This is a genomic window from Pseudomonas sp. HY7a-MNA-CIBAN-0227, assembly GCF_040310325.1.
Lineage (GTDB): Bacteria > Pseudomonadota > Gammaproteobacteria > Pseudomonadales > Pseudomonadaceae > Aquipseudomonas.
This window is the reverse complement of sequence record NZ_JBEOPT010000004.1, coordinates 57672-113857: the sequence shown is the minus strand read 5'-3', so window position 1 is coordinate 113857 and position 56186 is coordinate 57672. Positions and strand designations below refer to the sequence as shown.

General features: G+C 60.3%; 52 protein-coding genes and 1 pseudogene (2 of these 53 cut by a window edge). 25 read left to right on the top strand and 28 right to left on the bottom strand.

Annotated features, from left to right (window positions below):
• Together AAEZ06_RS08595 and ompR are read right to left on the bottom strand one after the other, a co-directional pair.
• Window positions 1-112 carry the start of an ATP-binding protein gene (locus AAEZ06_RS08595; RefSeq protein ID WP_133103044.1) on the bottom strand. 1202 nt of this gene lie to the left of the window's left edge, so 112 of the gene's 1314 nt are visible here — the first part of the coding sequence; the start codon lies at window positions 110-112; its stop codon lies off the left edge, out of view.
• Between the two features lie 117 nt (window positions 113-229).
• A complete protein-coding gene (gene ompR, locus AAEZ06_RS08590; protein WP_133103043.1) occupies window positions 230-970 on the bottom strand; it encodes an osmolarity response regulator transcription factor OmpR in 741 nt (246 codons plus the stop codon).
• Between the two features lie 355 nt (window positions 971-1325).
• Here ompR and AAEZ06_RS08585 point away from each other — a divergent pair, with 355 nt between their 5' ends.
• The 7 genes from AAEZ06_RS08585 (at window position 1326) to tauD (ending at window position 9521) form a co-directional block, all read left to right on the top strand.
• Entirely contained in the window at window positions 1326-3662 is a 2337-nt protein-coding gene (locus AAEZ06_RS08585; RefSeq protein ID WP_149413871.1) for a Tex family protein, read from the top strand.
• Entirely contained in the window at window positions 3662-4045 is a 384-nt protein-coding gene (locus AAEZ06_RS08580) for a PaaI family thioesterase (RefSeq protein ID WP_149413872.1), read from the top strand. Before AAEZ06_RS08585 ends, AAEZ06_RS08580 begins: the two co-directional genes overlap by 1 nt.
• Before the next feature lie 213 nt (window positions 4046-4258).
• Window positions 4259-5842: a glutamate--cysteine ligase gene (gshA, locus tag AAEZ06_RS08575; RefSeq protein ID WP_350613880.1), complete on the top strand. Its 1584-nt coding sequence runs from the start codon at window positions 4259-4261 to the stop codon at window positions 5840-5842.
• Window positions 5843-6022: 180 nt separating this feature from the next.
• Window positions 6023-7000, top strand: a complete 978-nt coding sequence (tauA, locus tag AAEZ06_RS08570; RefSeq protein WP_149413874.1) for a taurine ABC transporter substrate-binding protein — start codon at window positions 6023-6025, stop codon at window positions 6998-7000.
• A 16-nt stretch (window positions 7001-7016) separates the two neighbouring features.
• Complete coding sequence (tauB, locus tag AAEZ06_RS08565) at window positions 7017-7796, top strand: taurine ABC transporter ATP-binding subunit (RefSeq protein WP_350613877.1); 780 nt, start codon at window positions 7017-7019, stop codon at window positions 7794-7796.
• On the top strand, window positions 7793-8629 hold the full coding sequence (tauC, locus tag AAEZ06_RS08560) for a taurine ABC transporter permease TauC (RefSeq protein WP_149413876.1): 837 nt from the start codon (window positions 7793-7795) through the stop codon (window positions 8627-8629). Before tauB ends, tauC begins: the two co-directional genes overlap by 4 nt.
• A 55-nt stretch (window positions 8630-8684) precedes the next feature.
• Window positions 8685-9521, top strand: a complete 837-nt coding sequence (gene tauD, locus AAEZ06_RS08555; protein ID WP_149413877.1) for a taurine dioxygenase — start codon at window positions 8685-8687, stop codon at window positions 9519-9521.
• A 64-nt stretch (window positions 9522-9585) separates the two neighbouring features.
• Here the strand turns inward: tauD and mgrA are convergent, their stop codons facing one another.
• On the bottom strand, window positions 9586-10623 hold the full coding sequence (gene mgrA, locus AAEZ06_RS08550) for an L-glyceraldehyde 3-phosphate reductase (protein ID WP_350613874.1): 1038 nt from the start codon (window positions 10621-10623) through the stop codon (window positions 9586-9588).
• Between the two features lie 242 nt (window positions 10624-10865).
• On the opposite strand from mgrA, the gene AAEZ06_RS08545 reads away from it, so the two are divergent.
• On the top strand, window positions 10866-11114 hold the full coding sequence (locus AAEZ06_RS08545) for a hypothetical protein (RefSeq protein WP_149413879.1): 249 nt from the start codon (window positions 10866-10868) through the stop codon (window positions 11112-11114).
• 3 nt (window positions 11115-11117) lie between these two features.
• Here AAEZ06_RS08545 and betT read toward each other — a convergent pair whose 3' ends face one another.
• Both betT and epsC read right to left on the bottom strand, forming a co-directional pair.
• Window positions 11118-13079, bottom strand: coding sequence for a choline transporter BetT (betT, locus tag AAEZ06_RS08540; protein WP_178114483.1), 1962 nt, complete (start codon window positions 13077-13079; stop codon window positions 11118-11120).
• A gap of 317 nt (window positions 13080-13396) precedes the next feature.
• Complete coding sequence (gene epsC / locus AAEZ06_RS08535; RefSeq protein WP_149413881.1) at window positions 13397-14323, bottom strand: serine O-acetyltransferase EpsC; 927 nt, start codon at window positions 14321-14323, stop codon at window positions 13397-13399.
• A 231-nt stretch (window positions 14324-14554) separates the two neighbouring features.
• Between epsC and AAEZ06_RS08530 the strand changes: the two genes are divergently transcribed.
• From AAEZ06_RS08530 to AAEZ06_RS08480, 11 genes are all read left to right on the top strand, one after another.
• Entirely contained in the window at window positions 14555-15547 is a 993-nt protein-coding gene (locus AAEZ06_RS08530; protein ID WP_149413882.1) for a D-cysteine desulfhydrase, read from the top strand.
• Between the two features lie 186 nt (window positions 15548-15733).
• Complete coding sequence (gene tcyJ / locus AAEZ06_RS08525; protein ID WP_149413883.1) at window positions 15734-16528, top strand: cystine ABC transporter substrate-binding protein; 795 nt, start codon at window positions 15734-15736, stop codon at window positions 16526-16528.
• Window positions 16528-17193, top strand: coding sequence for a cystine ABC transporter permease (gene tcyL, locus AAEZ06_RS08520; protein WP_149413884.1), 666 nt, complete (start codon window positions 16528-16530; stop codon window positions 17191-17193). The genes tcyJ and tcyL overlap by 1 nt, the downstream gene beginning before the upstream one ends.
• Window positions 17194-17196: 3 nt before the next feature.
• On the top strand, window positions 17197-17943 hold the full coding sequence (gene tcyN, locus AAEZ06_RS08515; RefSeq protein WP_149413885.1) for an L-cystine ABC transporter ATP-binding protein TcyN: 747 nt from the start codon (window positions 17197-17199) through the stop codon (window positions 17941-17943).
• 435 nt (window positions 17944-18378) lie between these two features.
• Complete coding sequence (locus AAEZ06_RS08510) at window positions 18379-19620, top strand: SfnB family sulfur acquisition oxidoreductase (protein WP_149413886.1); 1242 nt, start codon at window positions 18379-18381, stop codon at window positions 19618-19620.
• Window positions 19621-19662: 42 nt separating this feature from the next.
• On the top strand, window positions 19663-20856 hold the full coding sequence (locus AAEZ06_RS08505; RefSeq protein WP_350613869.1) for an SfnB family sulfur acquisition oxidoreductase: 1194 nt from the start codon (window positions 19663-19665) through the stop codon (window positions 20854-20856).
• Window positions 20856-22208, top strand: coding sequence for an LLM class flavin-dependent oxidoreductase (locus tag AAEZ06_RS08500; RefSeq protein ID WP_350613867.1), 1353 nt, complete (start codon window positions 20856-20858; stop codon window positions 22206-22208). Before AAEZ06_RS08505 ends, AAEZ06_RS08500 begins: the two co-directional genes overlap by 1 nt.
• A gap of 67 nt (window positions 22209-22275) precedes the next feature.
• Window positions 22276-23085 carry a MetQ/NlpA family ABC transporter substrate-binding protein gene (locus AAEZ06_RS08495; RefSeq protein WP_149413889.1) on the top strand — a complete coding sequence of 270 codons (810 nt, stop codon included), beginning with the start codon at window positions 22276-22278 and terminating at the stop codon, window positions 23083-23085.
• A gap of 2 nt (window positions 23086-23087) precedes the next feature.
• Entirely contained in the window at window positions 23088-24206 is a 1119-nt protein-coding gene (locus tag AAEZ06_RS08490; protein ID WP_350613865.1) for a methionine ABC transporter ATP-binding protein, read from the top strand.
• Entirely contained in the window at window positions 24196-24840 is a 645-nt protein-coding gene (locus AAEZ06_RS08485) for a methionine ABC transporter permease (protein WP_032856565.1), read from the top strand. Before AAEZ06_RS08490 ends, AAEZ06_RS08485 begins: the two co-directional genes overlap by 11 nt.
• A 103-nt stretch (window positions 24841-24943) precedes the next feature.
• Entirely contained in the window at window positions 24944-25570 is a 627-nt protein-coding gene (locus AAEZ06_RS08480) for a class I SAM-dependent methyltransferase (RefSeq protein ID WP_350613862.1), read from the top strand.
• Between the two features lie 233 nt (window positions 25571-25803).
• Here AAEZ06_RS08480 and AAEZ06_RS08475 read toward each other — a convergent pair.
• From AAEZ06_RS08475 to AAEZ06_RS08460, 4 genes and pseudogenes are all read right to left on the bottom strand, one after another.
• Window positions 25804-27110 (bottom strand): annotated as a pseudogene (locus tag AAEZ06_RS08475) (glycoside hydrolase); the annotation flags it as partial.
• Window positions 27111-27273: 163 nt separating this feature from the next.
• Window positions 27274-30333 carry an efflux RND transporter permease subunit gene (locus AAEZ06_RS08470; RefSeq protein WP_350613860.1) on the bottom strand — a complete coding sequence of 1020 codons (3060 nt, stop codon included), beginning with the start codon at window positions 30331-30333 and terminating at the stop codon, window positions 27274-27276.
• A complete protein-coding gene (locus tag AAEZ06_RS08465; protein ID WP_149413907.1) occupies window positions 30330-31400 on the bottom strand; it encodes an efflux RND transporter periplasmic adaptor subunit in 1071 nt (356 codons plus the stop codon). The genes AAEZ06_RS08470 and AAEZ06_RS08465 overlap by 4 nt, the downstream gene beginning before the upstream one ends.
• Window positions 31401-31411: 11 nt before the next feature.
• Entirely contained in the window at window positions 31412-32515 is a 1104-nt protein-coding gene (locus tag AAEZ06_RS08460; RefSeq protein WP_149413893.1) for an efflux RND transporter periplasmic adaptor subunit, read from the bottom strand.
• Window positions 32516-32706: 191 nt separating this feature from the next.
• Between AAEZ06_RS08460 and AAEZ06_RS08455 the strand changes: the two genes are divergently transcribed.
• Window positions 32707-33867: an AAA family ATPase gene (locus AAEZ06_RS08455; RefSeq protein WP_350613857.1), complete on the top strand. Its 1161-nt coding sequence runs from the start codon at window positions 32707-32709 to the stop codon at window positions 33865-33867.
• Between the two features lie 46 nt (window positions 33868-33913).
• On the opposite strand, the gene AAEZ06_RS08450 is transcribed toward AAEZ06_RS08455, so the two are convergent.
• The 10 genes from AAEZ06_RS08450 to AAEZ06_RS08405 form a co-directional block, all read right to left on the bottom strand.
• Window positions 33914-34789, bottom strand: a complete 876-nt coding sequence (locus AAEZ06_RS08450; RefSeq protein WP_149413895.1) for a transporter substrate-binding domain-containing protein — start codon at window positions 34787-34789, stop codon at window positions 33914-33916.
• The gene (locus tag AAEZ06_RS08445) at window positions 34786-35562 is read right to left on the bottom strand and encodes an amino acid ABC transporter ATP-binding protein (RefSeq protein ID WP_149413896.1); all 777 of its coding nucleotides are present in this window, start codon (window positions 35560-35562) and stop codon (window positions 34786-34788) included. The genes AAEZ06_RS08450 and AAEZ06_RS08445 overlap by 4 nt, the downstream gene beginning before the upstream one ends.
• Window positions 35559-36218, bottom strand: a complete 660-nt coding sequence (locus AAEZ06_RS08440) for an amino acid ABC transporter permease (protein WP_063033610.1) — start codon at window positions 36216-36218, stop codon at window positions 35559-35561. Before AAEZ06_RS08440 ends, AAEZ06_RS08445 begins: the two co-directional genes overlap by 4 nt.
• Window positions 36199-36864 carry an amino acid ABC transporter permease gene (locus tag AAEZ06_RS08435; protein ID WP_133103013.1) on the bottom strand — a complete coding sequence of 222 codons (666 nt, stop codon included), beginning with the start codon at window positions 36862-36864 and terminating at the stop codon, window positions 36199-36201. Before AAEZ06_RS08435 ends, AAEZ06_RS08440 begins: the two co-directional genes overlap by 20 nt.
• 447 nt (window positions 36865-37311) lie before the next feature.
• Window positions 37312-38094 (bottom strand): MetQ/NlpA family ABC transporter substrate-binding protein, encoded by a 783-nt coding sequence (locus tag AAEZ06_RS08430; RefSeq protein WP_149413897.1) that lies wholly within the window; start codon window positions 38092-38094, stop codon window positions 37312-37314.
• A gap of 149 nt (window positions 38095-38243) precedes the next feature.
• Window positions 38244-39176: a sigma 54-interacting transcriptional regulator gene (locus AAEZ06_RS08425; RefSeq protein WP_350613853.1), complete on the bottom strand. Its 933-nt coding sequence runs from the start codon at window positions 39174-39176 to the stop codon at window positions 38244-38246.
• Between the two features lie 48 nt (window positions 39177-39224).
• Window positions 39225-39806 carry an alpha/beta hydrolase gene (locus AAEZ06_RS08420; RefSeq protein WP_149413898.1) on the bottom strand — a complete coding sequence of 194 codons (582 nt, stop codon included), beginning with the start codon at window positions 39804-39806 and terminating at the stop codon, window positions 39225-39227.
• Window positions 39807-40086: 280 nt separating this feature from the next.
• Entirely contained in the window at window positions 40087-40488 is a 402-nt protein-coding gene (locus AAEZ06_RS08415) for an ExbD/TolR family protein (protein ID WP_149413899.1), read from the bottom strand.
• Between the two features lies 1 nt (window position 40489).
• Window positions 40490-41215 (bottom strand): MotA/TolQ/ExbB proton channel family protein, encoded by a 726-nt coding sequence (locus AAEZ06_RS08410; protein WP_149413900.1) that lies wholly within the window; start codon window positions 41213-41215, stop codon window positions 40490-40492.
• Window positions 41216-41258: 43 nt separating this feature from the next.
• Window positions 41259-42080: an energy transducer TonB gene (locus AAEZ06_RS08405; RefSeq protein WP_350613850.1), complete on the bottom strand. Its 822-nt coding sequence runs from the start codon at window positions 42078-42080 to the stop codon at window positions 41259-41261.
• Between the two features lie 326 nt (window positions 42081-42406).
• Between AAEZ06_RS08405 and AAEZ06_RS08400 the strand changes: the two genes are divergently transcribed.
• Window positions 42407-43588 carry a CynX/NimT family MFS transporter gene (locus tag AAEZ06_RS08400; RefSeq protein ID WP_149413902.1) on the top strand — a complete coding sequence of 394 codons (1182 nt, stop codon included), beginning with the start codon at window positions 42407-42409 and terminating at the stop codon, window positions 43586-43588.
• A gap of 96 nt (window positions 43589-43684) precedes the next feature.
• Window positions 43685-44605, top strand: coding sequence for a LysR family transcriptional regulator (locus AAEZ06_RS08395; RefSeq protein ID WP_350613847.1), 921 nt, complete (start codon window positions 43685-43687; stop codon window positions 44603-44605).
• A gap of 75 nt (window positions 44606-44680) precedes the next feature.
• On the opposite strand, the gene AAEZ06_RS08390 is transcribed toward AAEZ06_RS08395, so the two are convergent.
• Window positions 44681-45754 (bottom strand): fatty acid desaturase, encoded by a 1074-nt coding sequence (locus tag AAEZ06_RS08390; protein ID WP_350613845.1) that lies wholly within the window; start codon window positions 45752-45754, stop codon window positions 44681-44683.
• Between the two features lie 115 nt (window positions 45755-45869).
• Between AAEZ06_RS08390 and AAEZ06_RS08385 the strand changes: the two genes are divergently transcribed.
• Complete coding sequence (locus AAEZ06_RS08385; protein ID WP_350613843.1) at window positions 45870-46874, top strand: AraC family transcriptional regulator; 1005 nt, start codon at window positions 45870-45872, stop codon at window positions 46872-46874.
• Window positions 46875-47246: 372 nt separating this feature from the next.
• Here AAEZ06_RS08385 and AAEZ06_RS08380 read toward each other — a convergent pair whose 3' ends face one another.
• Both AAEZ06_RS08380 and AAEZ06_RS08375 read right to left on the bottom strand, forming a co-directional pair.
• On the bottom strand, window positions 47247-47612 hold the full coding sequence (locus tag AAEZ06_RS08380) for a response regulator (protein WP_350613841.1): 366 nt from the start codon (window positions 47610-47612) through the stop codon (window positions 47247-47249).
• Window positions 47613-47650: 38 nt separating this feature from the next.
• Window positions 47651-48337 carry a Crp/Fnr family transcriptional regulator gene (locus AAEZ06_RS08375; protein ID WP_149414225.1) on the bottom strand — a complete coding sequence of 229 codons (687 nt, stop codon included), beginning with the start codon at window positions 48335-48337 and terminating at the stop codon, window positions 47651-47653.
• A gap of 83 nt (window positions 48338-48420) precedes the next feature.
• Between AAEZ06_RS08375 and AAEZ06_RS08370 the strand changes: the two genes are divergently transcribed.
• Complete coding sequence (locus tag AAEZ06_RS08370) at window positions 48421-48945, top strand: Mpo1 family 2-hydroxy fatty acid dioxygenase (protein WP_350613838.1); 525 nt, start codon at window positions 48421-48423, stop codon at window positions 48943-48945.
• Between the two features lie 249 nt (window positions 48946-49194).
• Here AAEZ06_RS08370 and AAEZ06_RS08365 read toward each other — a convergent pair whose 3' ends face one another.
• The 6 genes from AAEZ06_RS08365 to dibA all read right to left on the bottom strand — a co-directional run bounded on the left by AAEZ06_RS08365 (window position 49195) and on the right by dibA (window position 55392).
• Window positions 49195-50175, bottom strand: coding sequence for a sulfate/molybdate ABC transporter ATP-binding protein (locus tag AAEZ06_RS08365; RefSeq protein ID WP_149414227.1), 981 nt, complete (start codon window positions 50173-50175; stop codon window positions 49195-49197).
• 3 nt (window positions 50176-50178) lie between these two features.
• Complete coding sequence (gene cysW, locus AAEZ06_RS08360; RefSeq protein WP_350613836.1) at window positions 50179-51051, bottom strand: sulfate ABC transporter permease subunit CysW; 873 nt, start codon at window positions 51049-51051, stop codon at window positions 50179-50181.
• Between the two features lie 13 nt (window positions 51052-51064).
• Entirely contained in the window at window positions 51065-51883 is an 819-nt protein-coding gene (gene cysT, locus AAEZ06_RS08355) for a sulfate ABC transporter permease subunit CysT (RefSeq protein WP_133103001.1), read from the bottom strand.
• A 140-nt stretch (window positions 51884-52023) separates the two neighbouring features.
• Window positions 52024-53034, bottom strand: a complete 1011-nt coding sequence (locus AAEZ06_RS08350; RefSeq protein ID WP_350613833.1) for a sulfate ABC transporter substrate-binding protein — start codon at window positions 53032-53034, stop codon at window positions 52024-52026.
• A gap of 77 nt (window positions 53035-53111) precedes the next feature.
• A complete protein-coding gene (gene oscA / locus AAEZ06_RS08345; protein ID WP_003170956.1) occupies window positions 53112-53294 on the bottom strand; it encodes a sulfur starvation response protein OscA in 183 nt (60 codons plus the stop codon).
• Between the two features lie 187 nt (window positions 53295-53481).
• Window positions 53482-55392, bottom strand: a complete 1911-nt coding sequence (gene dibA / locus AAEZ06_RS08340) for a phosphodiesterase DibA (RefSeq protein ID WP_350613831.1) — start codon at window positions 55390-55392, stop codon at window positions 53482-53484.
• Between the two features lie 166 nt (window positions 55393-55558).
• Between dibA and desA the strand changes: the two genes are divergently transcribed.
• Window positions 55559-56186: the 5' portion of a delta-9 fatty acid desaturase DesA gene (gene desA, locus AAEZ06_RS08335; protein WP_149414231.1), read on the top strand. 557 nt of this gene lie beyond the right edge of the window; the window shows 628 of its 1185 coding nt (coding positions 1-628); its start codon is at window positions 55559-55561; its stop codon lies off the right edge, out of view.

Genomic DNA, 56186 nt, shown 5'->3' with positions numbered 1-56186 from the left:
CGTTCATCAGCAGATAAACCAGTGTCAGTGCCTTGGAAAACAGTACGACGATCAGCACCAACCAAAGGGTGCGAGAAAAAAAGCTTTGCGGGAACCACAGGGGGGTTTTCATAGAAGACAGCTAGACACCTTGCAGGAGCGAGCAAGGCTCGCAGAATTACAGACGCCGGGAATCCGGCTGACCCTCAAGGGATCAAACACCGGAATACCCGCACCTGCAAAACATTGGTCACTTGGTCGCAGTGCCATCCGGCACAAATACGTAACCCACACCCCACACCGTCTGGATATAACGCGGCTTGGACGGGTCCGGTTCGATCATTCGGCGCAGACGGGAAATCTGCACGTCGATGGAGCGCTCCAGAGCGTCCCACTCGCGGCCACGGGCCAGGTTCATCAGTTTGTCGCGGGTCAATGGCTGACGGGCATTCATCACCAGCGCCTTGAGCACAGCGAATTCGCCGGTGGTGAGCATGTGGACTTCGTCGCCACGCTTGAGCTCACGGGTCGCCAGGGACAGCTCGTAGTCGCCAAAGGTGACGCTTTCGTCTTCACTGCCCGGGGCGCCCGGCACTGGAGCGGCCTGGCGACGTAATACCGCCTTGACCCGGGCCATGAGTTCATCAGGGTTGAACGGCTTGGCCAGATAATCGTCGGCGCCTAGTTCGAGCCCCTTGATGCGGCTCAGTTCATCGCCTTTGGCGGTCAGCATGATGATCGGAATCTGATTGTTCGCGCCGCGCAAGCGTTTGCAGGCCGTCAGGCCGTCTTCTCCGGGCAGCATCAGGTCGAGTACGACCAGGTTGAATACTTCGCGGCCCAGCAGGCGGTCCATCTGCTCGGTATTGGGCACCGATCGGGCGCGGTAGCCTTTGGAGTTGAAGAACCGCTCCAGCAGGCTGCTCAGCCCTGGATCGTCATCAACGATGAGAATTTTTTCGCCTTCAGCAGTTTGTGCAGTGCTGCTCATTAGATGCTCCTCTTATCTCGGTGCGCATTATGGCGTAGCTGCCGTTATACGCACCGTGTGCATTGTTAGCAGATTTTTCCTCTACTGCCAGCGAACCTGCGCCCTTCAACATCCCGCGCAATCCCCCCAACGGCAGAACGCTGGTTATACTGCGCCGCCTTTGTGCAGGGAAAATTCAGATCTTTACCGTTTGCTGCATGCCGTTTTTTTCACAGGTACGCAGTGATTTTCCGATTTCGAGGGTCAATAGGCTGCCTCTTGACCCAGGCAGCGGCGCCAGTCGGGCCGCTCAACCAGTCTCAAAGGGCCTTGTTCTCCGGGCCTGCGAGCTGCTTTCAGAATTTCAGGTGGTTTTATGGACAGCATCAACAGCCGCATCGCCGAGGAACTCGGTGTACGCCCACAACAGGTCGAAGCGGCCGTCGCTCTACTGGATGAAGGCTCCACAGTGCCCTTCATCGCCCGTTACCGTAAAGAAGTGACCGGCAGCCTCGATGACATCCAGTTGCGGCATCTGGAAGAGCGCCTGCGCTACCTGCGAGAACTCGACGAACGGCGCATCAGCATTCTCGCCAGCATCCAGGAGCAGGGCAAGCTGACCCCGCAATTGGAGCGCGACATCAAGCTCGCCGACACCAAGACCCGCCTCGAAGACTTGTACCTGCCGTACAAGCAGAAGCGCCGCACCAAGGGCCAAATCGCCCTGGAAGCTGGCCTCGGCGACTTGGCCGACGGTCTGTTCAACGACCCTTCCCTGGCCCCGGAAAGCGAAGCTGCACGCTTTGTCGACGCCGAAAAAGGTGTCGCCGACGTCAAGGCGGCCCTCGAAGGCGCCAAGTACATCCTCATGGAGCGCTTCGCCGAAGACGCCAACCTGCTGGAAAAGCTGCGCAGCTACCTGAAACAGGAAGCCGTCCTCAGTGCCCGAGTCATCGCAGGCAAGGAAGAGGAAGGCTCCAAGTTCCGCGATTACTTCGAACACGACGAGCCGCTCAAGAGCATGCCGTCCCACCGCGCCCTAGCGATTTTCCGTGGGCGCAACGAAGGCATTCTTAGCTCCGCGCTTAAAGTCGGCGACGAACTGCCGGGCACCATGCACCCCTGCGAAGGCATGATCGGTCAACAATTCGGCATCCAGAATCAGAATCGTCCTGCGGACAAGTGGCTCGGTGAAGTCGTGCGCTGGACCTGGAAGGTCAAGCTCTACACCCACCTGGAAACCGACCTGCTGGGCGAGTTGCGCGACGGCGCCGAAACCGAGGCGATCAACGTATTTGCCCACAACCTGCATGACCTGCTGCTGGCCGCCCCGGCGGGCCCACGCGCCACCCTGGGCCTGGACCCAGGCCTGCGCACCGGTTGCAAGGTCGCCGTGGTGGATGCCACCGGCAAGATGCTCGACCACGCCACGGTCTATCCGCACGTGCCCCACAACAAGTGGGACCAGACCATCGCCATCCTCGCCGCCTTGTGTGCCAAACACTCGGTGGACCTGATCGCCATCGGCAACGGCACTGCCAGCCGGGAAACTGACAAGCTTGCCGCCGAACTGATCAAAAAGTACCCAGCCATGAAGATGACCAAGGTCATGGTCTCCGAGGCGGGCGCGTCGGTGTACTCAGCCTCGGAACTGGCTTCCAAGGAGTTCCCGGACCTCGACGTGACGATCCGTGGCGCGGTATCGATTGCTCGCCGCTTGCAGGACCCATTGGCCGAGTTGGTGAAAATCGACCCTAAATCCATCGGTGTCGGCCAGTACCAGCACGACGTGTCGCAGCTGAAACTGGCGCGTGGCCTGGACGCGGTGGTGGAGGATTGCGTAAACGCCGTCGGTGTCGATGTAAACACCGCTTCCGTGGCGCTGCTGGCCCGGATCTCCGGCCTCAACGCTACCCTGGCGCAGAACATCGTCACCCACCGCGACGAAAACGGTGCCTTCAAGACCCGTGCAGCGCTGAAAAAGGTCGCACGCCTTGGCGAAAAAACCTTCGAGCAGGCCGCCGGCTTCCTGCGCGTGATGAACGGTGACAATCCGCTGGATTCCTCGGCCGTCCACCCGGAAGCCTATCCGCTGGTGCAACGGATCGCCGCTGAAACCGATCGCGACATCCGCTCGCTGATTGGCGACGCCACGTTCCTCAAGCGCCTGGACCCGAAAAAGTACACCGATGAAACCTTCGGCGTGCCGACCATCACCGACATCCTGCAAGAGCTGGAAAAGCCGGGCCGCGACCCACGTCCTGAGTTCAAGACCGCCGAGTTCCAGGAAGGCGTCGAAGACCTCAAGGACCTGCAACTGGGGATGATCCTCGAAGGCGTAGTGACCAACGTGACCAACTTCGGCGCGTTTGTGGATATCGGCGTGCATCAGGACGGTTTGGTGCATATCTCGGCGCTTTCCGAGAAGTTCATCAAGGACCCTCGCGAAGCGGTGAAAGCCGGTGACGTGGTCAAGGTCAAGGTCATGGAAATCGACATCCCGCGCAAACGCGTGGGCCTGTCGATGCGCATGAGCGACACCCCCGGCGAGAAAATCGACGGTGCCCGTGGCGCACGCCCAGGCTCGGCGCCTCGCCAGTCGCAAAACCGCTCTCAAAATACGGCACCACGCAAGGAAACCGCCACCGAAGCTCCGGCCAATAACGCCATGGCGTCGCTGTTCGCCAACGCCAAACAACTGAAGAAGCGCTAATGGAATTGCCAGCCGGTTTGACCCACAGCGCCTTCAGTGAACTGATCGGCTGCCGCCTGCAACGCCTGGATCAGGGCGTTGCCGAAGTGGCCATGACCCTGGAGCCGCAGCTGCGCAACCGCGCTGGCAAGCTCCATGGCGGGGCTATTTTCAGCCTGGTGGACATTGCCATGGGGCTGGCTTGTTCCAGCGCCCATGGTTTCGACCAGCAGAGCGCGACCATTGAGTGCAAAATCAACTACATCCGCGCCGTTTCAGACGGCGACGTGCTGTGCACCGCCCGGGTTATTCACCCAGGCCGGCGCACGTTGGTGGTTGAGGCTGACGTGTACCAGGACGAAAAACTGGTCGCAAAAGCACAAGGCACCTTCGCAGTCCTATAGCTCCCTGTCATCGACTTGAGTTAATTTCGGCGCTGTGAAAGCTGCGCCGAAATTTTTTTTGTGCACGATAGCCAGATTCAGGATGAAGGCGGCTCTTTCAGAGTGGGTCAATCCGGCTCGAAAACCAGGCGATAACGCCAGTTTTAACTTCACCCTTGTAGACCGTCTTGCCCACCCCCATATTGGGGCGACTGACGCGTGAAGGAATCCAACTTGAGCGAACTTCTCAACCGCCGCCTGGCTCTGCTCGGCGAGCGAGCCCACCTCTCTTTGCTTGAGCATTGCCTGCACGGCATCGAGCGTGAATGCCTGCGTGTCACCCGTGAGGGCCGGCTGGCGCAAACGCCGCATCCCGAGGCCTTGGGCGCCGCACTGACCCATGAACAAATCACCACCGATTACTCCGAGTCGCTGCTGGAGTTCATCACTCCGGCCCTGCCCAACCCGGCAGACACCCTGAGCAGCCTCGACAAGATTCACCGCTTTGCCTACAGCAAGCTCGGCAACGAGTACCTGTGGAGTCCATCGATGCCGTGCCCATTGCCGGCCGAGGAAGATATTCCGATTGCCTACTACGGCACCTCCAACATCGGCCAGCTCAAGTATGTGTACCGCAAGGGCCTGGCCCTGCGTTACGGCAAGACCATGCAATGCATCGCCGGCATCCACTACAACTTCTCCCTGCCGGAAGATTTGTGGCCGCTACTCAAGGAAGCCGAAGGCTTTGTCGGCACTGACCGCGACTATCAGTCCACGGCCTATATCGCGCTGATCCGTAACTTCCGCCGCTACAGCTGGCTGCTGATGTACCTGTTTGGCGCCTCGCCAGCCCTGGATGCCGGCTTCCTGCGCGATCGCTCCCATCAGTTGGAGCAACTGGATGCCGATACCCTGTACCTGCCCTATGCCACCAGTCTGCGCATGAGCGACCTGGGTTACCAAAGCAACGCCCAGGCGGGTCTCACGCCTTGCTACAACGATCTGGACAGCTACACCGACAGCCTGCGCGAAGCGGTGGCAACCCCCTACGCCCCGTATGTCGAAGTCGGCACCCACAAGGACGGTGAGTGGGTACAGCTCAATACCAACATCCTGCAGATCGAAAACGAGTACTACTCCAACATCCGCCCCAAGCGCGTGACCTACACCGGCGAACGGCCGATCCAGGCGCTGGTGGCCCGTGGCATCCAGTACATCGAAGTGCGCTGCCTGGACATCAACCCGTTCCTGCCAATGGGCATCGACTTGCAAGAGTCGCGCTTCCTCGACGCATTCCTGCTGTATTGCGCGCTGAACGACAGCCCGCTGTTTGCTGATAACGAATGCGGCAACGCCACGTCCAACTTCCTCAGTGTGGTCAAGGAAGGCCGCCGCCCGGGCCTGCAATTGCAGCGGCACGGTGAATCGGTGGAGATGAAGGAATGGGCCGCCGAGTTGCTGGAGAAGATTGCTCCTCTCGCGGCGCTGCTGGACCAGAGCCATGGTTGCACTGAACACAGCCAGGCACTGGACGCCCAGTTGGCGAAGATCAAAGACCCGTCCCTCACGCCATCAGCCCAGGTGCTGGCGGCGATGAGCGAGCGCAAAGAGAGTTTTGCGCAGTTCTCCCTGCATCAGAGCCAGGTGCATGCCGAGTTCTTCCGCAAGGAGCCGCTGGCCGCTGAGGAACAGGCACGCTTTGAGGAGCTGGCGCGCAGTTCACTGGCGCAGCAGGCAGAGCTTGAGCAGAACGAAGTGGGGGATTTCGACGTATTTGTCGGGTCGTACCAGGCGAGTATTTTGGCGATCAGTAACTAATTAACGGCCAACGAATAAACTGTGGTGAGGGAGCTCGCTCCCTCGCCACAGGTTTGGTGTTCACCCGGCAATGGATTTTCCCCTCATAAGCTAATTCGAAAATGTTATTTATTTTCGTGTTCTTAGATCATTTAGTCTCCTCAAACGCCGACCCTCGGCCGCCTGATGAGGAACTTCCCCTTGAAACTGCACTTCCCCCTACGCCTCCTGGCGGCCTTTTCCCTGGCCGGCGCCAGCCTGTTTACCCAGGCCGCCGACGTCACTATCGCCTACCAGACCACCGTGGACCCGGCGAAAGTCGCCCAGGCCGACGGCGCGTATGAAAAAGCCACCCATGCCAAGATCGACTGGCGCAAATTCGACAACGGTTCCGACATCATCGCCGCTATCGCGTCCGGCGATGTACAGATCGGCTACCTCGGTTCCAGCCCGCTGACCGCCGCCATCACCCGCAAAGTGCCGGTGGAAACCTTCCTCGTCGCTACCCAGATCGGTGGTGCTGAAGCCCTGGTGGCCCGCAACGGCTCCGGGATTAACAGCCCACAGGACCTGATCGGCAAGAAAATCGCCGTGCCTTTCGTCTCCACCGGCCATTACAGCCTGCTGGCGGCGCTGAAGCACTGGAACATTGATCCATCGAAAGTAACCATCCTCAACCTCGCGCCACCGGCCATCGTCGCCGCCTGGAAGCGCGGTGATATCGACGCCACTTATGTTTGGGACCCAGCCCTGGGCGTGGCCAAGGAAAACGGCAAGGTGCTGATCACCTCCGGCGAACTGGCCAAGTTCGGTGCGCCGACCTTCGATGCCTGGATCGTGCGCAAAGACTTCGCCGAGAAACACCCGGAGATCGTCAGCGCATTCGCCAAAGTCACCCTCGATGCCTACGCCGCCTACCGCAAAGACCCACAAGCCTGGCTCGCCGACAAAGGCAACGTCGAAAAACTGGTGAAGCTCTCCGGGGCCAAGGCCAGCGACATTCCTCTGCTGCTGCAAGGCAACGTCTACCCGCTGGCAGCTGATCAAGTAACGCTGCTGGGTGCGCCGACCACCAAGGCCGTCACCGACACCGCCGCGTTCCTCAAGGAACAGGGCAAGGTCGAAGCCGTGCTGGCGGACTACGCGCCGTACGTCAGCGCCAAGTTCATCACCAACTGATCGGGAGTCCATCGCGATGGCCTTGCTACAACTGGAGCGCATCAGCGCACAGTACCCAGGCGCCACAGAGCCTGTACTGGCTGATATTTCCCTAAGCCTTGGGCCCCAGCAATTGCTGGTCGCTCTCGGCCCGTCCGGCAGTGGCAAGACCTCGCTGTTGAACCTGATTGCCGGCTTCGTCGAACCCAGCGCCGGGCACATCACCCTTGATGGCGTGCCTGTAAAAGGGCCGAGCGCCGAACGTGGCGTAGTGTTCCAGGACGATGCCCTGCTGCCCTGGCAGGACGTGCTGGCCAATGTCGGCTTCGGCCTTGAGCTGGCGGGCGTATCGAAAGCCAAGCGGGAAATCCGCGCCAGGGAAATGCTCGCCCTGGTGGACCTGGCCGGTTTCGACAGCCGACGCATCTGGCAGCTTTCCGGCGGCCAGAAGCAGCGTGTCGGTTTGGCCCGTGCATTGGCCGCCGACCCGCGCGTGTTGCTGATGGACGAACCTTTCGGCGCCCTTGATGCCTTCACCCGCGAACAGATGCAGGAGTTGCTGCTGCAGGTCTGGCAGCGCACCGCCAAGCCGGTGTTCCTGATTACCCATGACATTGAAGAAGCCGTCTTCCTCGCCACTGACCTGATTCTACTGGCGCCCAATCCGGGCCAGGTCGTCGAACGCCTGAGCCTGGACTTCGGCCAGCGCTACGCCGCTGGCGAACCAGCACGGGCGATCAAGTCCGACCCGCGCTTTATCGAAACCCGCGAACACGTCCTGGGCAAAGTGTTCTCCCAACGGCAGGTATACGCATGAGCAGTTATGAATTACCGGCCACGGCGACCAAGCCAGCGTCCCAGCCCACCGTGCCGGTGCGCCGCAGTTTGAGCACGCGCTGGATCAGCGTGCTGACCCTGGTTGCCTTGCTGGCCATCTGGTGGGCCGTGACCGCTAGCGGGATGATCGAACCATTGTTCTTGCCACCGCCTTCTGCCGTGCTGCAAAAGGGCTGGCTGCTGGCGACCAGCGGCTACATGGATTCCACCTTGTGGCAGCACTTGGCCGCAAGCCTGGGCCGTATCGGCCTGGGCCTGGGTTTTGCCGTACTGACCGCCGTGCCAGTAGGCATCGCCATCGGTTCCAACCGCATTGCCCGGGGCATTCTCGATCCGCTGATCGAGTTCTACCGCCCGATTCCACCGCTGGCCTATCTGCCGCTGATCGTGATCTGGTGCGGCATCGGCGAGCTGTCCAAGGTGTTGCTGATCTACCTGGCGATTTTCGCGCCGATTGCCATCGCCACCGCCACCGGCGTGCGCACCGTCGACCCGGCCAAGCTGCGCGCCGCACAGTCGTTGGGCGCAACCCGCGCACAACTGATTCGCCACGTGATCCTGCCCAGCGCCTTGCCGGACATCCTCACTGGTGTGCGGATTGGCTTGGGTGTCGGCTGGTCAACCCTGGTAGCCGCCGAACTGATCGCCGCCACCAGCGGCCTGGGTTTCATGGTGCAGTCGGCGGCGCAGTTCCTGGTCACCGACGTGGTGGTGCTTGGCATCCTGGTCATCGCCCTGATTGCCTTCGCCATGGAAATGGGCCTGCGCGCCCTGCAGCGCAAACTGGTGCCATGGCACGGCCAGGCACACTGAACAGAACCGCACTGACTACGCCGACACCTCGGCGCCCAACACTTTCGAGAACAGCATGAGCAGCCTGACCGTAACGCCCTTAAGCATCGCCCTTGGCGCCCAGATCAATGGCGTCGACATCACTCAGCCACTGAATCTGGAGCAACGCGACGCCATCGAACAGGCGTTGCTCAAGCATTCGGTGCTGTTCTTTCGCGACCAGCCAATCACCCCCCAGCAACAGGCACGATTCGCGGCAAATTTCGGCGACCTGCACATTCACCCGATTTACCCCAACGTGCCGGAGCAGCCCGAAGTACTGATCCTCGATACCGCCGTCACCGACGTGCGTGACAACGCCATCTGGCACACCGACGTGACCTTCTTGCCGACCCCGGCCCTGGGCGCGGTGCTCAGCGCCAAGCTGTTGCCGGAGTTTGGTGGCGACACCCTGTGGGCCAGCGGCATTGCCGCCTATGACGCGTTGTCGGAGCCGATGAAAACCTTGTTGAACGGCTTGACCGCGACTCACGATTTCACGCGGTCCTTCCCCCTGGAGCGTTACGGCAACACCGCCGAAGATTTGGCCCGCTGGGAAGAAGCCCGGCGCAAAAACCCGCCACTGTCCCATCCGGTGATTCGCACCCACCCGGTGAGCGGGCGCAAATCGCTGTTCGTCAGCGACGGCTTCACCAGCAAAATCAACGAACTTGAACCCGCCGAAAGCGAAGCCATCCTCAAGTTGCTGTTCGCCCACGCCACCCGCCCGGAATTCACCATCCGCTGGCGCTGGCAGGAAAACGACGTGGCCTTCTGGGACAACCGCGTGACCCAACACTACGCCGTTGACGATTACCGGCCGCAACGGCGGGTGATGCATCGGGCGACGATTTTGGGGGATGTGCCGTTCTGATTAAGGCGCTGATCGTTCCCGCACCCTGCGCGGGAACGATCAGTTATCAACTGAGCACTACCGTTTACTCAGCGGTAGACGGCTTCTCCCACAAGTTAATCCCGCCTTCCTGGGCAAACCGATCAATTTGCGCCAGCTCATCCGCCGTGAAGCTCAAGTTCTTCAACGCCCCGACGTTTTCAATGATCTGCTCTGGCCGGCTCGCACCAATCAAGGCGCTGGTCACCCGAGGGTCGCGCAAGGTCCAGGCCAAGGCCAACTGCGCCAGGCTTTGCCCACGACGCTTGGCGATCTCATTGAGGGCGCGCACGTGGGCGATGTTGGCATCCGACAGGTGCGAAGCCTGCAATGAACCGCCCCCCGGACGATTCACCCGCGCATCGGCCGGTACGCCATTGAGGTATTTGTCGGTCAGCAGCCCCTGGGCCAGCGGCGTGAAGGCAATTACCCCGGCGCCAAGTTCGTCGGTGGTGTCCAACAGGTCCTTTTCCACCCAACGGTTGAGCAGGTTGTAGGCCGGCTGGTGGATCAGCAGCGGGACTTTCCACTCTTTGAGTAGCGCCGCCATTTCCCGGGTTTTTGCCCCTGAATAGGATGAGATGCCAATGTACAGCGCCTTGCCTTGTTGCACGGCAGTGGCGAGGGCGCTGGCCGTTTCTTCCAGCGGGGTGTCAGCATCGAAGCGGTGGGAATAGAAGATATCCACGTACTCGACGCCCAGGCGTTGCAGGCTCTGGTCCAGGCTCGCCAACACGTATTTGCGCGAACCGCCGCCCTGGCCGTAAGGGCCGGGCCACATATCCCAGCCGGCCTTGCTGGAGATGATCAGTTCATCGCGGTAGTGCTTGAAGTCTTCGCGCAGTAGGCGACCGAAATTGATCTCGGCGCTGCCGTAGGGCGGGCCATAGTTGTTGGCCAGGTCGAAGTGGTTGATACCCAGGTCGAATGCCGTACGCAGCAAGGCGCGCTGGGTATCGATGGGGGTGCTGTCGCCAAAGTTGTGCCACAACCCCAGGGACAGTGCTGGCAGCACGAGCCCGCTGCGGCCCACGCGGCGATAGGGAATAGATTCATAGCGGTTTTCGGCAGCAATGTAAGTCATCGAATCCTCTCTGGTCAGGGCATATAAGGCGCAGGAATAACGATATTCCCAGGCCTTTTAAGGGCAGCTGAATCGCTTAAGTGCACCCATCCTTTCTACAGCAAAGGCCTATCAGGGTGGTACGACGAAGCTCACATAGAGGCGGTTTTCATACTTCTCGGTAGCCGTTCTCGGACGCCGCCTCGTTCTGCTCGACCGCTGCTACGCTAACGTCTGCCTTCAGGGATGTAGAGATATCGATCATGCACACCACACTCGTCATCACCTTCGGCCTGGCCCTGCTGGCGCTGATGCTGTTGATCGGCCAAAAACTGGGCGTCAGCCGGCACATGCTGGCTTACAGCTTCGTCGGGATTTGGTTGGTTTTATCGGTGGTCAACGGCGCGATAGGCGTGATCACCGCCGGCCAGCCCCTGGTGTCGGAGTTGGTGATCGGCAGTGTGGTGTTCGGTACGCCATTGGTGGCACTGGCCCTGTTCATCAGGGCCTGAGCTTCAACGAACCATGTGCAGGAACTGCATGTGGCGCTCGTACTGGTCGAGGATGTCGTTGATGATCTGCTCCTTGGTGTAGCCCACCAGGTCGTAATCCTGGCTGCCCTCACTCAAGTGCACTTCCGCCCGGTAGTAGCGGCGGTTGTTGATCTCCTTGGAAGCCATACCACCCCGGGCAAACGACGGCGTGAAATAGCCGCGCATCTGCACCTGATAGACAAACGGCTGCTGCTCGCCGTGACCGATTTCCAGGCTGACGCTGTCGTTGGCAGGGTCGGGCTGGGTGACTACGTTCAGGCCTTTTTCGACAAACACCGCAGTCACTTCTTCGATAGCCGGACGCACTGTGGTTTCGAGGAAGCGGTACACCTCATCCCGTGAAGGGAAGTGCACGGCCTGGCTCAAACGCTGACGCCAACCGCCACGACCCTTGCGTGAGCCCGACACCGGAGCCAGGGAATGCATCTGCGCAATCTGCTTCTGGGATTCGAGGTAGAAAGCCTTGTGCAGCCCCCACATCATCAGCAAAAGGATCATCGAGAACGGCAACGAAGTCAGCACTACCGCTGACTTCAGCGAATCGATACTGCCGGCAAACAGCAAGGCGCTGGTCACCAGCGCAGTCATCGCGCCCCAGAACACCCGTAACCATTTCGGCCCGTCTTCATCGGCGGTTCCACCTTTGGAGGACAGAGTGGACAGCACCACAGTGCCGGAGTCGGCAGAGGTGACGAAGAACACAAAGCTGATAAACACCGTGACCGCGATGACCGTCTTGCTCCACGGGTAGGTTTCCAGCAGCAGGTAGAGGCTCATCGACGGGTCATCGATGGCCGACTGCCCCAGCGCGGTCAGGCCATGGTTGAGCACTTGGTCGATGGCGCTGTTGCCGAAGATCGACATCCAGGCCAGGGTGAAGCCCAGCGGGATCAACAGCACGCCGAAGACGAATTCGCGGATGGTGCGGCCCCGGGAAATACGCGCGATAAACAGGCCCACAAACGGCGACCATGCGATCCACCAGGCCCAATAGAACACAGTCCAGCCACCCAACCAGTCGCTGGGTTTATCGTAGGCGTAGAGGTCGAAACTCTTGGTCGGCAAGGCGCCGAGGTAGTCGCCGATATTCTGGATCAGGGTGTTGAGCAGGTGCTGGGTGGGCCCGGCGAACAGCACGAACAGCAGCAGCGCGCAGGCCAGCAGCATATTGATATCGGACATCACCCGCACGCCCTTGTCGACACCGGAGACGGCCACCAGGATCGCCGCGCCCATCATCAAAGTGATGATGCCGACTTGAATCCATTGGGTGTGGGCCACGCCGAACAGGTAATCGAGCCCGGAGTTGAGGTGCAATACGCCAAAGCCCATGTCGGCACCCAGGCCGAACACCGTGGCGATGATGCCAAAGCCATCCACCGCATAGCCGATGGGGCCGTTGATACGTTTGCCGATCAGCGGGTACAGAGCCGAACGCAACGCCAGCGGCAGGTTATGCCGATAGGCAAAATACGCCAGGGCCATGCCGACGAAGGCAAATACACCCCAGCCATGCAGACCCCAGTGCAGAAACAGTATCTGCATGGCCTGGCGCGCGGCGTCTGCGTTCAGGGCCTCGCCCTGGGGCGGTTGCACCAAGTGGGTCAACGGCTCAGAGACGCAGAAGAAAAACAGCGTGATGCTGATCCCGGCGGCGAACAGCATGCCGGCCCAGGACAGGTAACTGAATTCGGGCTCGTCGTGGTCGGCACCGAGCTTGATCTTGCCGTAACCAGATAGAGCGGTGACCACCACGAAGACCAGATAGAGGGTCATCGCCAGCATGTAGTACCAGCCGACCGTATTGGCCGCCCAGTTTTGTGCGGCCAGCAGCCAGGCGCCAGCTTGTTCGGGGATAGCGATAACGGTCAGGCCGAACAGCAAAATGAAACTCGCGGCGAAGTAAAACACCGGCGGATTCATGCGGATCAGACCGCTGGAAGGTGTGGGCGATGCACTCATGAAGGGCGCACCTCAGGGGTGTTGGATGTGGTTGTAAAAAGCGGACTCAGCAAAGGCAAGCCTCCTGTTGTGAGCGGGCAGCGAACCACCGGTTTAACTTGAACGAACAGTCAAGTTAAACATGAATAGGTGTTTTGGGACTAATCGCAAGGCCAGGCAGTCGTGCGTTCTTACGATAGTTCAACGAAAGGTATGACGCATTGGGATGACAAAACGTTCAGCAGAAACTTGGAACTGATCGCTCCCACGTTCTGCGTGGGAGCGATCATTAAATAAACCTACTTCTGCGCCCCATCATCATGCTGCAAATTCGCCTGGGTCAGGTTGGCCCCCGCCGGCACGCTGCGGGTCAGCCAGACGTTGCCGCCGATGGTCGAGCCCTTGCCGATGGTGATCCGGCCCAGAATCGTCGCCCCGGCGTAGATCACCACGTCGTCCTCGACAATCGGGTGGCGCGGATGACCTTTCTGCAACTGCCCGTCCTCATCGGCCGGGAAGCGCTTGGCCCCGAGGGTTACGGCCTGGTAGATGCGTACCCGCTCGCCAATGATCGCCGTCTCGCCAATCACCACACCCGTCCCGTGGTCGATAAAGAAGCTCGGACCGATCTGCGCGCCGGGGTGGATGTCGATGCCGGTGGCCGAGTGGGCGATTTCCGCACTGATCCGTGCCAGCAGCGGCAAGCCGGCGCGGTACAGATGATGAGCCAGGCGATGGTGGATCACCGCCAGAATCCCCGGATAGCACAACAGCACTTCGTCGACGCTGCGGGCGGCCGGGTCGCCGTGGTAGGCGGCCAGCACATCGGTGTCCAACAGGCTGCGCAGAGCCGGCAGCGCCAGGGCAAAATCCTGGATCAACCGGATGGCGGTAGCATCGATTTCGCGGTCTTGTTGACCGCCTTGTCGTGCGGCATAGCGTAACTCCAGGCGGGCCTGGGCGAGCAAGGCGTTCAACGCCACATCGAGGGTATGACCGACGTAGAAATCTTCACTTTCCTCGCGCAGGTCCACCGGCCCCAAACGCATGGGGAACAGTGCTCCGCACAGCGCTTCAAGAATCTGCGCCACAGCGTCCCGCGACGGCAGTTCACGCCCGCCCTGCTCGCCGCTGACCCGGCCATTGTGGGTGCGCCACTGGTCCCGGGCGCTGCGCAACTGGCTGACGATGGTCTGTAATTGCCAATGACTGGAACGCTCGCTCATGGTGGAACCTTCGGTAGTGGGAAGCTGCAAGCAAGTACCCGCCTGCTTTTACTTGTAGCTGGAAGCTTGCCGCTTGAAGCTGAAATGACCGCTACCTTACGACATGCCACAGGGTCCGCCTTAAGAACTAATCATGCCGAGCACATAACCAACCGACATAAGCGATTGGCAGTTGCCCGATGAAAAGTGCCTGCCTATAGTCGCTGCATCTTTTATCTCCCGTGCGTAGCCATGATCAAACAACAGCTCGACCGTTTTAATCGTCTGGAACTGCTGGGCGGCGCCACTGCCCTGGAAAAACTCGATCGGTTATCGGCCTGGCTGGGCCGCGATATCTACGTCAAGCGCGACGACACCACGCCACTGGCCATGGGCGGCAACAAGCTGCGCAAACTCGAATACCTAGCAGCCGATGCCCTGGCCCAAGGCGCCGATACCCTGATCACCGCCGGCGCCATCCAGTCCAACCATGTGCGCCAAACCGCTGCCTTGGCGGCCAAGCTGGGCCTGGGCTGCGTCGCCCTGCTGGAAAACCCCACCGGCACCAAAGACCCCAACTACCTGGGCAACGGCAACCGTCTGTTGCTGGAGCTGTTCGACGCCAAAGTTGAATTGGTGGAGAACCTGGACAATGCCGACGAACAACTGCGCGCCCTCGCCGAGCGCCTGCGCAGCAACGGCAAGAAACCGTATCAGGTGCCCATCGGCGGCTCCAATGCCATCGGTGCCCTGGGCTACGTGCGCGCAGGGCTGGAGCTGGCCAGGCAGATCGAAGACAGCGGCATCACCTTTGCCGCCGTGGTGCTCGCCTCGGGCAGCGCCGGCACCCATAGCGGGCTGGCCCTGGCCTTGAGTGAAGCGCTGCCGGATTTGCCGGTGATCGGTGTGACCGTGTCGCGCACCGATGAGGCCCAGCGGCCCAAGGTGCAAGGCTTGGCCGAACGGACTGCCGAGTTGCTCGGTGTCGAGATTCCCGCCAGCTTCAAGGTGATCCTCTGGGACGAATACTTCGCCCCCCGCTACGGCGAGCCAAATGCCGGCACCCTGGCGGCGATCAAGCTGCTGGCCAGCCAGGAAGGCCTGTTGCTGGACCCGGTCTACACTGGCAAGGCCATGGCCGGGTTGCTGGATGGCATTGGCCGCCAGCGCTTTGAGGACGGCCCAATTATCTTCCTGCACACCGGCGGCGCTCCGGCGTTATTTGCTTATGATTCGCTGTTCTGAACAATTCCGTCTTTTATTCCAAAAAAGAATAACGGCCGTAATTTATATTATTTTCAAGTCTTAAAAACTCAATTTATAGTCCCGCCAAAAGCGAACGTGTTGCGAGACGCACACGCCGCTTTAAGGCAGGATACGACTACTGCTGTCACCTGCTTCGCTCAACATAAAAAACACAGGGGCTTGTTCATGACTATTTCTGTATTCCGTCGCACGTTACTGGTTGGCACATTGGGGCTGGCCCTAGGGGCTGGGTTGCTGGGCCAGGCGGTTGCTGGCGAGCAGTTGGACAACATCAAGAAGGCCGGTGTGATCAAGGTCGGCCTGGAAGGCACCTACCCACCGTTCAGCTTCGTCGATGAAAGCGGCAAGCTCACGGGTTTTGAGGCCGAGTTCTCCCAAGCCCTCGCCAAGGAGCTGGGGGTCGAGGTCAAGTTACAAGCCACCCCATGGGACGGCATCCTCGCAGCGCTGGAATCCAAGCGCCTGGACGCAGTAATCAACCAGGTGACCATCTCTGAAGAGCGCAAGAAGAAGTACGACTTCTCCGAGCCCTACACCGTTTCCGGTATTCAAGCGCTGACCCTGAAAAAGAATGAAGGCACCATCAAGACCGTTGCCGACCTGGCTGGCAAGAAAGTCGGTGTAGGCCTGGGGACCAACTACGAGCAATGGCTCAAGGACAACGCGCCGAAAGCCATCATCAAGACCTATAACGATGATCCGACTAAATACCAGGACCTGCGTATCGGTCGTATCGACGCGATTCTGGTAGACCGTCTGGCCGCTCTTGAACTGTCGAAAAAAGCCCCGGACACCGCCGCCGCTGGCGAACCCTTCTCTCGCCAGGAAGCCGGCGTAGCCCTGCGCAAAGGCGAACCTGAATTGCTCGCCGCCGTTAACAAGGCCATCGACAAACTGCGCGCTGACGGCACCTTGAAAAAGCTGTCCGAGAAATACTTCAACGCTGACGTCACTCAATAATGGAAGCAGGTTTCCAACTCGCGCTGGACTCCGCGCCCTTTCTGCTCAAGGGCGCGTACTACACGGTGATTCTTAGCCTGGGCGGGATGTTTTTTGGCTCCCTGCTGGGGTTCGCCCTGGCCTTGATGCGCCTGTCGCGCTTCAAGCTACTGAGCTGGATCGCCCGGGTCTATGTGTCGTTCTTTCGCGGCACGCCGCTGCTGGTGCAGCTGTTCCTGATCTATTACGGCTTACCGCAAGTGGGCATCGAGCTGGACCCGATACCGGCGGCAATGATCGGCTTCTCGCTGAACATGGCCGCTTATGCCTGTGAAATCCTGCGTGCCGCGATCGGTTCCATCGAGCGTGGCCAGTGGGAAGCAGCAGCCAGTATCGGCATGACCCGCGCGCAGACCTTGCGTCGGGCCATCCTGCCGCAGGCCATGCGAACAGCCTTGCCGCCCCTGGGCAACAGCTTTATTTCGCTGGTCAAGGACACTGCCCTGGCCGCGACCATCCAGGTGCCCGAGCTGTTTCGCCAGGCGCAACTGGTCTCTGCACGCACCTTCGAAATTTTCACCATGTATCTGTCGGCCGCCTTGATCTACTGGGTACTCGCAAGTGTCCTGGCACACCTGCAGAATCGCCTGGAAGCACGGGTCAACCGGCATGACCTGGAGTCTTGAAGCATGATCGTGGTTGAAAAACTGACCAAACAATTCAAGGGTCAGGTGGTGCTTGACGGTATCGACCTTGAGGTCAAGGAGGGCGAAGTCGTCGCCATCATCGGCCCCAGCGGTTCCGGCAAGACCACCTTCCTGCGCTGCCTGAATTTTCTCGAAGAACCCACCAGCGGCCGGATCAAGGTCGGGGATATCCAGATCGACGGCAGCCGCCCCCTCAACCAGCAACAGAGCCTGGTGCGGCGCCTGCGCCAGCACGTGGGCTTTGTGTTCCAGAACTTCAACCTGTTCCCTCACCGCACGGCGCTGGAAAACGTCATCGAAGGCCCGGTGGTGGTTAAGAAGATGCCACGGGCAGCCGCTGATGCCCTAGGTCGCAAGCTGATGGCCAGGGTTGGCCTGGCGGGCAAGGAAGACGCCTACCCTCGGCGCCTGTCCGGTGGCCAGCAGCAACGGGTAGCGATTGCCCGGGCCCTGGCGATGGAACCGGAAGTGATCCTGTTCGACGAACCGACCTCGGCCCTGGACCCTGAGTTGGTGGGCGAAGTACTGGCGACCATTCGCAGCCTGGCCGAAGAAAAACGCACCATGGTCATCGTCACCCACGAGATGAGCTTTGCTCGCGACGTGGCCAACCGGGTAATCTTTTTCGACAAGGGCGTAATCGTCGAGCAAGGCGAAGCCAAGGCACTGTTTGCCAACCCCAAGGAAGAGCGCACCCGGCAGTTTCTCAGCAAGTTTATCAATAACTAACCTGCGCCAATCCATTGTAAGAAACTTCGCTTTATAGAGTTGCCGAAAGGCAACTCACCAGCCCTCTTATCTAACGCCCAGAGGACTGGATCCTATTCTGGCTCTTCATTAAATCGTTCCTTTCAGACTATGCCGCTCGCCTGCGCTTAACGTTCGGAGCGATTGCTGCTGTCTGCATCAAGGAGATTATTGATGAAGCCCATTTCAACCCCCTCCATGCTGCCCGGGCTCGCCGTGTGAACCGGGATGGCAGACCTTCTATGCATATTCCTAAAAGTTAGTTTATTTAAAAAATAAACACGCTTAGGGTATATGCACCGGACCACCGGACATTCCTGATTTTTTTGTTTTTCAACGGATGTGAGGTAGGTATGGTCAAAATCACCCCGGTGCGTAACGCCAGGGCATTGCGTGCAGCCATGGAGTGGCACACAGATGTCTAACTTGGCACAAGCTCCCCTCCAGAGTGATCTGGACATTGCCCCGCTGTTGTTGCCCACCAAGGTACTGCGCAACGACGCCGAGGCCCTCGACGCTGCACACGAGCTTGCCCAGGCTGCCCGCCTGCAAGCAGCACGGCGCGATCAACAACGCAAATTGCCCTGGGCCGAAATCGAGCAATTCACCCGCAGCGGCCTGGGCAGTATTTCTATCCCCCGTGAATACGGCGGCCCGCAGGTGTCCTTTGTGACCCTGGCCGAAGTCTTCGCGATTATCAGTGCCGCAGATCCGGCCCTGGGGCAAATCCCGCAGAACCAATTCGGCATCCTGTACTTGCTGCAAGGCACCGCTAACGAGCGGCAGAAAAAACAATTGTTCCAGAGCGTGCTGGACGGCTGGCGCATTGGCAACGGGGGCCCGGAGCGCGGTACCAAAAACACCCTGGACCTCAAGGCCCGGATCACCGCCGGGGGTGACGGGTTTGTCATCAGCGGCCAGAAGTTTTACTCCACTGGTGCGCTGTACGCCCACTGGGTGGCGATCAAGGCATTGAATGATGACGGCCAGCAGGTCATGGCGTTTGTGCGCCGTGGCACCCCGGGGCTGCGTATCGTCGACGACTGGTCGGGCTTCGGCCAGCGCACCACGGCCAGCGGCACGGTGTTGCTGAACAACGTGCCGGTGGACGCCGAACTGGTGGTAGACAACTGGAGGCTGGGGCAGACCCCGAACATTCAGGGCGCCGTGTCGCAATTGATCCAGGCGGCCATCGACGCCGGTATCGCCCGTGGTGCCCTCGACGACACCATCAGCTTCGTACGTGAACGCTCACGCCCGTGGATCGACGCCAAGGTCGAACGGGCCAGCGATGACCCTTACGTGATCGCCGACATCGGCAAACTGAAAATCGAACTGCACGCCGCCGAAGCGCTGCTGCGTAAGGCCGGCCAGGTGTTGGACCAAGTCAGCGCTGCGCCGATCACCGCGCAATCTGCTGCCAGGGCTTCGATTGCCGTGGCCGAAGCCAAGGTGCTGACCACTGAAATTTCTTTATTGGCCAGCGAAAAGCTGTTCGAACTGGCCGGCAGCCGCGCCACCCTCGCCGAGTTCAACCTCGACCGCCATTGGCGCAATGCACGGGTGCACACGCTGCACGACCCGGTGCGCTGGAAATACCACGCGGTAGGCGCTTATCACCTCAACGGCACCTTGCCGGCCCGACACTCCTGGATTTAACCGACCAGAACACTTTCTCGACCAAGCTTCTGGAGAACAAAAATGACTTTCTCTCACCACGTCGCGGTCATCACCAGCGATGAACAAGCCCTTATTGTTGCCAGCGACCTGGCCGAAGACTTCCGTCGCGACAGCGCCCTGCGCGACCGCGAACGCCGCCTGCCCCTGGCTGAACTGGACGTGTTTTCCCGCTCCGGCCTGTGGGGCATCAGCGTGCCCAAGGAGTACGGCGGTGCTGGCGTTTCCAACGTCACCCTGGCCAAGGTTACGGCGCTGATCGCCCAAGCCGACGCGTCCTTGGGGCAGATCCCGCAGAACCATTTCTATGCGTTGGAAGTATTACGGGTCAACGGCAACCCTGAGCAGCAAAAACGCTTGTATGCCGAAGTATTGGCCGGCCAGCGCTTCGGTAATGCCCTCGCGGAACTGGGCACCAAGACCGCCCATGACCGGGTGACAAAACTGACCCGCGACGGCGACGGCTACCGCATTACCGGCCGCAAGTTTTACTCAACCGGTGCCCTCTACGCCCAGCGTATTCCCACCTCCGTAGTGGACGAAAACGGCATCCAGCAACTGGCCTTTGTCCCTAGCGACAGCCAGGGCCTGACGGTGATCGACGACTGGAGCGGCTTCGGCCAGCGCACCACCGGCAGTGGTTCGGTGGTATTCGACAACGTATGGGTGGCCGCCGCCGATGTGATCCCGTTTCAAAGTGCCTTCGAACGCCCGACCCCGGTTGGCCCGCTGGCGCAGATCCTTCACGCTGCCATCGACACTGGCATCGCCCGCGCCGCCTTCGAAGATGCCCTGCACTTCGTGCGCACCAAGACCCGGCCATGGATTGACTCCGGCAACGACAAGGCCACCGAAGACCCGCTGACCCTGAAAAGCTTCGGCCACCTGAGCATTCGCCTGCACGCTACCGAAGCCCTGCTGGAGCGCGCGGGCGTTTTCCTCGACCGTGCCCAGGCCCAGACCAATGCCCAGACCGTCGCCGCCGCGTCCATTGCTGTCGCTGAAGTGCGCGCGCTAAGTACCGAGATTTCCCTGGCCGCCGGCAGCACCCTGTTTGAACTGGCCGGCAGCCAGGCGACCCTGGCCGAACATGGCCTGGACCGTCACTGGCGCAACGCCCGGGTGCACACCCTGCACGACCCGGTGCGCTGGAAGTACCACGCGGTGGGTAACTATTACCTCAACGATGAAAACCCGCCGCTGCGGGGGACTATTTGATGAGCAAAAAGAAAATCCTGCTCAATGCCTTCAACATGAACTGCATCGGGCACATCAACCACGGCCTGTGGACTCATCCGCGGGATACTTCGACCCAGTACAAGACGGTCGAATACTGGACCGAACTGGCGCAACTGCTGGAGCGCGGATTGTTCGATGGGCTGTTTATCGCCGATATCGTTGGTGTGTATGACGTCTACCAAGACTCGGTGGATGTGCCGCTCAAGGAGTCGATCCAATTGCCGGTCAACGACCCGCTGCTGCTGGTCTCGGCCATGGCCGCCGTCACCAAAAACCTCGGCTTCGGCCTGACCGCCAACCTCACCTACGAGCCGCCGTATCTGTTCGCCCGGCGCATGTCCACGCTCGATCACCTGAGCCGTGGCCGGGTGGGCTGGAACATTGTCACTGGCTACCTGGACAGCGCCGCCAAGGCCATGGGCCTCACCGAGCAAGTCGAACATGACCGCCGCTACGACCAGGCCGACGAGTACCTGCAGGTGCTCTACAAACTCTGGGAAGGCAGTTGGGAAGACGGCGCGGTGCTCAACGATCCGCAAGCACGGGTCTACGCCCAGCCGGACAAAGTGCACAAGGTCGAGCACCACGGCGAGTTCTATCAGGTGGAGGGTTATCACCTTTGCGAGCCATCGCCGCAGCGTACGCCAGTGCTGTTCCAGGCCGGCAGTTCGGATCGCGGCCTGCTGTTCGCCGGGCGCCATGCCGAGTGCGTGTTTATCAGCGGGCAGAGCAAGGCGGCGACCAAGGTCCAGGTGGACAAGGTACGCGCCAGCGCCGTCGAGGCAGGACGCAACCCGGACGACATCAAGGTGTTCATGGGCCTGAACGTGATCGTCGGCGCCACTGAAGAACTGGCCTGGGCCAAGCACGCCGAGTACCTGAGCTACGCCAGCGCCGAAGCCGGTGTGGCGCATTTTTCCGCGTCCACGGCGATCGATTTTTCCCAATACGCACTGGATGAACCGATCCAGTACGTGAAAAGCAACGCCATCCAGTCGGCCACCAAAACCCTACAAAACAATGACTGGACTCGGCGCAAGTTGCTGGAGCAACACGCCCTCGGTGGCCGCTACATCACCCTGGTGGGCTCGCCGGAGCAAGTGGCCGATGAGCTGGAATCCTGGATCAGCGAAACCGGCCTGGATGGCTTCAACCTGACGCGTATTGTCACGCCGGAAAGCTATGTGGACTTTATCGATCTGGTGGTTCCCGAGTTGCAGCGACGCGGGTCGTACAAGACGGCTTACGAGCAGGGGACCCTTCGGGAAAAAGTCTTCCATGGTTCGGCTCATTTACCCGAGCAGCACACCGGGTCTACCTACCGCCATTGATCGTTCCCACGCGCGAGGGAACGATCTACATATTGCTCAACCAAATTTTTATGACTGGAAATCCATTATGAAAAAAGCACTCCTCACCCACCCAGTCAAAGCACTGGCGCTCGCCCTCGGCCTGTTCAGCGCGGCAGTATTCGCCACCGACGCACCGCTGAAAGTAGGCACCACCGCCGCCTTTGCCATCCCCCTGGAAGCCGCCGTCGAAGAGGCTGGCAAACAGGGCCTGAAAGTCGAACTGGTGGAGTTCACCGACTGGATCGCGCCCAACGTCAGCCTGGCTGCCGGGGATATCGACGTGAATTACTTCCAGCACATCCCGTTCCTGGAAAACGCCAAGGCCGCCGCCGGTTTTGACCTGGTACCGTTCGCGCCGGGGATCATCAACAACGTTGGCCTCTACTCGAAGAAATACAAAAGCTTCGATGAACTGCCGCAAGGCGCGACCGTGGCGATTGCCAATGACCCGATCAACAGCGGTCGGGGCCTGCAACTGCTGGCCAAGGCCGGCTTGATCACCCTCAAGCCGGGCGTGGGCTACAAGGCCACTGAAGAAGACATCATCGCCAACCCCAAGAAGCTGAAAGTCCTGCAGGTGGAAGCCGTGCAACTGGTGCGCGCTTATGACGACGCCGATTTGGTGCAGGGCTACCCGGCTTACATTCGCCTGGCCAAGACCTTCGATGCCGAGTCCGCGCTGCTGTTCGACGGTCTCGACCACAAGGAGTATGTGATCCAGTTTGTGATTCAGCCGAAAAGCAAAACCGACCCGCGCCTGATCAAGTTCGTCGACATCTACCAACACTCGCCAGCCGTACGCGCCGCCCTGGATAAAGCCCATGGCAAGCTCTACCAAGCCGGCTGGGAAGGCTGAACATGAGCGCCGCCAACGCCCCATTGCGCGCCCTGGACACGACACTGCGGGACGCTGAGCAAACCGAACTGCACCCCGAGCTGAATCGGGCCCATGTGCGCTTTATCAACCTGGGCAAGACCTACGACGGTCAACCAGTGCCGGCGCTGCAAGGCATCGATCTGGCGATTCAGCGCGGTGAGGTGTTCGGTATCATTGGCCGCAGCGGCGCCGGCAAGTCGTCGCTGATCCGCACCATCAACCGCCTGGAGCAACCGAGCAGCGGTCGGGTGTTGATCGATCAGATAGACATCGGTGACTTCGACGAAGACCGCCTGGTGGCGCTGCGCCGACGCATCGGCATGATCTTCCAGCACTTCAATCTGATGTCAGCCAAGACCGTGTGGCAGAACGTCGAGCTGCCGCTCAAAGTCGCTGGAGTACCCAAGGAACAGCGACAGCAAAAGGTCCGTCAATTACTTGAGTTGGTGGGCCTGCAGGACAAGCACAACGCCTACCCGGCGCAGTTGTCCGGCGGGCAAAAACAGCGCGTGGGCATTGCCCGTTCGCTGGTGCATGACCCGCAGATTCTGTTGTGCGACGAGGCCACTTCGGCGCTGGACCCGGAGACGACTCAGTCGATCCTCGGCCTGCTGCGCGAGATCAACAAACGCCTGGGCCTGACCATCGTGTTGATCACCCATGAAATGGCCGTGATTCGCGAAATCTGCGACCGGGTCGTGGTGCTCGAACACGGCAAGGTCGTCGAACAAGGCCCAGTGTGGGAAGTGTTCGGCAACCCGCAGCACGAGGTCAGCAAAACCCTGTTGGCGCCGCTACAACATGGGTTGCCGGAAGAACTGCAAAACCGTTTGCAGCCCAAGCCGGTGTCGGCGGACGCGGCCGTCGTGTTGCGTTTGCAATTTACTGGCAGTGCCCAGGACGAGCCGGACCTGGCAGCGCTGTTCAGTGCTCTCGGCGGGCGCGTGCGCTTGCTACAAGGCGGGGTTGAACGGATTCAGGGCCATGCGCTGGGGCAGTTGCTGCTGGCGGTCACGGGCTCGTCCCTGGGCGCCGAAGAATTGCGCAGCCGCGCCACGCGCTGGGCACAACAGGTGGAGGTGCTGGGCTATGTGGTTTGACCGGTTATTGCAGGGTGCCATCGACACATTGTTGATGGTCGGTGTGTCATCGCTGATCGCGTTGCTGGTGGGTATCCCGCTGGCGGTGTTTCTGGTCACCAGTGACAAGGGCGGCATCTACCAGGCCCCGGCGCTGAACCGGGTGCTGGGGGCGTTCGTCAATCTGTTCCGTTCCATTCCGTTTCTGATTTTGATGGTGGCGCTGATTCCCTTTACCCGGTTGATCGTCGGCACCACCTACGGCGTATGGGCCGCCGTGGTGCCGCTGACCATCGCCGCGACGCCGTTCTTCGCGCGCATCGCCGAGGTCAGCCTGCGAGAAGTCGATCACGGGCTGATCGAAGCGGCGCAAGCGATGGGCTGCCGGCGCTGGCATATCGTCTGGCATGTGCTGTTGCCTGAGGCGCTGCCGGGGATTGTTGGCGGCTTCACCATCACCCTGGTGACCATGATCAACTCGTCGGCCATGGCCGGAGCGATTGGCGCCGGGGGTCTGGGGGATATTGCCTATCGCTATGGGTATCAGCGATTTGACAGCCAGATCATGCTGACGGTGATTGTGCTGCTGGTGATTCTGGTGGCGGTGATTCAGTTGGGTGGGGATCGGCTGGCTCGGGTGCTCAACAAGCGCTGAGAGGGCGGTGGCTTTATTGGAGCTGCCGCACAGCCCCTCGCCACAGCAAGCCCGCTCGTCACAAGGTATAGTCGGCCCCTCTCTTTGCCCGGTGCCGCTCGCCATGAAACTCGCCCCCGACGACCTCGACCAAATCACTTCCACCACCCTGGGCCATTACAACAAGGTGGCCGAGGACTTCCGCGAGGGCACCCGCGACCATGATGTGAGCCAGAACATCGACGCGCTGTTGCGGCACATCCAGGCTGATGCGCCGTTTACCGTGCTGGATTTCGGATGCGGGCCGGGGCGGGACTTGCAGACGTTTACCCGCATGGGCCATATCGCCGTCGGGCTGGACGGCTCGGAACGCCTTGCACAGATGGCCCGCGAAGACAGCAGCTGCGAAGTGTTGCAACAGGACTTCCTGAAACTCGACTTGCCTGCCGCTCGTTTTGACGGGATCTTCGCCAATGCGGTGCTGTTTCATATTCCCAAGCAGGAATTACCGCGCATTCTCAAGCAGCTCCATGGTGCATTGAAACCGGGTGGGGTGTTGTTCAGCTCCAACCCTCGCGGTGAGAACCAGGAGGGCTGGAACGGGCCGCGTTATGGGTCCTATCACGACCTTGACGCTTGGCAAGAGCTGCTGACAACCGCGGGGTTTGTCGAGCTGGAGCATTACTATCGCCCGGCCGGGTTACCCCTGGAGCAGCAACCCTGGCTGGCGAGTGTGTGGCGCAAACACTAAGTCACCCGTAGAGCTGTCGAGCCACGGCGAAGCTGCGTCAGGCGCGCCTCGGTCCTGGACCTGGCTCACTCGGCAGCGCGGCCAACGCAGCCTCGCTAGGGCTCGACAGCTGCTACGGCATAAATCGCAGGTGATTGGCCGGGTATCAACGCCGTCACGCTGCTAGCTGCATAACCCTCTCTCGCCTGCCCGGCAAAATTGGCCACCAGCCGCGTCCCATCGGCAAAGGTAGTCTGCTGCACCTGCCGATCGCCCCACCCCAGCACCGGCGTCTGCATGCCGTGGGCAAACAGGATGCCTTGGGCGGTAGTTGCATTGTCGTCTTCGGAGCCCACCGCCACCTTGAGGGCATTGCCGATCCAGCGGGAGGCTTCAATGTTGCCTTCAGCGTTCTGCGCCTGGGTCATGTTGAGCACAGAGCGGTAGCTGTCGAACAGCATGCCAGTGGCGTAGGCATCAAGGAACCAGGCGTTGAAGCCGGCCTTGGCCTGCACCGCCTTTACCCGCGCCTCCAATAGCGGTCGCACACAACGTGGGGCGGTGTAGTACCCGGACTTCTGGAAACCGGTTTTGAGCTGGCCATTTTTCAAGACAATTGCACAGTCGCGATGGGCCCTGCTGCCCAGGTGCGCGGTGGTCCAGTCCGGATTTTCCTTGGCGGACAGGGCGGTTTCATAAGAGTCATAGGGTGCCATCAAGTAACCTGCATCGACTCCTTGTCCAGCAAACCTTTCAGCTCCCCCGCCAGACCGTCATCGCTACGCAGTATCTTGCGCAGTTGCGACCAGTCGCGCACATCGCCAGGGCCCAGCAGGTCGTTGCCCCACAAGTAGACGTGGCTGGCACCCAGCAACTTCTCGGCCTCCGGCGTCTGCCGCAACTTGTCCGCCAACGGCTCGTAACGCCCCTGTTCAACCAGCCATTGTCGATAGCGCTTGGCACCGGCCAACAGATCGGGCCCTCCCAGGTGCAGGCGCAACGTCATCGGCGCAGAGGGGGCCAGGGCGGTGAACTCATGACGCACTGACAACCCCAGGCGCTTGCCCTCGGCCTGCCAGTGCAGACGATTGTTGTACGGATTAGTCATCAACCAGTTGAGGGTAAACGTGCCGGAATCGACCCCCCATAACGGCAGGCTAAAGTCCTGGGTAATGTTCACATCACCCTGCTCCAGCAGGAAGTTCTGCCAAAGCGTGTTGCCGGCGGGCACGTAATGGCCCTCGGCGAGTGGCCAGATCAAGCCCTTGCCCATGGCGCTGGTCGGTTGTTGGAGGATGTTCAGTTCGCCAGCTTCCCGGGCCGTGATGCTCAGGGCGAGGTCGCGCTGGTCGAGAGTGGCGCTCAGGCGAAAGGCGCCGGCGTCCCATTGCCAACTGGCCTGGTTGGAGGTTTGGATCAGTTGGCTGACCTTGTGGGCGGTGACGCCACTGGAGGCCTGCACGGGATCGTTATCGGCAGGCGTGACGCGCAGAGCCAAGGTGACCGGATCGAGTTCGATGCGCCACAGACTGTTTTCCAGCACGGTGCCAGCGAGGGCCAAGGGTGATCAGACCATCAGGGCATGGCGCAGGCAGTTGGTCATGGCAGGGACCTTCTCAAGTGAGGTCAGGAGGGTAGAACAATTGAATTCCGCTCGGGAAACAGGAGATGTTTGCAGATATTTCCAGGATCATTCCCACGCGCTCGCGTGGGAATGATCAATATTAGCCTTCAGATCTTTCTTTCTTCGGCTCGCGAATCTTGTACCAGGCCACATACAGCGCCGGCAAAAACAGCAGCGTCAGCAAGGTGGCGATGATAATGCCGCCGATCATCGCGTAGGCCATCGGCCCCCAGAACACTTCCCGGGCGATGGGAATCATGCCTAGGCTGGCCGCAGCCGCCGTCAGCAGGATCGGCCGGCGCCGGTGCTCAGTGGCTTCCACCACCGCATCCCACGGCGAGTAGCCGTCGCGCTCGTAGGCATCGATCTGCGTCACCAGGATCACCGAGTTGCGGATGATGATGCCGATCAGCGCAAGAATCCCCAGGATCGCCACAAAACCCATGGGCGTGCCCGTGGGAATCAGCGCCAGCACCACACCAATCAACCCCAGCGGCGCGACGCTGGCCACCAGGAACATTTTCTGCACACTGTGCAGCTGGATCATCAGGAAGGTCGCCATCAAAAACAGCATCAGCGGCACCACCTTGGCAATCGGCCCCTGAGCTTTGCCACTTTCTTCCACGGTGCCGCCGGTGGCGACTTTGTAGCCTACCGGCAAACCGGCGCTGAACTTGTCGATTTCAGGCTTCAGTTGTTTCACCAGATCGGTCGGCTGCACCTCATCGCGCACTGCCGCCTTGATGGTGATGGTCGGCTTGCGATCCCGACGCCACACCAGCGGCTGCTCCAGTTCATAGCGCACGGTGGCAAAGGCCAGCAGCGGAATCGAGGTGCCGTTGGGCGTGACGATCTGCAGGTTCTGCAAGGTTTGCGGCGTACCGCGCTCGGCGTCTTCGGCGCGGCCGACCACGTTGATCAGGTAAATATCATCATGTACCTGCGTCACCGCAGCACCGCTGACCACGCTGTTCATCAACTGCGCCACGTCTTCGGACGACAGCCCCAATTGCCGCGCCTTGTCTTGGGCGATATCAACCCGCAGGACTTTGCCCGGCTCGTTCCAGTCGTAGATGATTTCGCCAAGGTGAGTATTTTTATCGAGCAGGGTAGCCAATTCGATGGCGTGTTTGCGCACTTGGTCGATGTCCTTGCCGGAGACCCGGTACTGGATCGGCCTGCCAACAGGCGGGCCCATTTCCAGCGGCTGGACGAAGCTGCCGACGCCGACAAAATCATCGCGCAGGTGTTTTTGCAGGCGGGTAATCAACGCCCCGCGCTCTTCCAGGCCTTTGCTGACAATCACCAACTGCGCGTAGTACGGGTTCTCCAGTTGCTGGTCCAACGGCAGGTAGAACCGGATCGCGCCCTGGCCGATATAGGTACTCCAGCGGGCAATATCGGGGTCGTCCTTGATGATTGCTTCAAGGCGATCCACGGCCTTACGGGTTTCATTGATCGAGGCGTTTTGCGGCAGGTTGAGGTCGACGAGGATTTCCGGGCGGTCGGACGACGGGAAAAACTGGTTCTGCACAAACTGCATGGAAAACACCGACGCGGCGAACAGCAGCACCGTGATGCCGATGGCCCACCAACGGTTGCGCATGGCCCACAGCATGCCGCCATTGAACGCCCGGCCAACACGCCCTGGCTCGGCGCTGTGGGGTTTGACCTTGCTGCTGAGGATATGCACGCCAATCACCGGCGCGAACAACACGGCGACCACCCACGACACCAGCATCGCGACGGCGATCACCGCGAACAGGGTAAAGGTGTACTCACCGGCGGAGCTGGCGTTGAGGCCGATAGGCACGAACCCGGCCACCGTCACCAGCGTCCCGGTCAGCATCGGAAATGCGGTGGAGGTGTAGGCAAAGGTCGCCGCCTGCTCCTTGGTTTCACCTTTTTCCAGGCGCGTGATCATCATCTCCACGGTGATCATCGCGTCATCCACCAGCAGGCCGAGGGCGATGATCAACGCGCCCAACGACACCCGCTGCATGGTGATACCGCTGTACTCCATGAACACGAAGACCAGCGCCAGCACCAATGGAATCGAGCAGGCCACCACCAGACCAGCACGCACGCCGAGGCTGATAAAACTCACCACCAGCACGATGATCACCGCTTCAAACAGCGCGCTGGTAAAGCCGCCGACGGCCTCCTCCACCACTTCTGCCTGATCGGAGACCTTGTGCACACCGACGCCCACCGGCAAGTCGGCAGTCAGGTCATCCATGCGCTGGTGCAGGGCCTTGCCGAAGTCCTGAATATTGCCGCCCTTTTGCATGGCAATGGCCAGGCCGATGGCCGGCTTGCCGTTGAAACGAAACATCGGCCGCGCTGGGTCGACGTAGCCACGGCTGATGTCGGCAATATCCGCCAGCCGATAGAAACGATCATTGAGCCGCAGGTTGACGTTGGCCAGGTCCTTCTCCGAAGCAAACTGCCCCGAGGTGCGCACCGAAATCCGCTCCGGCCCGGCCTCGATCACCCCAGCCGGCGTCACCGCGTTCTGCGATTGCAGGCTCTGCACCACTTGGCGCTGATCAATGCCCAGGGCCGCGAGTTTGCGGGTGGAGAAATTCAGGTAAATCACTTCGTCCTGCTGGCCGATCATCTCGACCTTGCCCAGCCCCGGTACCGAACGAATCTCGGCGCGTACCTGTTCGACGTAATCGCGCAGTTGGCGCATCGACAGGCCATCGGCGGTAAAGGCATACACCGAGCCGAACACATCCCCGAACTCGTCGTTAAACGAAGGCCCTTGCAGCCCCTGGGGGAAGGTGCCGCGAATGTCGTCGATCTTCTTGCGCACCTGGTACCAGATCTGGGGAATATCCTTGGCGCTGGTGGTGTCGCGCAGGAACACGAACACCGTGGACTCACCAGGGCGGGTGTAGCTTTTCACATAGTCGAGGGAGTCCAGCTCTTCGAGTTTTTTCTCGATGCGGTCGGTGACCTGCTTGAGGGTTTCTTCCTGGGTCGCGCCTGGCCAGCGGGTCTGGATCACCATGGTCTTGATGGTGAAGGACGGGTCTTCCTCGCGGCCCAGATTCATATAGGAGAACACGCCCATCAGCAGCGCGACGAACATCAGGTACCAGACGAAGGACTGATGCTTGAGGGCCCAGTCGGATAAGTTGAAACTCCCTTTCATCGCGGGCTGCCCTCGTCGATTTTGACTTTTTGCCCAGGCTTGAGGCTGTTCACGCCGGCACTCACCACCCGTTCGCCGGGTTTTACGCCGCCGTTGAGCAGTGCGCTGTCAGCGTTGCGGCTGATGAGGGTGACGTCGCGTGGCTGAACGGTCTGGCTTTGCATATCGATGACCCAGATTCGGGTTTTGCCATCGACTTCCTGCAAGGTGCTGAGGGGCAGTTCGATACGCGGAGCGATGGCCGAACTCAAGGTCACGCTGATAGCCGTGCCCAGGCGAAAGGCCGCTGGCGTGTCGGCCAGGGTCAGGCGCGCGCGACGGGTGCGGGTGGCGCTTTGGGCCTGGGGCTCGATTTCGCGCACGGTGGCGGTGGTGCTGACATTCGGGTCCATCTGCCCGGCCACGCGGAACACCACGTCGAGCGGCAAGCGCTCGGCCAGGCCGGCGGGCAGGTCGATCACCGCCTCCTTGATATCGGGACGGGCCAGGGTCACTACTTGTTGACCGGCGCTGACCACTTGGCCGGCCTCGGCATTCCAGGCGGTGACGATGCCGGCATGATCAGTGCGCAATTCGCTGTAGTTGAGCTGGTCCTTGGCCTGATTAACCGAGGCCCTGGCCTGATCGAGGGAGGCCTGGGTGGTTTTCAGGTCAGTCTGGGCGATGTCCAGTTGCGCCTGGGCGCCGACGCCACGGTTGAACAGTTCCTGCTGGCGGCGGGCGTTGGCCTGAGCGTTAATCCATTGTGCCTGGACCCGAGCCTGGTCGCCCTGGGCGGCGCGCAGTTGGTTCTGTTGATCGGTAGGGTCGAGGACGGCCAGCAAGGCACCCTTCTCCACTTGCGCGCCTACGTCGACAGCACGCCGGGCGATGCGGCCGGGAACGCGAAAGCCAAGGTTACTTTCGTAGCGGGCCTGGATGGTGCCGGCGAAGCGGCCGAGGTTTTCCTGATCTTCGGATTTCACCTCAACGGACAGCACCGGGCGTATCGGCTCGGGCGCAGGCTCTTCCTTGGAGCAGGCCATCAGCAGCACGCTGGCGGCGAGTAATACCGTCAGCCGTTTCATGGTTGAGCTCTTCATGGTTGAGTGCCTTGAGCCTGGGCCTGATCCGGCGGCTGGGCAATTTCGACCAGCATGCCGGGATGCAGCAGTTGCCCACCCGCCACCACGACTTTTTCGCCGCCCTTGAGACCGTCGCTGATGATCACCTTGCCGGTGAGGTAGCGGCTGACGGTGACCTTATGCAGTTGCGCCTTGCCATCGCTGTCCACCAGCCACACGGCGGGCTCGCTGAGGTCTTTGGTCAGCGCGGCCCAGGGCAGTTCGACACTGGGCTTGGCCGGTGCATTGGCGGTGGCGCTGACCACCGAACCCAGGTCCATGCCCTTGGGCAAGGCGCTCAAGGCGATCTTCACTTGCACCGTGCCGCTGTTGGCGGCCACGGCCGGGGTGACCTCGCGGACTCTGCCCTGGGCCTTGATACTCGGGTTATCCAGCAGGCTGACGGTGATTGGCGCATCGGGCGGCGGCTCCACCAGCAAGGACTCATAGACGTTGAACACCGCGTCACGCTCGCCATCCCGCGCCAGGCTGAAAATCGGCACAGTGGCCTGCACCACTTGGCCGACTTCGGCCTGGCGGGCAGTAATTACGCCGGGAGCGTCGGCAATCAGCGACGTGTAGCCCAACTGCTCACGGGCATTGGCCAGTTGTGCCTGAGCAGCAGCCAGGGCGCTTTGGCTACTGCGCAGGGCAGCCTGGGCCGAATCGTATTCGCTGCGGCTGGTGTAGCCCTTAGGCAGGAGTTTTTCCTGGCGCACAAAGGCGGCGGCGGTCTGTTTGACCCGGGCCTGTTCGGCGACGACCTGGGCCTGGGCGGAATCGACGCTGGTCTGCAAATCCTTGGGATCAAGCTTGGCGAGCACTTGCCTGGCCGTCACCCGGTCACCGACATCGACTATGCGCTGGATGATCTTGCCACCAACGCGAAACGACAGATCGGTCTGCACCCGCGCCTGAATGTCCCCGGTGAGGGTCACGGCAGCGGCAAAATCAGCGGACTTAACGGTTTGCACGAACACCCGGGAATGTTCCTTGGGTTCGGCTTGTTCCTGGCCGCAACCGCTCAACAGCGCCAGCAGGCCAAGGCCGAGAATGATTGTCGAGGTGGGACCGCCCATGCAGGCTCCTTGCTTGATTGACGCGTCTTTGATCATGCGACTCTGAGCGTAGTTGAGGGTTCCACGGGTGCCTCTTTTCTATGGGTTGTGGCGAGGGGGCTTGTCGGATCGCCCCGTTGGGCTGCGAAGCAGCCCCTTACATGCGATGATCTTTTGCCACAACAAGCCCCGTCACCACAGGAAATTGTTCCATGCTCAAAACCCTCGCGGTGGCCAATTACCGTTCGATCAACAAATTGGTGGTGCCGCTGGATCGGTTGAACCTGATCACCGGCCCCAATGGCAGCGGCAAGTCCAACCTGTACCGTGCTTTACGACTGCTGGCGGAGACGGCCCAAGGTGGGGTGATCAACGCGCTGGCCCGTGAAGGAGGGCTGGATTCGACGTTCTGGGCCGGGCCGGAAAACATCAGCCGGCGCATGCTCAGTGGCGAAGTCGAGGTTGAGCCAAGCGTACGCCAGGGCGCCAAGCGCTTGCGCTTGGGGTTTGCCGGGGAGGATTTCAGCTACGCGATCTCCCTGGGTCTGCCGGAGCCCGGCGAGTCATATTTCTCCCTGGACCCGGAGATCAAGAAGGAATGCATCTGGGCCGGCAATGTTTACCGCCCGGCGAGCCTGTTGGTGCAGCGCTCCGGCCCGATGGTGCGCGCCCGCGATGGCCGCGCCTGGGATGTATTGGCCAAGCACACGCCGAACTACCACAGCCTGTTCGATCAGGTTGGTAGCCTGCGGGGTTCGCCGGAGGTGCTGCTGTTGCGCGAGAGCATTCGCGGCTGGCGCTTTTATGATCACTTTCGCAGCGATGTCGACGCCCCGGTGCGTCAGCCGCAACTGGGCACGCGTACGCCAGTGTTGCATCACGACGGTCGGGATTTGGCGGCGGCGTTGCAGACCATTCGCGAGATTGGCGACCCCGAGGCATTGCAACGGGCAATCAGCGATGCGTTTCCCGGGGCTCGGTTGAATATCGAGCCATTGCAGGGCGGACGTTTTGCCATCGAATTTTATCAGGAAGGGTTGCTGCGGCCGTTGTCGGCGGCGGAGTTGTCGGACGGCACCCTGCGCTACTTGCTTCTGGTTGCGGCGCTGCTAACGCCACGGCCACCAACGATGATGGTGCTCAACGAACCAGAAACCAGCCTGCACCCGGACCTGTTGCCGGCGTTGGCGCGGTTGATTATCCAGGTATCGCAGCAGTGCCAGGTGTGGGTGGTGTCCCATGCCAGCCGCTTGATTGCGGCGTTGCAGCAGGATGAGGAGTGCAATTCCATTGTGCTGGAGAAAGTGATGGGGCAGACGCAGATTGTCGGTCAGCGGGTGCTGGATGAGCCGGCTTGGCATTGGCCGAGTTAAGCGGTTAAGGATCGTTCCCACGCGCGAGGGAACGATCAGGTAGAGATTAGCCCTGCCACTTACCGCCTTCAACAATCACGCTTTCGGGCTTGGTATCATCGCTCAGCTCTTTACGCACATATTGGTCATACAGCTTGAGCAGGAATTTCTCCTCGCCCAGCTTGGCCAATTCACTATTCACCCAATCGCGCAGTTCGATATTGCCCTTCTTTACTGCCGGAGCAATCGGCGCTTCATCACCCAGTTTCTGCTCCAGCACGCGGTAACCAGGGTTCTGCTTGGCCCAGCTGAACAGCACCAAATTGTCCTGGGCATACGCATCACCACGACCGGCGGACAGCGCTTGCAACGACTCGGAGTTTTTCTCGAACTTGAGCAGCTTCCAGTCCGGGTGGTTCTTGGTCAGCCAGATATCGGCAGTGGTACCGGTGGTGACGATGGTGGTACGGGTGGCCAGGTCATCCAGGCTTTTCACCGCACTGTCATTTGGCACCAGGGCCTGGACCGCGACTTTCAGGTTGGGGTTGGTGAAGTCCACCGCCTCCTTGCGTTCCGGGGTCACGGTCATGTTGGCGAGGATCAGGTCGACCTTGTCACTTTGCAGGAACGGAATACGGCTCGCCGGTTCAACGGCGACGAACTCGATCTTGTTCTCGTCGCCCAGCAGATCCTTGGCAAAACGCCGGCCGATGTCCGTATCGAAGCCGACGTAGCGCCCTGCTTCATCGACAAAGCCGAACGGCGGCTTGTCGGTAAATACACCGACAATCAGCTTGTCCCGCGCCTTGATCTTGTCAATGTAGCTCACCACTGCCGGAGCGGCAGCGGCGGGCTTGACGGGTTCTTCGGACTTATTGCAGCCAGCCAGCAAAGCGAGGCCGAACAGTGGCAGTAACAACAGTGAAGATTTGGCAGTTTTCATAACAGCTCCAGTTCCTTGGTCTTTTTGGGCAGTGTTGAAACAAAGGAGAATTTCTCCAGGAACTGCTGCGCGCGTGCGGTTTGCGGGTTCGTAAAGAATTCCTCGGGGGTGTTTTGTTCGAGTATGCGGCCGGCCTCCATAAACACCACGCGGTCGGCGACGGCGCGGGCGAAGGCCATTTCATGGGTGACGATCAGCAGGGTCATACCGTCCCGGGCCAGGCCCTGGATCACCTCCAGCACTTCCTTGACCATTTCCGGGTCGAGGGCGGCGGTGACTTCGTCAAACAGCATGACCTGAGGGTTCATGCACAACGAGCGGACGATGGCGATGCGTTGCTGCTGGCCGCCCGAGAGCTGTCGCGGGAAAGCGTCGCGCTTATCGGACAGGCCAACCCGCTCCAGCAGTTTTTCTGCCTGGGCGCGGGCTTCGCGGGGTTCGCGTTTTTGCACTTTCAGCGGGCCCAGCAAAATATTGTCGAGCACGTTCATATGGGGGAACAGGTGATAACTCTGGAACACCATGCCTACGTTCTGCCGCACCTGGCGCCAGTCGGTGGCCTTGTCCAGCAGTTCACGGCCTGCGAAACGCAAGTGCCCGCTGTGAGCCACTTCCAGGCCATTGAGGCAACGCAACAAAGTACTTTTGCCGCAACCGCTAGGGCCGAGAATCACCACCACTTCGCCGCTTTCGACGCTCAGGTCGATGTCCTTGAGCACCTGCTGCTCGCCGAAGAATTTGTTGAAACCCTGGAACTCGATCAATGCGCTCATGCTTGGGCCCAGCGCCGTTCCAGCACCTTGGAGGCGGCCGACAACGGGTAGCAGATAAAGAAGAAAAACAGGAACAGCGCGCCGTAGATCAACACTGACTCATAGGTGCGCTCGATGATTTGCTGGCCGACCTTGATCACGTCCACCACGCCGATCAGCACCGCCAGGGAGCTGGTCTTGATGATGCGGGTGTAGACGTTGATGGTGGGCGGAGTCATGCGTTTGAGGGCCTGGGGGAGCAGCACGTAACCGTAAAGCTGCGGGTCCGACAAACCAATCGACAGGCCCGCCTCACGTTGCCCGCGCGGCAGGGAATGCAAGGCACCGCGCACCACTTCGCCCACTTCACTGGCGCCCCACAGGGACAGCACCAGCACTGCGCACCAGAAACTGGGAATGCTCAGGCCAAAGAAAATCGGCAGGCCGAAGAACAGCAGGTACAGCCACACCAGCACCGGAATCGCCCGGAACAGCTCCAGGTAAATTCGCAGCACGAGGTTGATGGCTTTCGAATTCAGCGTGCGCAACACGCCGTACAACACGCCGCCGACGGTGCTGAAGGCGATGCTCAAGAAGGAGATCGACAGGGTTTGCGCCGCGCCCTTGCCCAGTTGCGGCAACGACACCCAAAGCAATTCAAGACCCGAACTGGCCATGCTGGAGCCTCCTTTCCAGGCGGCTGAGCAGCAGCGACAGCGGCAGGAACAACAGCACGCAAATCAACGTCAGCACGGCGAGCATTTCGTAGGTTTTGTAGTAGAGGGCGATATAGCTTTTGGCGGTGTAGAGAATCTCTGGCACCGCCACCGCCGAGACCACCGTGGTCTCCTTGAGCAGAAAAATGAAGTTAGCGAACAGTGCCGGCAGGCTGAGAATCCCCGCCTGGGGCAGGATCACGTAGCGCAACAATTGCCAGTGGGACAGGCCGATGGACTTGCCCGACTCGATCTGTGCCAACGGCACCGCCTCAACACCGGCACGCAGCACTTCAGTGAGGTAGGCGCCGCCCAGGAAAGTCATGGTGATGATAGCCGCCCAGAACCCGGAGATATTCACACCCAGGGCCGGCAACGCGAAGTAGACGAAAAACAGTTGGATCAGCAGCGGTGTGTTGCGGGCCAGCTCCACATACAACGCCACCAGGCGCCACAGGTAAGGCGTGCGAAACACCAGCAAGGCTGCGTTGATCAGCGCCACCAGCAGCGATGTGCAGATGGCGATCAGGCCCACTTGCAGCGTCACACCCACGGCCTTGAGAAACGCGGGCAGCGTACTGAGGATAAAAGCGTAATCGAAGGTCATTTGAAGTCCCTGACGCCGCAAGGGTAATGCGGCGCTGGCGCGGTCCGATTCGACGTGGGTAACGCCGAGTAGCGCGAACTTTAAAGGTATAAAAAGTAAAATTTAAATACCTAAATAGCATATTGATATCACCCAAATAGATAACCTGCGGATTCGCGGGGTTGCTGGATGACAGCTACTGTTCTCGGCGTTGTAGGAAACTTCTTTTTATCGGCGCTGAGCTCCAAGGATTGGCAGCGCTTGGCCAGACGGATGGCCACTTAACAGGCGAGGGAATGACCGATGACCGAGACAAAACCGATTGACCCGCAGGAGTTGCTGAAGTGGCTGATGGCGTTGCGGCGGGCGATTAATACCCGAAATCTCTGAAAAAACGCAGGCTAAATGTGGTGAGCGGGCAAGCCCGCTCGCCACAGCCGTCGGCGTTCAAACCTTGAAGGGGGTTTATCAGAACGCTGGCACTACCGCGCCGTTGTACTTCTTCTCGATGAAGGCTTTGACTTCAGGGCTGGTCAGGGCCTTGGCCAGTTTCTGGATAGCCGCGCTGTCCTTGTTGTCTGGACGGGCTACCAGGAAGTTCACGTACGGCGACTTGGCGTCTTCGATAACCAGCGCATCCTTGGCTGGGTTCAGGCCAGCTTCCAGGGCGTAGTTGGTGTTGATCATATCCAGGTCAACCTGGTCCAGAACCCGTGGCAGCAGCGCCGACTCCAGCTCCTTGAACTTCAGGTTCTTTGGGTTACTCGCGATGTCTTTAGGCGTGGACAGAGCGTTGGTCGGGTCTTTCAGGGTGATCAAGCCCGCCTTTTGCAGCAGCAGGAGTGCGCGGCCGCTGTTGGAGCCTTCGTTGGGGATGGCCACGGTCGCGCCATCTTTCAACTCAGCCAGGCTTTTGATTTTCTTCGAGTAACCACCAAAGGGTTCAACGTGCACGCCGATCACGGTGACCAGGTTGGTGCCTTTACCCTTATTGAAGTTTTGCAGGTACGGCAGGGTCTGGAAGTAGTTGGCGTCCAGACGCTTCTCGGCCACTTGTACGTTCGGTTGCACGTAGTCGGTGAAGACCTTGATTTCCAGGTCCACGCCTTCCTTGGCCAGGGCTGGCTTGATCAGTTCAAGGATCTCGGCATGGGGAACAGGGGTGGCAGCCACCACCAGTTTCTCGCCAGCCTGGGCCAGGCTAGCAGTCAGGGCAGCCGCCAGTGCGGTGAATAACAGAACCTTTTTCATGCAGTGTCCTTATCGAAAATCCGGGGCGCCAGCGACGGCCGCTTTTTATATGGTGTGCCAGCGAAGTGCTATCGCGGCGTGAAACGGACAATACCGATATTTTTTATTCCCGAACAATACCTTTTATTCACTTTGATATTCCATTTTGTTCATACAGACGGTAAGCCTTCCAATAGACGCTTCAAAGCACTGCGCTCGGCATCGGTGCCGTCCTGCAGGATCTGCCGGACCTGCTGTTCGACCCCCGCCACCGACGGCACACTCACCGGCAAATTCAAATGTTCCGGCAAAATCTCATCGCCACTGCTGACCAGCAGCGCAAAGTGAATGACGTTCTCCAGCTCGCGGGTATTGCCCGGCCAACTGTGGTGTTCCAGCACCCGTTGCGCCGCCTCGCTGATCAATGGCACAGGCAGGTCCAGGCGCTGGCTGTAGATGCCGAGGAAATATTCGGCCAGGGACAGGATATCGCCCACCCGCTCGCGCAACGCCGGCAACTCAAGATGGCCTTCGTTGAGGTAATGGAACAGGCGCTCGTGGAATTTACCGACAGCCACCGCCTGGGCCAGGTCGATGCTGGTGGCCGCCACCAGGCGCACATCCACCGGGCTAGGCTGGTGAGCGCCGACGCGGGTCACTTCGTGGTTTTCCAGAGCGGCTAGCAACTTGACCTGGATCGGCAACGGCAAGTCGCCGATTTCATCGAGGTACAAGGTGCCGCCGTTGGCCGACCCGAACCAACCGGCGCGACTGCTGGCCGCGCCGCTGTGGCTACCGGCGGCGTAACCAAACAGCTCCGCGTCGGCATAAGTGGGGCTGATGGCGCCGCAATTGACCGAGACAAATAAACCGGCGCGGTCACTGCCGCGGTGGATGTGCCGTGCGAGCAATTCCTTGCCGCTACCGGTTTCACCGCGAATCAACACCGGCAAGGCGCGGGGGGCAAGGCTTTCGAGGTCTTCGCGCAGTTGCCGCGAACGCGGGTCGACAAACACCAGTGCCTTGGCGCGGATGCTAAGGGGACTTTTTTCGGCGTCGGGAAAGGTCAGCAGCGGCTGACCGAAATTTTCATGCAGGCTCATGGCAGGCTCCCACCCCAATCCACTCAGGGACGGGGCGTTCAAGAAATATTACGCACGGCGCCGGGAGTGCTGCTCCAGGCGACTTTGCAGGCGATAGAGGTAAGCGAAACCCTGCTCCCAGCGCTGGTGCCCGGACTTCACATTGATGTGCCCGGCACCGGCGAGAATCCCGGCCTCGGCGCCCCAGTTGCGCGCCAGTTCCATAGCACGAGGGGCGCTGACAGCGCTGTCGTTATCGGAGCTGACGACTTGGCTGGGGAACGGCAGCAAGTCGGTGGGGATCGGTGCGAAATTACGCAGAGCGGGCGCGCAGGCAGGTCGTTCGACATCGGCCGGAGCCACCAGCAAGGCGCCGCGTACCTGGCGCAGGAAATGCACCGGGGCGGTAGCGGCCCAATGGGCGACCGTGATGCAGCCCAGGCTATGGGCGATCAGAATGACCGGGGTGCTGTCGGCGGCAATCGCTTCGGCCAGCGCCGCTACCCAGTCTTCGCGGCGCGGAGTCAGCCAGTCGGCCTGCTCCACCCGAGCGCTGTTGGGCAGACTGTTCTGCCAGTGACTTTGCCAATGGTCTTCTGGCGATCCTTGCCAGCCCGGCACGATCAGATAACGAATCGACTCGCTGTGCATGGGTGTGCCCTCCTGCAGCGTTTAACGTTGCTGACCAGTATAGGGACGAGGTTTATATTCGTTAAGGAATAAGAAGCTATTTATTAATAACCAAAAACTCAAACCTGCCGAAACTGATTGTTCCCACGCAAAGCGTGGGAACAATCACATCGACAGTAAATCTCAGGCAAAAAAAAGGCCGCACCCTGCCAAGGAGACGGCCAAAAAACAGATTCACGCTTTCAGTTGCACGCTACAAGTCAAAGCAGGCTGGCTCTTGCTTGTCGCTTGCAGCTTCGCCCTACCGGGCGGTAATCACCGACAGCTTGGTAATGCCCGCTCGCTCGATAGACGCCATGGCTCGCGCCACTTCGCCGTAGTTCACGCCATCATCGGCTTGCAGTTGTACCCGCACATTGGGGTCCTTGGCCTTGGCCGCCTGCAAGTTGAATTCCAGCAGGTTTGGCTGGATTTCGTCCTTGTTGATAAACACCTTGCCAGCGCCGTCGATGCTCACCACCAGCGGGTCTTTCTGTTCCACCGGGGCCACGGCCTCGGTCTTGGGCAGGTTGATCGGGATCGCATTGGTCAGCAGCGGCGCGGTGACGATAAACACCACCAGCAGCACCAGCATCACGTCCACCAGGGGCGTGACGTTGATCTCGCTCAGTACCTCGTCGCTGTCTTGTGTGGAGAAGGCCATATCAGGACGCCTCCTTCACTTTCTGCGTGCCGCCCTGAGTGGCCGTCTTGTGCAGGGCCGGATGGATCAACACGCGAAACGAGTTCTTCTGCGCCAGGCTGTAGAAGTCGTGGGCGAAGTCGTCGAGGTCAGCGGCCGCAAGCTTCAGGCGACGCAGGAAGTAGTTGTAGACCAGCACCGCCGGCACGGCGACGGCGATACCGACACCGGTCGCGACCAGGGCGGCACCGATGGGACCCGCCACGGTTTCCAGGCTGGCGGAACCGGCGGCACTGATGCCCTTCAACGCTTCCATGATCCCCCACACGGTGCCGAACAGACCGATAAACGGCGAGGTGCTGCCGATACTGGCGACCACGGCCAGGCCGGTTTCCAGGGAGCGACGCTCACGGACTATTTGCTGACGCAGGGCGCGTTCAAGACGGTCCTGGTGATTGATCGCCTGGCTCAGGTCTGCCGCGTGAGACGCATCGCCAACCTGGATCGCTGCATAACCGGCCTGGGCCACGCGGGCAGCCGCGCCGGGCTGGGTCTCGCTCAATTCGGCAGCCGAGTCGAGGCTCGACGCCGCCCAGAACTGTTTGTGGAACTTGCGATCCTGGGCCTTGAGGCGACCGAACTGCACGCCCTTGAGCAGGGCCAGGCCCCAGGTGGCGACGGAAAAGATCACCAACAGCCAGATCACCGTGCTTTCGATGGACTCAAGTGGAGATGCCAATAACGTCATGATGTATTCCCTCGGTGTAAGCGATTTGGTGTTGAGCCCGTGCTCAATGAATCTTGAAGTCGATCGGTACGCTGACCCAGCCGTCCTGGGCGACATCGCCCTGCTTGGCCGGCACGAAGCTCCAACGCTTCACGGCGGTCAGTGCGGCGTCGTCGAGTTGCTGGCGACCACTGCTTTTCTGAATCTGAATCTCGCCCGGCTTGCCGCTGGCCAGCACATGCACCCGCAACAACACCGTGCCTTCCCAGCCACGGCGCTGGGCCAGTGATGGGTATTCAGGCGCCGGATTCTTCAGGTACGCGGCGCTGGCCGAGGCGGGTGTCACCGGAGCTGGCGCGGGCGGGGCCGGCGCTGGAGCAGGTGGAGCCGGTTGCGGTTGCGGCGGCGCGGGCGGTTGCTCGACTGCTTTCGGGGCAGGCCTGGGCTCTGGTTTTGGCACCGGCATGGGCTTGGGTTTCGGAATCGGTTTAGGCGGCGCCGGCTTGGCGGCCAACTCATCGACAACCGGTGGCGGTGGCTCGACCACGGGTGGCGGCGGCGGTGGTGGTACAGGCGGTGGTGGCTCAACCACCGGCGGCGCTGGTTGGGAAAACTCGATGGTCATTGGTGGAATTTCCGGCGGCACTATGGGCAGCACCAGGGTTTCTTTCTGGCTGACCCAGTAGATCACCGCGCCGTGCAGGGCCAACGCCAAGAGCCCTAGCACAATGGCTTCACGGCGACTCAAGACACCCTTGGGGGTTTTCTGCAAACGCAACTGCCCCAACGGCGCGCGATGCCGCCGGCCAAGGTCGACCAACTCACCACCCGGTGCCTGGCGCCATTGCACCTCTTGAGCACTGGCGGCGGTCTGGACATTGCCCATTGATTAACTCCCTACGATCTTCAGCGAAAAAACCGACGAACCTGCCTGGGCGGCCGTCGAGGGCTGAATCATCGGGGCTAGACACTTATCTCTTAAAGTAATCTTTAAAGTTATAGATAGATCGAAAATGAATATTGGAAATTAGCGCTAACGACAAAGCCGTGGGGCCCGTGGCCTGGCGCCAAGTCGCCGAATTTCGATGCCTTGCAGGCATACAAAATATTCGTCAAAGGCATCGATTTATTTCGTTTCAGAAAACGGCAAAGACTGCACATACTTCCCGCCCTTTTGCCCTCTAAGGAAGATTTCGTGACTGGCTGGCCCTTATGACGCTGAATAACTCGTTCGCCGGAAAACTCGCCGGCTGGGGCCTGCTGGTGGTGTTGGGGCTCAACCTGCGGCCGATCCTCAGTTCCATCAGCCCGTTGCTGGGGGAAATCCGCCTGGCCACCGGCCTGAGTTTCCAAAACAGCGCCCTGCTCACCAGCTTGCCGGCGGTGTGCATGGGCCTGGTGGCATTGGTGGGCGTGCGCCTGGAAGCGCGATTGGGCGAACGTCGGGGTATCGCTCTGGGGTTGATGATGATTCTGCTGGCATGCCTGGCACGCTGGCTGTTTGGCCAGGCGTCGGCGCTGCTGGCCACGGCCTTGCTGGGCGGTGCCGGGGTGGCGCTGATTCAGGCGTTGGTGCCGGCGATGATCAAGCGCCAGTTTCATCAGCGGGTACCGTTGGCGATGGGGGTGTATTCGGCGTCGCTGATGGGCGGCGGCGGCTTGGCGGCGTTGCTCAGCCCCCTGGTCGCCAACCATTTCCAGCACTGGCAGGCCGGTCTGGGGATCTGGCTGCTACCCGCGCTCGGCGCATTACTGCTGTGGGCCTGGTTGCCATTGGGCGCAGCGAAAAACCGGCAGGTGACGGCGCCGTTCCAGGGCCTGCGTAATCGCCGGGCGTGGTTGCTGGCGTTATATTTTGGCTTGGTCAATTGCGGCTACATGAGCATGGTGGCCTGGCTGCCGGCCTACTATCAGCAATTGGGTTGGGGCGTGTTACCCAGTGGTTCACTGCTGGCGTACATGACGATTTTCCAGGTGATCGCCGCGCTGCTGATGCCGGCCCTGGCCCAACGGGGCATCGACCGTCGCCCCTTATTGACCATCAGCCTGCTGGCCCAGACAGTAGGCTACCTCGGCCTATGGCTGGCGCCGCTGCAACAGCCGCATGTGTGGGTAGCGCTGATCGGTTTCGGCCTGGGCGCCTGCTTTGCCCTGAGCCTGCTGCTGACCCTCGACCACCGCCGCGACCCTCGGGAAGCCGGGCAACTGGCGGCATTTGTGCAAGGCGTGGGCTTTTTGATCAACGCTATGTCGCCATGGATGACCGGCTGGTTGCGGGAGCTGACCGGCAGTTTCATCAGCGCCTGGGTAGTGCTGACGGTTACGGTGGTGGCGATGTTGGCCGTGACACAGGTCTTCAGCCCGGCGACCTATCGGACTGCGCCAGCTCTATAAATATGCAATTTAGATCTAACAAGACCATTAATGATTCTTTGACGGAATAAGTAAGGCCATTAAAATCCCCGCTCCCTATGGACGCCGGAAAACCCCATGGACCTTCGCCAACTGCGTTACTTCATCGCTCTCAACGAGTACCGCAGCTTCGTGCGCGCCGCCGATGCCATGGGCATTACGCAACCAGCGTTCAGCCGCAGCATACAGAGCCTGGAGCAGGAATTTGGCTGCGTCCTGGTGGACCGCGCCCACAAGGAACTGCGCCCCACCCCGCAAGGCCAGGTGGTATTGCAGCACGCACTGTCCCTGGTCCAGGGTGCGGCGTTGCTCAGTCACGAAGTCACCCACATGACCAAGCTCGACGCCGGCGAACTGCGCTTTGGCAGCGATGCGGTAGCCGCGGTGAATCTGGTGCCCCAGGCGCTCGCGCAGTTCATCGGCGCCTATCCGAAGGTGCGCAGCGGTTTGCAGGTGGATAACTGGGAAAAGCTCGGCCGCAGCTTGAGTCGCGAAGAGATCGAGTTTTTCATTGCCGACGTTCGGCACTTCGAGGCCGATCCGAACTTCCAGACTCAAGCCCTGACGCCCCGTCGCAATGTATTTTTCTGCCGGGCCGGGCACCCGTTGCTGGCCAAGGACAGCCTGTCGACCAATGACCTGTTCGACTATCCGCTGGCCACACCCTTGATCGCACCGGGCAGCCGCAAGTTGCTGGCCAATTTGAGCGGGCGCATCGACTTTTTCCCCAGCATCGAACTGGAACAATTCCCGGCGCTGGCCGCCATCGTGCAGCTCTCCAACGCCATTGGCCTGGGAGCCGAAGAGGCGTTTGTCGAGGCATTCGCCAAAGGTGAACTGGCGGTGTTGCACTGGCGCAATGTGCCCCACACCCTCGACAGTTTGAATAACCGCTGCGCGATTATCAGCCGTACCGGGTTTCGCTTGTCACCGGCGGCGAAAGCGATGATTGAAGTGTTGGTGGCGGTGGACAAACAACAGATCAGCGTCGCGGTTTAGATCGCCATCACGGGCTTGCTACAAGGAGTCCGCCAGCCATCAAAAGTGGTGTAGACACCTATGCAGAGCCACTGGTTAAGCCTCGGCTGTACTACCTTCTTGAGCCTGCATCCGCTCCACCCGCTCAAACCGATTGGCCCGGGCGAACGTGCCGAAATCATTGAACCGCACGCCCATCTCAGCCATTACCTTGTGCGCTACCTTCACCGTCATCTGCCGAATATAAAACGGTTCCTTGACCACAAAATGATGAATCCCATGGGTGCTGCCGAAGTTGAAGCAGAACGCCTGCAACGGCCACATCCACCACGGCTTCAGCACCTGGGTCTGCTGGATCACGTTGCCCAACTCCACGTCGCCGTAGTAGTGCATGTTGGAGCTGACAAAGTGCAGGCAGAAGGTGCGCAGCACGTTGGGCCCGATGATCACCACGGCGGCGATATCGATGACGTGCATCATCGACAGGGTGCCGGCCGACCATTCAATCGGCGCGCCCATCAGGCTGGCGATACCGTTGGCCGCGTGAAATCCGAGAAACACGTACCAAGCGCCCCAATGCAGCAGCGCCAGCGGTGCGTAGACCAGCAACACACGCTTTAGGATGCTCAGTTTGTACTTCCAGGACGGCGCCCGCAGGATGCTGATCAGCGCCGACATGATGTTGTCGCCCACCATCAGCAACCGGGTGATGCCCCAGGGTTCGCCGTTGGTGATCGCGCGTTCTTCGATGTCGGTCGCGGTGCCGGAGACTTTGTGGTGATTGAGGTGCAGATGGCGCCGCACCCACGGGTTGATGGTGCTCGGCCGCGCCAGCCAGACCAGGCCCATCATCAGGTTGTGTGGCAGGCGCTGTTTGCGAAAGTACATGCTGTGGATCAGGTCGTGTTCCAGCTCATGGGTCAGTGACGCCAGGAAAGCATTGAGCAGCAGGCACACCCACCAGGCCATATGCCCCGTGATGTAGAACGCTGCCGAGCCAATCATGCCCATCAGTGCAAAGGCCAGGATGCCCGCGCCCAAGGCGTCCTGATGCAGCAACCAGGGGTGGCGCTGGCGCAATCTGACGCCTTCGGCCAACACCACTTCGCGTATATGCGCTGAGCGTTGCTGTGCGTTCATCTGTTGGGGACTTGCAGAAGTACCGTCCATGCTTCCATCCTCTTAAGTATCAATGCGTGCTTATTCCTGCATGCATCCTGCCAGACGCGGTCGTGCAGGACGCTAGCCCCGCACGCCAACTTGTTGACCGCAAGCGCCAATCCCTATGCCTGAAGCCACTTCCCTCGCCAGCTGGACCCGCGCTCTGCGCAAACAACTCGACGCCCTGGGCCTCGACAGCGCGGCACTGTGCGCCCAGGCCGGGCTCGACCCGCAGCAGATGGACGATCCAAAAGCGCGTTACCCGTTGTCGGCCACCACGCGGTTGTGGGAACTGGCGGTGCAGGCCAGCGACGATCCGGCTATCGGTTTGCGGGTGTCGCGGTTTGTCAGCCCCACCACGTTTCACGCCCTGGGCTATGCATTGGTGGCCAGCGGCAGTTTGCGGGAAGTGTTCGAGCGGATCGTACGTTATCACCAGGTAGTCAGCGACGCCCTGGTGCTGGAGCTGACCCGGGAAGGCGAGCGCTATTGCTTTCGTTTGCTGCAACCTGGCGACAGCCCGGCGCCGGCCTTCGAAGCCATCGATGCCTTTGCAGCGATTTATGTGCGCACCTGTCGCAACCGCCTGGGACGCGACTATGCACCGCTGGCGGTGTATTTGCGGCGACCGGAACCGGCCGATCCCACGTCCTGGCACACGGTGTTTCGCGCACCGGTATTCTTTGCCGCCGATGAAGACCGCCTGGAGTTCGCCGCCGTTGATTTCGACAGTCACCTGGACGACGCCAACCCGGAACTGGCCGAACACAACGAAACCGTGCTCAACCGTACCCTCGCCCAACTGCAACCGCTGACCTGGGAACGCAGGGTGCGCTCGGCCATCGAAGCGCAACTGCCAGACGGCGAACCCAGCGCCGAGCGCATTGCCCAGGCCTTACACTTGAGCCTGCGCAGCTTGCAGCGGCACCTGGCAGATGAAGGCTGTCGGTTTGATGCGCTGCTCAATGAATGCCGGGAGAATCTGGCGTTGCTGCACCTGCGCGATCCCCAATGCTCATTGGCAGAGATCAGTCACTTGCTGGGGTTTGCCGATACCAGCAGTTTCAACCGCGCGTTCAAGCGCTGGACCGGGATGACGCCGGGGCAGTTTCGCGATGGGTTGAGGTAGGGGGCTGCGGCTAAACCGGCCTCCTGCCGGTTTACCCACGGATCAATGCCTGCGTTCAGCCATCGTGGTTAACGGGGCGCCTAAGATCAAAAGCAAAAGCACGGCGGCCTGGTAGCCGACCTGAGTGGTGAGAAGCAAGAGCAGATCCCATGCCCACTGCCCACTGTAGGAGCGAGCTTGCTCGCGATGGTCGTTAACGATGACGCTGGCTTCCTGAATCACCGCGGCGCCCACCCTAAGCCGCCGTTACCGCAGCAGCAGATATGTACTCAATCACCCCCTAGAACCGAACCTGCCGCCCTCCAGCCATCAGAGATGTGTAGATACCATGCCGCGATAAGGCCCTCACAGACACCGCCAAACCACAGCCGATCAGCGCCCGCGATCGCGCCGCAATAACTTCCTCACCCGAGCCACCAACTCCTTGGGCTCGAACGGTTTGAGCAAGTAATCATCCTCGTGCAGTTCCAGGCCGCGCAGGCGATCCTCAATCCCGTCCTGGGTGGTCAGGAACAACACGGGCGTCTCGCCCTTCTGACGGATCGCCTGCTGCAGCTTCCAGGCATTGAGCCCCGGCAGCATCACATCAAGGATTACCAGGTCGTATTCGCTGCTCTCGACAAAACGCTGGGCAGCCATGCCATTGGCCGCTACTTCAACCGTGTAACTGGCCTCGTTCAGGCCCCGGGCCATCCACTCTGCCGTCTCCGACTCGTGTTCCACTAGCAGCACACGCATAACACACCTCGAATGATCGTAACTGCAGGCTAACACCCTCAGGCGTGGGCCGCCTCCCGCAACCGCTGCGCATCGAGGATTTCGATCTCGCCATAGCCCAAACGCAGGATGCCCTGCCCTTGCAAGTCCTTGAGCAACGCGTTGGTGGTCTGGCGCGATAGGCTGAGCATCGCTGCCAGGTCTTCCTGGGGCAGTTGCAGCACACGTCTTGACCGTTCGATCTCGCCGTAGCCCTCGGCGATCATCAACAAACGGTGGGCCACCCGTACCGACGCCGGCATCAGGCTCAGTTGCTCGATGTTGATAAAGGTCAGGCGCAACTTTTGGCTCATCAGCAGGGCCATGTCACGCCAGTAAACGGGGGTTTCGTCGAGTATCTGCAGCAGGGCCGGCTGCGGCACCTGCAACAACGTGCAGGGCCCGACGGCGCAGGCGTCATGGGTACGCGGCAAACCGTCGAACAGGGAAATTTCGCCGAGCCAGTAAGGCGATTCCGCCAGGCTCAACACCGCCTCCTTACCCTGCTCGTTCACCGCACTAATGCGCAAGGTACCTTCCAACACCGCATACAAGCCACACGGCGGGTCGCCGCGTTTGAACAGGTATTGCCCCGCCGTCAGCTGCCGCAAGCGAGCATGGGCGAGCAAGCTATCCTGTAACTGAGCAGGCAGGTGGCTGTACCAATGACCGGTCGACAGTCGTGGGGGCCATTTCTCTGCGTCCATGAGAACTCCGAAGATTGTCGGCCAGCTGACAGTTGGCCGCAGGCCGACAAGGCATGATCAACCATCCTACAGGAGGAATAACAATGAAAAGCCTCGTCGACCATCTCAGTCAATATGCCGCCTACCACCGTGACCCGCGCAACATTGCCAGCCACTTTATCGGCATCCCTTTGATCGTCGTCGCCGTCGCGGTCTTGCTCTCACGCCCCGAATGGTCGCTGGCCGGCTTCTGGCTGTCGCCGGCCGTGCTGCTGGCGCTGTTCTCGGCCTGGTTCTACCTGCGCCTGGAATTGGCCCTCGGCGTGTTGATGACGGTGCTGATGGGCTTGTCGGTGTGGACAGGGCATGTGCTGGCGGCGCAAAGCACACTCATCTGGCTCAGCAGCGGCATCGGCATGTTTGTGGTGGGCTGGGTGATCCAGTTTGTCGGCCATTACTACGAAGGCAGAAAGCCTGCGTTTGTCGATGACGTGTCCGGGCTGATTGTGGGGCCGTTGTTTGTGGTAGCGGAGTTGGCGTTTTTACTGGGGTTGCGCCAGCAACTCAAGCGCCAGATCGAAGAGCGCTCGGGGCCGGTAGCGGTGCGCAACAAGAATGCCACGGCCTAACGATAGCGCTGCCGAAACGCCCGAGGGCTGACCCCTTTGGCCGCGCGGAACAGGTGCAATTGCGCGAGTGGCGGGTGCCGAGCTGGCACGAGCGCAGTGCGCCGCAAGGCTATGCATTTACAGGAGATCCGCGGGAATGGGAAAAGACCCGGTATGCACAGGCCAGGCTGAATGAGCTTGGAGAACGAGCTTTAGCGATCACCACCTAACCCTGTAGAGCCGGCTTGCCGGCTCCTACAGGTATATCACTCAGGCCTTCTGCCAAACCTTGGGCTTGAAGAACAACGTCTCGCCGCGCGCCAGGCCGGTCAGGCTGTCGTGGTCTTTCACCACTTCAGCTTCGATCAGTTCGTTCTGGCCTTCGACTTTCAGGGTCACCCGAGTGGTCGCGCCCAGCGGTCGAATATCGCGCACTTGCGCCGCATGGTGATCTTCCAGTTCATGGCGCGACAGCGACACTTCATGGGGGCGGAACAACACATGCTTGTCCTCCCCCAAATACAGGCGGTTGGAGTCGCCCAGGAAGTGGTAAACGAAATCGCTGGCCGGGTTTTCGTAGACTTCGCCCGGTGAGCCGATCTGCTCGATCACGCCCTTGTTCATCACCACGATACGGTCGGCGACTTCCATGGCCTCTTCCTGGTCGTGAGTCACAAACACCGAGGTCAGGTTGATGTCTTCGTGCAGACGCGCCAGCCAGCGGCGCAGTTCTTTACGGACCTTGGCATCGAGGGCGCCGAAAGGCTCATCGAGCAGCAGCACTTTCGGTTCCACCGCCAGGGCGCGGGCCAGGGCGATGCGCTGGCGCTGGCCACCGGAGAGTTGTTCCGGGTAACGGTCAGACAACCAGTCCAGCTGCACCATGTTCAGCAACTCATGAACCTTGACCGCAATCTGGCTCTCTGTTGGACGCTGTTTTTTCGGTTTCATGCGCAGGCCGAACGCGACGTTGTCGAACACTGTCATGTGGCGGAACAGCGCGTAATGCTGGAACACAAAACCGACGTTGCGATCACGCACATCGTGGCCAGAGACGTCTTCGCCGTGGAAGACGATGCTGCCATCATCCGGTGTTTCCAGGCCGGCGATGATGCGCAGCAAGGTGGTCTTGCCGCAGCCGGAGGGGCCAAGCAACGCCACCAGCTCGCCACTCTGGATGTCCAGATTGATGCTGTTCAGGGCCTTGAAGGCGTTGAAATTCTTGCTGACATTACGGACTTCGATCGACATGACTTATTCCTCAGCCGCACCGGCGCGCAGGCGGTTAATACGGTTCTCGCTCCACTGCTTGAGCAGCAGGATGAAGAGCGCCAGGATCAGCAACAGGCTCGCAACGGCAAACGCGGCGACGTGGTTGTATTCGTTGTAGAGAATCTCGACGTGCAGCGGCAACGTATTGGTGACGCCACGAATGTGCCCGGACACCACCGACACCGCACCGAACTCACCCATGGCCCGCGCAGTACACAGCACCACACCGTAGATCAGGCCCCACTTGATGTTCGGCACGGTGACATGCCAAAACATCTGCCAGCCGTTGGCACCCAACAGGCGTGCGGCTTCTTCTTCCTGGGTGCCCTGCTCTTGCATCAGCGGGATTAGTTCACGGGCCACGAACGGCACGGTGACGAAGATCGTCGCCAGCACGATGCCCGGCAAGGCGAAGACGACCTGGATGTCGTGATCCTGCAACCACGGGCCAAAGAAGCCCTGGGCGCCGAACATCAGCACATAGACCAGGCCGGCGATCACCGGCGATACCGAGAACGGCAGGTCAATCAGCGTCACCAGCATGCTCTTGCCACGGAACGAGTACTTGCTCACGCACCAGGCGGCGCTGACCCCAAACACCACGTTGAGCGGCACCGAAATCAGCACGGCGATCACTGTCAGTTTCAGTGCCGACAGCGCGTCGGGTTCAAAGATCGCGGCAAAGAACGCACCCAAACCCAGTTTCAGGCCCTGGGACACCACGATAAACAGCGGCAGCAGCAAAAACAGGGCGAAGACCAGCCAGCCAAGGCCGATCAGGATGCGCCGGGATACGGCGCTGCCACGGCGGGCAGCGTTGGCCGACGAGGCGGCGGCAATAGACGATTGGGACATTGTGCGCGCCTCCTTATGGACGTTCGATGCGCCGCTGCAACAAGTTGATCAGCAGCAGCAGGACAAAGGAAACCACCAGCATCAGCACGCCGATGGAGGTAGCGCCGGTGTAGTCGTATTGGTCGAGCTTGACCATGATCAGCAGCGGCAGGATCTCGGTTTTCATCGGCATGTTGCCGGCGATGAAAATCACCGAACCGTACTCACCGACACCTCGGGCGAAGGCCAGCGCGAAGCCGGTCAGCCAGGCGGGCAGCAACGCCGGTACGAGAATGTAGCGGAACACCTGCAACGGCTTGGCACCCAGGCAGGCAGCAGCTTCTTCGATTTCCCGGGGGATATCGGCCAGCACCGGCTGCACCGTACGCACCACAAATGGCAGCGTGACGAAGGTCAGCGCCAGGGTGATGCCCAGCGGGGTGTAGGCGATCTTGAAGCCCAGGTCGGCGGCGAACTGGCCCACCAGGCCGGCAGGCGCATATAAAGCAGTCAGTGCGATACCGGCCACTGCGGTGGGCAGGGCGAACGGCAGGTCGATCATCGCGTCGATGATCTTGCGGCCGGGGAAGGTGTAGCGCACCAGCACCCAGGCCAGCAGCGTGCCGATCACGCCGTTGATGATCGCTGCGTACAACGCGGTGCCGAAGCTGAGCTTCAACGCCGCCAACACGCGAGGCGCCGAGATGATGGCCCAGAACTGATCCCAGGTGAGTTGGGCGGCATGCACAAACATCGCCGCTAGCGGTATGAGCACAATCAGACTGAGGTACACCAAGGTGTAGCCCAGCGTCAGCCCGAAGCCGGGTATGACGGGGGAGGTACGACGCGACATAAAAGTCCTTGGTTAACGGGTAAATGCCACTGTAGGAGCGCGCTTGCTCGCGAAGAATTCAAGGGCAACGCGTTCATTCAGAATGCCGCGTCATCGTTGACGATCTTCGCGAGCAAGCTCGCTCCTACAAGTAGTGTGGCTTACTGGGCAGTGTAGATCTGGTCGAACACGCCACCGTCTTTGAAGAATTTCGGTTGGGCAGTTTTCCAGCCGCCGAAGTCTTTGTCGATAGTCACCAGGGCCAGTTTCGGGAACTGCTGGGCGTATTTGGCGGCCACGTCCTTGTCACGTGGACGGTAGAAGTTCTTCGCCGCGATTTCCTGACCGGCCGGGCTGTACAGGTGATTGAGGTACGCCGTGGCAATCTCGGTGTTGCCCTTTTTCTCGGCGTTCTTGTCAACCACGGCCACTGGCGGCTCGGCGAGGATCGACAGCGATGGAACCACGATGTCGAACTTGTCGGCACCGCCGTCTTCTTTCAGCGCCAGGAAGGCTTCGTTTTCCCAGGCCAGCAACACGTCACCCTGACCGTTGTTGACGAAGGTAATGGTCGAGCCACGGGCGCCGGTGTCGAGGATCGGCACGTGCTTAAACAGCTCCTTGACGTATTCCTGGGCCTTGGCTTCGCTGCCACCGGCCTTGAGGCCATAGGCCCAGGCGGCGAGGAAGTTCCAGCGCGCGCCGCCGGAGGTTTTCGGGTTCGGGGTGATCACCGAGACGTCGTTTTTGATCAGGTCGCCCCAGTCCTTGATGCCTTTAGGGTTGCCCTTGCGCACCAGGAACACGATGGTCGAGGTGTACGGGGTGCTGGCGTCCGGCAGGCGGGTCTGCCAGTTTTCCGGCAGGGTCTTGCCCAGTTTGGCGATTTCGTCGATATCACCGGCCAGGGCCAGGGTGACTACGTCGGCACGCAGGCCGTCGATCACGGCCCGGCCTTGCTTGCCCGAACCACCGTGGGATTGCTGGATCTTGACGTTGTCGCCCGGATGCTCTTTCTTCCAGAAGCTGGTGAACTCAGCGTTGTAATCCTGGTACAGCTCACGGGTAGGGTCGTACGAGACGTTGAGCAACTCGTAGTCCTTGGCAACGGCGGAACCTGCAAACACGGCGCTGGCCAGTGCAGCCAGGGCATAACGGCGAATCGACGACATAGAGAAGCTCCTGAAATTCTTGTGTGTTGGCTTTTTCTTATAAGTGCAGGTGACGCAATCGAATCGCCGATCTTGCTTTAGCTCGGTTTGTTACCCGGATTCTGCAAACGGAATTTCTCTTTACGCTCGATCTGTACCACTTGTGCGTTGTGCACGGTGATTTCCACTGCGCCAAACCGCAGATCGCGCAGGGCGCTCTGGATCTCGCGCAAAATGGCTGCTTCGTCCTGGCCGTCAACGCTACGTAGAGATGCGCTCATGGTCGTGCTCCTGAAATGAGAAGTGCCTGGCAGTGGCGGCACTGCTTGCGGCGTGAGGGCGATAGTAGATAAGCGCGGATATTCTTAAAAATACTATTTAAGAATGTTTATATAACCAGAAAGAATTTTCTACTGGGGCGGGGGGTTGCGACGGTTTTTTGCGGGGAAGATATTTCGTAGCAGGGTTCTAACGAATCGCGGGCGCCCTTGCCCAATCAATCTCCTGTGCCGGCATCGGCTTGCCAAACCAATACCCCTGGGCCATGTCGCACTGCAGGTCCAGCAGGAACCGCGCCTGCTCAACCTGCTCGATGCCTTCGGCATGCACCTGCATGCCCATGCTCTGCGCCAGGGCAATCACCACCCGCACAATCGCCGCGTCATCTTCATCCCACGGCAGACCGGCGACGAAGCCCTGGTCAATCTTGAGCTTCTGCACCGGCAAGCGCTTGAGGCGCAGCAGCGACGAATAGCCGGTGCCAAAGTCGTCGATGGCCAGGCTCAAGCCCAGTTCCCGCAGGCGGTGCAGTTGCTCCAGGGCCACTTCCGGATCGTTCATCACCGCGCTTTCGGTGACTTCCAACTCCAGCAAAGCCGGGTCCAGACCGGTCTCGTGCAACACCTTGGCTACCTGGTCGTACAGTTCGCGCCGGGCAAACAAGCGGCTGGAGACATTCACGGCGAGGAACGACAAGTTCACACCCTCCTCCAACCACTTACACATCTGGCGACAGGCCTGGTCCATGACCCACGCATCAATATCGGCAATCAGCCCAGTGCGTTCGGCGATGGGGATAAATTCCGCAGGCGCAACCAGGCCGCGCACCGGATGTTGCCAGCGCACCAAGGCTTCGACGCCGATCAGGCGGCTGCCTTGCAGGTCGTGCACAGGCTGGTAATAGACCCGCAACTCCTGCTGTTCAAGGGCACGGCGCAGTTCGCTGGCGATCTCTACTCGGTGCTGGGCGTGGGCGGTAAGCTCCTCGGTGTACAAGGCGTAATCTTCGCGGCCGGCACTTTTGGCCTTGAACAGCGCGGAGTCTGCGTTGCGCAGCAGTTGCTCGGCGCTCAGGGCATCGCTGGGAAACAAGCTGATGCCAATGCTGGCGCTGATAAAGAGTTGATTGCCGTCGAAGGTGAACGGATCTTTCATGCTGTCGATGATCAGTTGTGCCATGGCGGCAGCCTGAACCACCTGTGGACAACTTTCCGCCAGCACCGCGAACTCATCGCCCCCCAAGCGCGCCAGGGTTACGCCGGGCCCAAACAGGCCTTGCAACCGTTCGCCCACGGCCTTGAGCAACTGATCGCCGACATTGTGGCCGAGGCTGTCGTTGATAATTTTGAAGTGGTCCAGATCGAGCAACAGCAGTGCGCAGCCACGCTTGTGAGTCTGAGCCGATGCCAGCGCCTGCTCGGCACGGTCAGTGAACAGCAGGCGGTTGGGCAGGTCCGTCAGCGGGTCGTGGTGCGCCAGGTGCGCAAGTTCGTGCTCGGAATGTTTGATCGCGCTGATATCGGAGAATACGGCTACGTAGTGGCTGATTCGACCGTGATCATCATGGATGACCCGGATCGTCTGCCACTGTGGATAAATTTCGCCGCTTTTTCGGCGGTTCCAGATCTCGCCGCTCCATTCGCCGTCGCGCCCGAGGGTTTGGAACATTTCTTCATAAAAAACCGCCGAATGGCGCCCGGATTTGAACAGGCTGGGCTGGCGACCCATGACGTCTTCACATCGGTAGCCGGTGATTTCGATAAAGGCACGGTTGACGTGGACAATCAGGCCTTGGGCATCGGTGACCAGCACCCCTTCGCGGGTGCAATCGAACACCGCTGCAGCCTGGCGCAGGCGCTCGCGGTTTTCCTTCAAGGGTTGCTGGATCAGGTTTGTCCGGGCAAAACGGGCGCACAGTAGAAAAATAACAAGGGCACTCAGGCTAATCCAGGCATACCCCCGCACTATCGACCAGTGGATCAACTCCGTCGGCTCATCGAAAAGATTGATCAATAACCGCTGGCTGAGCTGTATCCACACAATAGAAACCAGCAGGTACACCAGCCCTGCACGCAGGGCACCTCGGTATGAAAACAACATATAGTTAGTAATCCTTACTCAAAAACCAGAATCACCCTACAAAGAGTCAGGATTATAGGGTAGGAAACACTTTGTAAGTCTTATCTGAAACGGTGACTGGTTTTATCCGTGTGCTGAGTGATAATGCGGATGCTATTTTTTTCTTTATCTGAGGGCCATACAACCTATGTGGTACAACGGTTTTCTTGACTTGTCGGCCTGGCAACTGGTGGCAGTCACTCTGTTGATGACCCACGTGACCATTGTCGGGGTCACCGTCTATCTACACCGTTATTCAGCCCACCGCTCCCTGGAGCTCAATGCTGGCCTGAAACACTTCTTCCGCTTCTGGCTGTGGCTGACCACGGCGCAGAACACTCGCGAGTGGACTGCCATCCACCGCAAACACCACGCCAAGTGCGAAACCGTCGACGATCCTCATAGCCCGGTGATCAAGGGCCTGTCCACCGTCCTGCGCAAGGGCGCCGAGCTGTACCGCGCCGAGGCGGAAAACCCCGAGACCCTGCGCATCTACGGCAAGAACTGCCCGGAAGACTGGATCGAACGTAATCTCTACACCCGCTTCCCGATGCTGGGCGTGGCAATCATGGGGGTGATCGACCTGCTGCTGTTCGGCACCATCGGCATCACCATCTGGGCCATCCAGATGATGTGGATTCCGTTCTGGGCCGCCGGCGTGATCAACGGCCTGGGCCATGCCGTCGGCTACCGCAACTTCGAATGCCGTGACGCGGCGACCAATCTAATCCCCTGGGGCATCATTGTTGGCGGCGAAGAGCTGCACAACAACCATC

What these genes read in the sequence shown, in the direction of transcription:
- AAEZ06_RS08365 (WP_149414227.1), bottom strand. Translation starts at nt 50,175, where the DNA reads ATGTCGATCGAAGTCCGTAATGTCAGCAAGAATTTCAACGCCTTCAAG.
- AAEZ06_RS08465 (WP_149413907.1), bottom strand. Translation starts at nt 31,400, where the DNA reads ATGAAACGGCTGACGGTATTACTCGCCGCCAGCGTGCTGCTGATGGCC.
- AAEZ06_RS08440 (WP_063033610.1), bottom strand. Translation starts at nt 36,218, where the DNA reads ATGGCCAGTTCGGGTCTTGAATTGCTTTGGGTGTCGTTGCCGCAACTG.
- oscA (WP_003170956.1), bottom strand. Translation starts at nt 53,294, where the DNA reads ATGAGCGCATCTCTACGTAGCGTTGACGGCCAGGACGAAGCAGCCATT.
- AAEZ06_RS08545 (WP_149413879.1), top strand. Translation starts at nt 10,866, where the DNA reads ATGCACACCACACTCGTCATCACCTTCGGCCTGGCCCTGCTGGCGCTG.
- epsC (WP_149413881.1), bottom strand. Translation starts at nt 14,323, where the DNA reads ATGAGCGAGCGTTCCAGTCATTGGCAATTACAGACCATCGTCAGCCAG.
- AAEZ06_RS08390 (WP_350613845.1), bottom strand. Translation starts at nt 45,754, where the DNA reads ATGGACGGTACTTCTGCAAGTCCCCAACAGATGAACGCACAGCAACGC.
- AAEZ06_RS08480 (WP_350613862.1), top strand. Translation starts at nt 24,944, where the DNA reads ATGAAACTCGCCCCCGACGACCTCGACCAAATCACTTCCACCACCCTG.
- AAEZ06_RS08580 (WP_149413872.1), top strand. Translation starts at nt 3,662, where the DNA reads ATGGAATTGCCAGCCGGTTTGACCCACAGCGCCTTCAGTGAACTGATC.
- AAEZ06_RS08410 (WP_149413900.1), bottom strand. Translation starts at nt 41,215, where the DNA reads ATGACGTTATTGGCATCTCCACTTGAGTCCATCGAAAGCACGGTGATC.
- cysW (WP_350613836.1), bottom strand. Translation starts at nt 51,051, where the DNA reads ATGTCCCAATCGTCTATTGCCGCCGCCTCGTCGGCCAACGCTGCCCGC.
- AAEZ06_RS08510 (WP_149413886.1), top strand. Translation starts at nt 18,379, where the DNA reads ATGTCTAACTTGGCACAAGCTCCCCTCCAGAGTGATCTGGACATTGCC.
- dibA (WP_350613831.1), bottom strand. Translation starts at nt 55,392, where the DNA reads ATGTTGTTTTCATACCGAGGTGCCCTGCGTGCAGGGCTGGTGTACCTG.
- tauC (WP_149413876.1), top strand. Translation starts at nt 7,793, where the DNA reads ATGAGCAGTTATGAATTACCGGCCACGGCGACCAAGCCAGCGTCCCAG.
- AAEZ06_RS08370 (WP_350613838.1), top strand. Translation starts at nt 48,421, where the DNA reads ATGAAAAGCCTCGTCGACCATCTCAGTCAATATGCCGCCTACCACCGT.
- AAEZ06_RS08350 (WP_350613833.1), bottom strand. Translation starts at nt 53,034, where the DNA reads ATGTCGTCGATTCGCCGTTATGCCCTGGCTGCACTGGCCAGCGCCGTG.
- AAEZ06_RS08470 (WP_350613860.1), bottom strand. Translation starts at nt 30,333, where the DNA reads ATGAAAGGGAGTTTCAACTTATCCGACTGGGCCCTCAAGCATCAGTCC.
- cysT (WP_133103001.1), bottom strand. Translation starts at nt 51,883, where the DNA reads ATGTCGCGTCGTACCTCCCCCGTCATACCCGGCTTCGGGCTGACGCTG.
- tcyN (WP_149413885.1), top strand. Translation starts at nt 17,197, where the DNA reads ATGATCGTGGTTGAAAAACTGACCAAACAATTCAAGGGTCAGGTGGTG.
- AAEZ06_RS08585 (WP_149413871.1), top strand. Translation starts at nt 1,326, where the DNA reads ATGGACAGCATCAACAGCCGCATCGCCGAGGAACTCGGTGTACGCCCA.
- tauD (WP_149413877.1), top strand. Translation starts at nt 8,685, where the DNA reads ATGAGCAGCCTGACCGTAACGCCCTTAAGCATCGCCCTTGGCGCCCAG.
- AAEZ06_RS08415 (WP_149413899.1), bottom strand. Translation starts at nt 40,488, where the DNA reads ATGGCCTTCTCCACACAAGACAGCGACGAGGTACTGAGCGAGATCAAC.
- tcyJ (WP_149413883.1), top strand. Translation starts at nt 15,734, where the DNA reads ATGACTATTTCTGTATTCCGTCGCACGTTACTGGTTGGCACATTGGGG.
- AAEZ06_RS08425 (WP_350613853.1), bottom strand. Translation starts at nt 39,176, where the DNA reads ATGAGCCTGCATGAAAATTTCGGTCAGCCGCTGCTGACCTTTCCCGAC.
- AAEZ06_RS08490 (WP_350613865.1), top strand. Translation starts at nt 23,088, where the DNA reads ATGAGCGCCGCCAACGCCCCATTGCGCGCCCTGGACACGACACTGCGG.
- AAEZ06_RS08495 (WP_149413889.1), top strand. Translation starts at nt 22,276, where the DNA reads ATGAAAAAAGCACTCCTCACCCACCCAGTCAAAGCACTGGCGCTCGCC.
- AAEZ06_RS08455 (WP_350613857.1), top strand. Translation starts at nt 32,707, where the DNA reads ATGCTCAAAACCCTCGCGGTGGCCAATTACCGTTCGATCAACAAATTG.
- tauB (WP_350613877.1), top strand. Translation starts at nt 7,017, where the DNA reads ATGGCCTTGCTACAACTGGAGCGCATCAGCGCACAGTACCCAGGCGCC.
- AAEZ06_RS08405 (WP_350613850.1), bottom strand. Translation starts at nt 42,080, where the DNA reads ATGGGCAATGTCCAGACCGCCGCCAGTGCTCAAGAGGTGCAATGGCGC.
- AAEZ06_RS08420 (WP_149413898.1), bottom strand. Translation starts at nt 39,806, where the DNA reads ATGCACAGCGAGTCGATTCGTTATCTGATCGTGCCGGGCTGGCAAGGA.
- AAEZ06_RS08505 (WP_350613869.1), top strand. Translation starts at nt 19,663, where the DNA reads ATGACTTTCTCTCACCACGTCGCGGTCATCACCAGCGATGAACAAGCC.
- AAEZ06_RS08435 (WP_133103013.1), bottom strand. Translation starts at nt 36,864, where the DNA reads ATGACCTTCGATTACGCTTTTATCCTCAGTACGCTGCCCGCGTTTCTC.
- AAEZ06_RS08460 (WP_149413893.1), bottom strand. Translation starts at nt 32,515, where the DNA reads ATGGGCGGTCCCACCTCGACAATCATTCTCGGCCTTGGCCTGCTGGCG.
- AAEZ06_RS08530 (WP_149413882.1), top strand. Translation starts at nt 14,555, where the DNA reads ATGATCAAACAACAGCTCGACCGTTTTAATCGTCTGGAACTGCTGGGC.
- ompR (WP_133103043.1), bottom strand. Translation starts at nt 970, where the DNA reads ATGAGCAGCACTGCACAAACTGCTGAAGGCGAAAAAATTCTCATCGTT.
- AAEZ06_RS08375 (WP_149414225.1), bottom strand. Translation starts at nt 48,337, where the DNA reads ATGGACGCAGAGAAATGGCCCCCACGACTGTCGACCGGTCATTGGTAC.
- AAEZ06_RS08380 (WP_350613841.1), bottom strand. Translation starts at nt 47,612, where the DNA reads ATGCGTGTGCTGCTAGTGGAACACGAGTCGGAGACGGCAGAGTGGATG.
- AAEZ06_RS08395 (WP_350613847.1), top strand. Translation starts at nt 43,685, where the DNA reads ATGGACCTTCGCCAACTGCGTTACTTCATCGCTCTCAACGAGTACCGC.
- AAEZ06_RS08500 (WP_350613867.1), top strand. Translation starts at nt 20,856, where the DNA reads ATGAGCAAAAAGAAAATCCTGCTCAATGCCTTCAACATGAACTGCATC.
- AAEZ06_RS08430 (WP_149413897.1), bottom strand. Translation starts at nt 38,094, where the DNA reads ATGAAAAAGGTTCTGTTATTCACCGCACTGGCGGCTGCCCTGACTGCT.
- AAEZ06_RS08485 (WP_032856565.1), top strand. Translation starts at nt 24,196, where the DNA reads ATGTGGTTTGACCGGTTATTGCAGGGTGCCATCGACACATTGTTGATG.
- AAEZ06_RS08445 (WP_149413896.1), bottom strand. Translation starts at nt 35,562, where the DNA reads ATGAGCGCATTGATCGAGTTCCAGGGTTTCAACAAATTCTTCGGCGAG.
- tcyL (WP_149413884.1), top strand. Translation starts at nt 16,528, where the DNA reads ATGGAAGCAGGTTTCCAACTCGCGCTGGACTCCGCGCCCTTTCTGCTC.
- mgrA (WP_350613874.1), bottom strand. Translation starts at nt 10,623, where the DNA reads ATGACTTACATTGCTGCCGAAAACCGCTATGAATCTATTCCCTATCGC.
- AAEZ06_RS08400 (WP_149413902.1), top strand. Translation starts at nt 42,407, where the DNA reads ATGACGCTGAATAACTCGTTCGCCGGAAAACTCGCCGGCTGGGGCCTG.
- AAEZ06_RS08385 (WP_350613843.1), top strand. Translation starts at nt 45,870, where the DNA reads ATGCCTGAAGCCACTTCCCTCGCCAGCTGGACCCGCGCTCTGCGCAAA.
- AAEZ06_RS08450 (WP_149413895.1), bottom strand. Translation starts at nt 34,789, where the DNA reads ATGAAAACTGCCAAATCTTCACTGTTGTTACTGCCACTGTTCGGCCTC.
- betT (WP_178114483.1), bottom strand. Translation starts at nt 13,079, where the DNA reads ATGAATCCGCCGGTGTTTTACTTCGCCGCGAGTTTCATTTTGCTGTTC.